The following is a 57671-nucleotide window of genomic DNA, read 5'->3' on the forward strand; positions in this document are numbered from 1 at the left end:
GCGACGCGGTGGTGGCCGGAGCAGCGGCGCGAGGACGAGGCCAGGCCCCGCCCGGGCGCGGGGGGCGTGGCCACGCCCACCGTCCAGCCCGCGGCGGCCAGCGCCCGCGCGGCGGCCAGCGCCCCGCGGCTGACGCCCTGTTCCACGATGAGCGCTCGCACCCGTCCCGACCCCCGTCCCGGGCGCCCCGGCGGCGCCCCGGGTCAGCCTGTCGGGCCGGGCCCGCGCGCGCGATCCGGCGGGCGGCGCGGCCCTCAGAAGCGCCGGTTGCCCGCGCGGCGGCGCACGCGCCGCTCGACGCGGTCGAACTCGCGGCGCAGCGGGGTGGAGCAGAACTCCCCCAGCGTCACGCCGGCGGCCAGGGCCAGGGCGGTGCCCAGGGCCTGCACCAGCAGCACCAGCCCGGCGGAGGTGCTGCCGCCGACGAGGGCGGAGATGGCCCGGAAGACCGCCAGGCCCGGCAGCAGCGGCACGATGCCGCACACGGAGACCACCAGGCCCGGCACCCGCCAGCGCCAGGCGGTGCCCTCGGCGAGCAGGCCCACGAGCAGCGCGGCCACGCCGGCGGCGGCCACCGGGCCCGCCCCGGCGGCCGAGGCGGCGGCCGCCGCGGCCGAGGCGGTGGCCCCGGCGAGCGCGGCCAGCACGACCGCGCGCGCCTCGGCGTAGCCGGAGACGGCCCACGCCAGGGCGGCGCTCGCGCCGGCGAGGACCTGCACCGCCACCGCGGGCGGCTCGGTGGCCGCGAAGGTGAGGGTCAGCACCACCCCGGCGCGCTGGCCGAGGTCGAGGACCCCGGCGATGCCCAGGACGAGGCCGACGGTGAGCACCACCGTCTCGAAGGCGCGGGCGCCGGCGGTGACGTAGAAGCCGGCGATGGCGTCCTCGGCGGAGCCGACGAGGGAGAGCCCGGCCAGCAGCACGACGATGCCGGAGCCGACGACGAGGGAGGGCGGCAGGCTCCCCGCCCCGCCGGGCAGGTGCTCGCGCCACTGCAGCAGCACCAGCGCCACGGCGGTGGCCAGCCCCGCCCCGGCGACCTGCTGGAAGAAGACGGGCAGCCCGCGGCGGTCCAGGGCGAGGAGCACGAGCTGCAGCGCGGCGGTGGTGCCGGCCGCGGCGGCGGCCACGGCCCAGCCGCCGCCGAGCAGGACCGCCACCGAGACGGCCAGGCCCACCGCGCCCAGGGAGGCGACCGAGCCGCGGTAGGGCCGCCGGGCGGACAGCAGCCGCCGCAGGCGCGCGTCGAGCTCCGCGACGCCCACCTCCCCGGCGCCGGCGGCGTGGGCCAGCTCGTACAGCCGCGACAGGCGCGCGTAGTCGGTGCCGCGCACCTGCACCACGCGCACGTCGGTCAGCGGCACGCCGTCGTCCCCGGTGGTGGAGACGACGACGGCGGTGAAGGTGATGTCCACCTGGGTGCGGTGCAGACCGGCGCCGGCGGCGGCGCGCAGCGTCAGGGCGGTGACGTCGGCGGCGGAGGCGCCGGCCGACAGCAGCGCCTCGGCCGTGCGGGTCAGGGCCCGCAGGGCGGCGGGGACCTGCTCGCGCGGCAGCCCGAGCGGTGCGCTGTCGGCCTCGGCGGGCGCGCGGCCGGCCAGGCGCCCGGCGGTGCGGGCCGCGAGGGCGGCGGCGCGGGCGCGGACCCGGCCGGCCGGGCCGCGACCGGTCCAGGGGGCGGGCACGCGGGGACGCTACCGGCCCGGGCGCGGGCCGGTCGCGCGCCGCCTCACACGTGGGTGTCGGCGACCTCGCCGAGGTCGCGCGAGCCGGCGCGCTCGCGCCGGTGGGCGTCCAGGCGCGAGACGACGATCCCGGCGCTCGCGCCGTGCACGAGCACCGACAGCGCCACGGTGAAGCCGACGGCGGCCCACAGCGGCCCGGCGGGGAACTCCGCCTCGCCCAGCGCCCAGGACAGGTAGAACAGCGAGCCGATGCCGCGCACGCCGTACGCGCCGACGACCCAGCGCTCGCGCGGGCCGGCGGGCGAGCCGAGCAGGCTCAGCCGGCCGACGAGGGGGCGCACCACGACGACCAGCAGCACGCCCACGGCGGCCAGCTGCCACGTCAGGTCGCGCAGCAGCCCGTCGGACAGCGCCGCGCCCAGCAGCAGCAGCAGCCAGGCGGTGAGCATGCGCTCGACCTGCTCGACGAAGCTGTGGGCGACGCGGTGGGCGCCGTGGGAGCGCTCGGCGGAGCGGATGGCGCAGGCGGCGACGAACACGGCGACGAAGCCGTAGCCGTGCAGCAGCTCGGCCAGGCCGTAGGCGAGGAAGGTCACGGCCAGGGCGGTGAAGCCCTCCACGTCGTCGGCCAGGCGCAGCGCGCGGATCGGCGAGCGGAAGAACACCTCGCCGAGCACCTTGCCGACGACCGCGCCGACCGCGACGCCCACGACGGTGCGCAGCAGCACGTCCTCGGCCAGCCAGGTGCCCAGCGCCCCGGCGGTGGCGCCGGCGGTGGCCAGGACGACGGCCAGGTGCACGACGGGGAAGGCGGCGCCGTCGTTCAGGCCCGCCTCGCTGGTCAGGGCGAAGCGCACCTCGTCCTCGGTGCCCTCCTCGTCGGCGGGCTCGCCGACCTGCACGTCGCCGGCCAGGACCGGGTCGGTGGGGGCCAGGGCGGCACCGAGCAGGACGGCGGCGGCCACCGGCAGCCCGGCCAGCGCGGTGCCGGCCCAGGCGACCAGCGCGATGGTCAGCGGCATGGCCACGGCGAGCAGGCGCCACGTGCTCGCCCACCGGCGCCACCCCACCCGCCGGTCGATGGCCAGCCCGGCGCCCATGAGGGAGATGATCACGACGATCTCGGTGACGTGCGTGGTGACGCTCTCGTGGGCCGTGGGGTCGACGTCGGGCAGGCCGGGCACCAGGCCCAGCAGGACCCCGGCCGCCAGGAACGCCATGGGCAGGTTGACCGGCAGGCGGCCGACCACGCGGGGCAGCAGGGCGGCGCCCAGGGCGCTGGCCCCGGCGATGGCGAACAGGACGGCGTAGAGCACGGTTCTCCGGGGGTCGTGGTGGCCGGGCGGCGGGTGCGGCGCGCGGGGGGTGGGGGGGGGGGGGGGGGGGGGGGGGGGGGGGGGGGGGCGGCCCCCGGCCGCGGGGCGGGCCCCCGCCCGCGCCCCCGGCGCTCCCGCTAAAAACACAGACACCCCCCCCCCCGCCCCCCCCCCCCCCCCCCCCCCCCCGCCCGGGCCCGGCGGCGGGCGGGGCGCCGCGCGCGCCCCCCCCCCCCCCCCCCCCCCCCCCCCCCCCCCCCGCGTGCACCCGGCCGCGCGCGCGGAGCGTCATCATGGGGGGGTGAGCCTCCTCGACACCCCGGTCGACAGCCCGGTCGGCGGGCCGGCCGGCGCCCCCGCCCCGGAGCACGTCCCGGTCGTCGCGCCCCTGCGCATCGGCCCGCACGCCTCCCCGACCCCCGTGGTGCTCGCCCCCATGGCGGGCATCACCAACGCCGCGTACCGGCAGCTGTGCCGCGAACACGGCGAGGGCTTCTACGTCTCCGAGATGGTCACCTCCCGGGCGCTGGTCGAGCGCACGCCGGAGTCCATGCGCCTGGTCACCTTCACCCCCGAGGAGCACCCGCGCAGCCTGCAGCTGTACGGGGTGGACCCGGCCACCGTGGCCGCCGCCGTGCGCATGGTCGTGCAGGAGGACCTCGCCGACCACGTCGACCTCAACTTCGGCTGCCCGGTGCCCAAGGTCACCCGCAAGGGCGGGGGAGCGGCGCTGCCGTGGAAGGCCGACCTCTTCCGCGACATCGTGCGCGGCGCGGTGCGCGAGGCCTCGCGCGGCGGGCTGCCGCTGACGGTGAAGATGCGCAAGGGCATCGACGACGACCACCTGACCTACCTCGAGGCCGGGCGCACCGCCGAGCGCGAGGGCGCCGCGGCCGTGGCCCTGCACGGGCGCACCGCCTCCCAGCACTACTCCGGCCACGCCGACTGGGAGGCGATCGCGCGCCTGAAGGAGGCCGTCACCACGATCCCCGTGCTGGGCAACGGCGACGTCTGGAGCGCCGAGGACGCCGTGGAGATGGTCCGCCGCACCGGCTGCGACGGCGTCGTCGTCGGCCGCGGCTGCCTGGGCCGGCCGTGGCTGTTCACCGACCTGCAGGCGGCCTTCGCCGGGCGCCCCGAGCGGGTGCGCCCGGGCCTGGCGGTCGTGGCCGCCGCGCTGCGCCGGCACGCCGAGCTGCTCGTGGAGCACTACGGCGACGAGCTGCGCGGCTGCCGGGACGTGCGCAAGCACGTCGCCTGGTACCTCAAGGGCTACGTCGTCGGCGGGGACCTGCGCGCGCGGCTGGGCCTGGTGGACACGCTGGCCGCGCTGGACGAGCTGCTGGCCTCCCTGGACCTGGACCAGCCCTACCCGGGCGCGGCGGCCGAGGGCTCGCGCGGGCGGGCCGGCTCCCCGCAGCGCGTGGCGCTGCCCGAGGGCTGGCTGGACGACCGCGTCCTGACGGGCGCGGCCGCCGAGGTCGTGCGCCAGGCTGAGCTGTCGGTCTCGGGGGGCTGAGGGTGCCCGAGCGCGACGGCACGTACCCCGGCTACACCTCCGCCGACGTGCAGCGCTGGGCCGCCGAGCCGGCCAAGACCCACCGGCGCAGCGCCTTCGCCCGCGACCGCGCGCGCGTGCTGCACTCCTCGGCGCTGCGCCGGCTGGCGGCCAAGACGCAGGTGGTCGGCCCGGGCACCGACGACTTCGTGCGCAACCGCCTGACCCACTCCCTGGAGGTCGCGCAGGTCGGCCGGGAGCTGGGCGCCGCGCTGGGCTGCGACCCGGACGTCGTCGAGACCGCCTGCCTTGCCCACGACCTCGGGCACCCGCCCTTCGGCCACAACGGCGAGCGGGCGCTGGCCGAGGCGTGCGAGGGCATCGGCGGCTTCGAGGGCAACGCGCAGACCCTGCGGCTGCTGACCCGGCTGGAGCCGAAGACCACCGCCCCGGACGGCTCGCCGGCCGGGCTGAACCTCACGCGCGCCAGCCTGGACGCGGCCGCGAAGTACCCCTGGCTGCACGGCAAGGCGCCGCGGGCGACGGGCAAGTTCGGCGCCTACGCCGACGACGCGGAGGTGTTCGCCTGGCTGCGCGACGGCGCCCCGGAGCACCGCCCCTGCGTGGAGGCGCAGGTGATGGACTTCGCCGACGACGTCGCCTACAGCGTGCACGACGTGGAGGACGCCGTGGTGGCCGGCCACGTGCGCCTGGACTGGCTGCGCTCGGGCGAGACCCGCGCCCGCGTCGCGGCGCAGGTGCGCGACTGGTACCTGGCCGACGCCACCGACGCGGACGTCGACGCGGCCGTGCAGCGGCTGTCCGCCCTGCCGTTCTGGGCGGTGGAGCAGCCCGGGGAGGTGCCCGGCGGCCGCCGTCACCTCGCGGCGCTGAAGGACATGACCAGCCAGCTCATCGGCCGCTTCGCCAACGCCGCCCAGGACGCCACCCGCGCCCGCCACGGCGAGGGCCCGCTGACGCGCTACGCCGCCGACGTGGAGGTCCCCGCGCACACGGTGCTGGAGGTGGCGGTGCTCAAGGGGGTGGCCGCCACGTTCGTCATGAGCGCCCAGGAGCGCCAGCCCTTCTACGCCCGCCAGCGCGAGCTGCTGCGCGAGCTGCTCGTGCAGCTGGTCGAGCGCGCCCCCGACGCGCTGGAGCCGCCCTTCCGCGAGGACCACCTCGCCGCCGCCGACGACGCCGCGCGCCTGCGCGTCGTGGTGGACCAGGTGGCCTCCCTCACCGACGTCTCCGCGGTCGCCTGGCACGCCCGCCTGGCCTGAGGCGGCGCGGTGGCCGCTGCGCCCTCACCGGGCGCGCAGCGTCCCGGCGGCCAGCGCCCCGACCAGGCCGGTGCCGCTGACGAGGTTGCACTGCACCAGCCGGCTGCCGGCCGCCCAGTCCTGCGGCGTGGGGTAGTAGAAGCTGTAGCGCAGCCCGGCGTCGGCCAGGCCCGCGGCGGCCACCGCGGAGGCGACGGCCCCGCCGCAGCGCGCGTCCGCCTCGGCCTGCAGCGCCTCGTCGCCGGGGTGGGCGTCGCCGGCGGCGCCGGTCACCGGGTGCACGGCGACCACCTCCGCGTCGTGCGGCAGGGCGCAGTCCGCGCGGAGCACCGCGCCCGTGTCCAGGCTGTCGGCGCTCTCGTCGAAGCAGTCGCCGGGGGCCAGGTCGTCGATGCGCACCTCGCGCGGCCCGGGCACCGGGCTCTGCGGCGGCCGCGGCGGCTGCGGGGGCGGGCCGGTGCCGGGCGCGGCGGCCGCGGGCGCACCGGCCGGCCGGTCCGCGGAGCCCTGCGCGACGAGGACCGCCGTGACCAGGGAGCCGCCCAGCAGCGTGGTGACCGCGGCGCCCAGCGCGCCCCCGCGGCGGGCGTGCGGGACCGGCGTCCCGGTGCGGTCTGCGGGGCCCACGGGGCGCACGCTAACCACGTGGCCGCGGGGCCACCAGGGTTTCCGTCCCGGACGGCGGCGTCCTGCCGGGCGGTGGCGTCCTGCCGGGCGGCGGGGCCGCCCGGCGGTGCGGCCGGGCGGCGGTGCGCGCGCCGCGCGGGGCGGTCAGCGCGCCCTGCGGCGCGCGGAGATCACGCCGGTGTCGAACCCGGCCAGGTGCAGGCCCCCGTGGAAGCGGGCGTGCTCGATCTTCAGGCAGCGGTTCATCACCACGGTGGTGCCGGCCTCGTGCCCGCGGCGGGCGACGTCGTCGTCGGACAGGCCCAGCTGCAGCCACAGCACCGGCGCGCCCACGGCCAGGGTCTCCTCCAGCACCGCGCCCAGCTCGCTGGGGCGGCGGAAGACGTCGACCAGGTCCGGCACGCCGGGCAGCTCGGCCAGCGACGGGTACGCCGGGCGGCCGAGCACCTCGCGCTCGTGGGGGTTGACGAACCACACCTCGTAGTCGGAGCTGGCCAGCAGGTAGGTGCCCACGAAGTACGAGGCGCGCGAGGGCTTGTTCGAGGCGCCGAGCACCGCCACGGTGCGGGTGCGCCGCAGGATCGACAGCCGCTGCCCCGGCGTGGGCGGGCTCCAGCCGCCGGCGTCGCGCACCGGCGGGGCGTCGTGCGCGCCGGTGGACGGCGCGGCGGGGGCGGAGGGCTCGGCGGCCAGGGTGCCGGTGTCGCCGACCGCGCCGGCCGGTGCGGTGCCGGTGCCGTTGCCGTTGCCGTGCTGCGCGCCGCTCACCGCGCCACCCCCTTCGTCGCCGCGGTCAGCGCCTGGTCCAGGTCCCACAGCACGTCCTCGACGTCCTCGAGCCCCACGCTGATGCGCACCAGGTCCTCCGGCACCCCGGCGGCCTCCAACTGGGCGGGGGAGAGCTGCTGGTGGGTGGTGGAGGCCGGGTGCAGCACGAGGGTGCGCGCGTCGCCGATGTTGGCCAGGTGCGAGCACAGCTGGCAGTTCTCGATGAACCGCTCGCCGGCCGCGCGCCCGCCCACCACGCCGAAGGAGAACACCGCGCCGGGGCCCTCGGGCAGGTACCGCTGGGCGCGCTCGAAGTGCGGGTGCGAGGGCAGCCCGGAGTAGCGCACCCAGCTGACGCGCTCGTCGGCCTCGAGCCACCGCGCCACGCGCCGGGCGTTGGCGACGTGCTCGCGCATGCGCTGCGGCAGCGTCTCCACGCCCATGAGCAGCAGGAACGCCGAGTGCGGGGAGAGGGTCGCGCCGATGTCGCGCAGCTGCTCGCTGCGCAGCTTGGTCAGGAACCCGTACTCGGCGAAGTTGCCCCACCAGCTCAGGCCGCCGTAGCTGGCCACCGGCTCGGTCATGGCGGGGAAGCGGCCGTTGTCCCAGGGGAAGGTGCCCGCGTCGACGACCACGCCGCCCAGGGTGGTGCCGTGCCCGCCGAGGAACTTCGTGGCGGAGTGGATCACCACGTCCGCGCCGTGCTCGATCGGCCGGCACAGGTACGGCGTGGCGGTGGTGGCGTCCACGACGAGCGGCACGCCCGCGGCGTGCGCGACGTCGGCCAGCGCCCTGACGTCGGCGACCACGGTGGAGGGGTTGGCGACCAGCTCGGTGAAGACCAGCTTGGTGCGCTCGGTGATCGCCGCGCGCACCGCGTCCGGCTCGGGCTCGACGAAGACGGTGTCCACCCCGAAGCGGCGCAGCGTGACGTCCAGCTGGGTCACGGTGCCGCCGTAGAGGTTGTTCGAGGCGACGACCTGATCGCCCGCCCCGGCCAGCGCGGCGAAGGTCAAGAACTCCGCGGACTGCCCCGAGCTGCACGCCACCGCGCCCAGGCCGCCCTCCAGGGAGGCCATGCGCTCCTCCAGCGCGGCGACGGTGGGGTTGGAGATGCGGCTGTAGATGTTGCCGTACTTCTGCAGCGCGAAGAGGTTCGCGGCGTCGGCCGCGTCCTCGAAGACGAAGCTGGTCGTCTGGAAGATCGGCACGGCCCGCGCGCCCGTCGTCGGCTCCGGCACCGCGCCGGCGTGCACGGCGCGGGTGCGGAAGCCCCAGGTGCGGTCGCTGCCGCCGGCGGCCGCCGCGGCGCCGGCGTCCCGCTGCCCGTCGTGCTGCTGCTCGCTGCTCACGGGGCGATCCTGCCACCCGCGCCCGCGGCCCGGCGCTGTCGTCCCCCGCGCCTAGACTCCGCCGCGTGCCAGGCCTCATCCACCCCGACGACCTGCGCGCGGTCAAGGAGCGCGTCCGCATCGACGAGGTGGTCGCCGAGCAGGTCACCCTGCGCCCCGGCGGGGTGGGCTCCTTCAAGGGCCTGTGCCCCTTCCACGACGAGCGCACCCCCAGCTTCACCGTCCGCCCGGCCGTGGGCCGCTGGCACTGCTTCGGCTGCGGCGAGGGCGGCGACGTCATCGAGTTCGTCATGCGCATCGACGGCACCACGTTCACCGAGGCCGTCGAGCGCCTGGCCGAGCGCGCCGGCGTGCAGCTGCGCCAGGTCGACGACGGCGGGCGCGGCGCGCGGCGCCCGGCCGGCGGGGCCGGGCAGCGCCAGCGGCTGCTGGAGGCGCACCGGCTGGCGGAGGCCTTCTACGCCGGGCAGCTGGCCCAGCCGGGCCCGGCCGAGACCGCGCGCCGCTTCCTGGCCGAGCGCGGCTTCACCCGCGAGGCCGCCGCCCGCTTCGGCGTCGGCTTCGCCCCCGCCGGCGGCGACGCCCTGCTGCGGCACCTGCGCGCGGAGGGCTTCACCGAGGAGGAGCTGACCACCTCCGGCCTGGCCGGGCGCGGCCAGCGCGGCCTGTACGACCGCTTCCGCGGCCGCCTGGTGTGGCCCATCCGCGACGTCAGCGGCCACACCGTCGCCTTCGGCGCGCGGCGCCTCTTCGACGACGACCGCATCGACGCCAAGTACCTGAACTCCCCGGAGACCCCGCTCTACCGGAAGTCGCAGGCCCTGTACGGCCTGGACCTGGCCAAGCGCGAGATCGCCCGCACCAAGCGGGTCGTCGTCGTGGAGGGCTACACCGACGTCATGGCCTGCCACCTCGCGGGCGTGACGACCGCGGTGGCCACCTGCGGCACCGCCTTCGGCGAGGAGCACGCCCGCGTCGTGCAGCGCATGCTCGGCGACGCCGCCGGCTCCGCCGAGGTCGTCTTCACCTTCGACGGCGACGGGGCCGGGCAGAAGGCGGCGCTGCGCGCCTTCGAGCTCGACCAGCGCTTCACCGCCCAGACCTACGTGGCGGTGGAGCCGTCCGGGCAGGACCCGTGCGACCTGCGCCTGTCCGCCGGCGACGCGGCCGTGGTCGCGCTGGTGGAGGGGCGGGTGCCGCTGTTCGAGTTCGCCATCCGCTCCACGATCGCCCGCTACGACCTCGACAGCGACCCGGGCCGGCTGGCCGCGCTGGACGCCGCCGCCCCCATCGTGGCCGGCATCCGCGACAGCGGCCTGCGCCAGCGCTACGCGGTCAACCTCGACCGCTGGACCGGCTTCCTCGACGAGCGCTTCGTGCTGGACCGGGTGCGCCGCCACGCCGGCGGGCGCGGCGGGCGCGGCGGTCACAGCGGGCACGGCGGGCAGGGCGGGCGCGCGCCGGCCCCCGAGGCGGCGGCGCGCCCGGCGCCGGCCGCGGCGCGCGCCGACGACGCCGTCGTGCAGCTGGAGCGCTGGGTCCTCGCGTGCGTGCTGCAGGCGCCGTGGGTGGTCGCCGAGGACTTCGCCGCCCTGGCGCCGGACGCCTTCGCCGCCCCCGGCCACCGCGCCGTGCACGACGCGGTGACCGCCGCGGGCGGGCCGCTGGAGGCGCCGCAGGGGCCCGGGTGGGTCGAGGCGGTGCTCGGCTACGCCGACGGCCCGGTCGCCGCGCTGGTGCAGGAGCTGGCCGTGGCCGACCTGCCGGTCAGCGACGAGGAGCAGCTGGAGCGCTGGGGCCGCTCCCTGGTGGCCACCCTCGCCGGTCAGGCCGCCACCCGCGCCGTCGCCGACGCCAAGCGGCGGCTGTGGAGCCTGGACGCCGGCGCGCAGCCGGAGGAGTACCGGGCCGCCTCGGAGGAGCTGTTCCGCCTGGAGGCGGCCCGCCGCGCCTGGCAGGAGCGCGCCCAGGACGGCTGACGCCCCGGCGCCGCCCGGTCGGCACCCGGCCGGCGCTCGCGGCGGCCCCCCGCGGCGCACCCACCGCGGCGCACCCACCCGGACCGGGCTGGTAAGGTTGACGTGCTGTCGCCGGGAGTCACCGGTGGTGGTCCCGCATAGCTCAATTGGCAGAGCAGCCGGCTGTTAACCGGCAGGTTGTTGGTTCGAGTCCAACTGCGGGAGCTTGTCACCCTGGGTGACTGAGACGAGGGGCCGACCAGGCCCACCCATCGGCGCAGGGTGACCTTCGAGCACCCAGTAGTAGTCAACGCCGGTGCGCTCCGCGATCTTCTTGGCCACGGTGAGGATGTCCCGCGGCCGCGTCTTGCCGAGCTCCCAGTCCCGCCAAGACGCCTGAGGCACCCCGCACTCGGCGGCCGCCTCCTTCGCGTTCCACTGCATCACGTTGCGGATCATCGCCAGCCGCATGCCGAACTCGCGGTCACGCGGCATCCAGCCGTGAGAGGTCTGCGTCGTCATGCCGCACATGGTGGCACAACTCACGCATTGCGGTCCATAACACACAAAAGTAGGCAGACCCTCACTCAGCGCATCAATCCACACATTGCGCGCAACCGACCACAACGTGTACGGTTCCACACATGGCACGGAACCCCGCACCCACCGCGGCCCCCCCGCAGCTCGACCGCCCCCTGAGTACCGGCGAGGTCGCCGACCTGCTCGGCGTCAACCGCGAGACCATCCGCCGCGCCGCCGCTGCCGGCCGCATCCCCTGCATCACCCTGCCCGGCGGACACCGGCGCTTCACCCGCGCCACCGTCGACAAGCTGCTCACCGAGCAGACCCAGGACGTCGCGTGAGCACCGGCCTGATCCTCGTGGGCGCCTGGCTCGGCGCCTCCGTGCTCTCCGGCATCGCTTTCGTGGCCGCCGCGTACTGGCTCAAGGGCTCCGCCCTCACCGCCGCCGCCCGCAAGGACGTCGTCGACGGCGCCGAGCAGCTCTGCCGCGACGCCGCGGCCCACCGCTGACCCCCGACACAGACCGAGGGGCCTCGCACCAGCCACCACAGCCGCGCGAGACCCCCCAGACAAGGAGAACCCTACCGTGAACACCACCCCCACCCCCAGCGCCGCGCCCGCGTTCACCTACCTCGGCGACGACATGCTCGCCGGCTCCGGCACCCTCGAGGGGATGCCCTCACCCATCGGGGACGTCTACCACTGGCTGCACCTGCGCGACGCCGACAGCAACGACGTCGTGCGCCTGAACCTGACCCCCCGCGCCGTCCTCGCCCTGCGCAAGCACCTCGAAGACCTGGCCGCCGACGCCAAGCTGACCCTCGCCGCCGAGCAGCTCGGCGCCGCGCCGGCCACCGACCGCGTCTCCGCCTGGCCCGCCGCGTGAACGGCACCTGGGCCGACGTCGAGGACGGGCACACCTGGCCCGACCCCGCCGACGTGCACGGCACCGCGCTCGAGGAGGCGTCCTGGTGAAGCGCACCACCGACGACGAGTTCCACCCCGTCGAGCCGCTGACCCCCCAGCAGGTCCTCCTCGAGGCCGCGGCCGAGCAGCGCGCCGCCGCCGAGAGCATCGAGGGCGAGTGCATGGAGCTCTCCCTGCAGACCGTGTCCTGGCCCGACCTGAGCGAGCACCTCGAGGACATCGCACCCGGCCACCCCGCCGGCACCGCCGCGCACCGCTTCGCCACCGAACTGCTGGCCACCTTGCGCTACGGACAGGGGGAGTGATGGACGCCTGGACCGCTTGGGGCCTGGGCCTGCTGCCCGGCCTGGTCCTCGGGGAGGTGCTGGGCGCGTATCTCGTGTGCGCCGCCCAGGGCTCCCGCCGCCGCACCGCCGACACCGACGAGGAGCAGCCGTGAGCACCCTGCAGTGCCTGACCTGCGCCACCACCCGCGAGCTGCCCGGCAGCCTCGACGACGCCCTGCGCGCCGCCAAGGCCCACCACTGCCCCGGGCGCCCCTACCCCCTGCGCGTCCCGCCCCAGGCCCCCGTGCCCGCCCAGGCGCCCCGCCCGCGGCCCCTGCCGGCGCCCGTGCGCCTGCCGATCCGCTTGGCCACCGGCGAGGACGCCGGCCTGCTCGACGGCCTCACCGCGTGAGCCGCACCCGGGCCTCCGCCCGCGCCGCCGGCGCCCGCTTCGAGCGCTCCATCGCCGACTACCTCGCCGAGCACGTCGACGACCGCGTCGACCGGCGCGTGAAGACCGGCGCCAAGGACCGCGGCGACATCGGGGGAGTGCGCGCCGTCCTCGGCGGGCGCGTCGTCCTCGAGTGCAAGGACACCGCCCGCACCGAGCTGGCCGCCTGGACCGGCGAGGCCGAGGTCGAGCGCGGCAACGACGACGCCGTGGCCGGCGTGGTCGTGCACAAGCGCCGCGGCACCGCCCACCCGGGCGCCCAGTACGTCACCTGCACCGTCGACGACCTGGTGGCCCTGCTCACCGGCCGCCGCCCCTCGTCGTCTCCGTAATCCGCGCATTGCACGACAAATCGCGCTATGAACGGTAGCGTGACCCAGCCACCACAGCCACCACGAGGAGGACCCATGGACCCCGAGCAGCCCACCGGCCGCGTCATCGACCTGCAGGCCGCCCGCGCGGCCCGCCGTGGCCAGACCCGCCCCACCGGCGGAGAGGCGGCCTGACCATGACCGGACCCGAGCACTACCGCAAGGCCGAGGACCTCCTCGACAAGGCGAAGCAGTCGAGTGACCCCACCCTCATCGGCGCGCTCCTGCAGACGGCCCAGGTGCACGCCACCCTCGCTCTCGCCGCCGCGACCATCCAGTCCGGCTCCCCGCTCTACTCGTCGGCGCAGGCCTGGCACGAGGCGACGTCGTGAGCACCACGCCCCTCTTCGGCCCCGGGGTCTACCCCGACATGCCCGAGAGCGTCTACCACGCCGACCCCGTCGAGGGCGGCTCCCTGTCCTCCACCGGCGCACGCAAGCTCCTGCAGTGCCCCGCCCGGTTCCGGCACGAGCAGCTGCACGGCCAGCCCCACCGCGCCGTCTTCGACCGCGGGCACGCCGCCCACCGCCTCGTCCTCGGCGTCGGCGCCGAGCTGGTGCCCCTGCCCTTCGACGACTGGCGCACCAGCGCGGCCCGCGAGGCCCGCGACAACGCCCACGCCGACGGCCTCGTGCCCCTCCTGGCCGCCGAGCACGAGCAGGTGCAGGCCATGGCCGAGGCCATCCGCCGGCACCCCATCGCCGGGCCCCTCTTCACCCCCGGCTCCGGCCTGCCCGAACTGTCCCTGCTCTGGCAGGACCGCGTCGGCGTCGCCAAGCGCGCCCGCCTCGACTGGCTGCGCCCGCCGCCCCCGGCCGGGGGGCGGGCGATCATCGCCGACTACAAGACCACCCCCGACGCCTCCAAGGACGCCATCCGGCGCACCATCGCCCGCTACGGCTACCACCAGCAGGGCGCCTGGTACTGCGACGCCGTCCAGGCCCTGAACCTCGACCGCGACCCCGCGTTCCTCCTCGTCTTCCAGGAGGTCACCGCGCCCTACGTCGTCACCGTCGCCCAGCTCGCGCCCACCACCCAGCTCATCGGCGCCGAGCTGAACGCCAAGGCCACCGCCCTGTACCTCGAGTGCACCCGCACCGGCCACTGGCCCGGCTACTCCGAGGACATCGAACTCGTCTCCCTTCCCGACTGGGAGATTCGCAAGCACGAGGAGGAGAACCTGTGAGCAGCAACGCGCTCGAGCGCGTCAGCCAGGGCAACCTGGCCCCCCGCACCGCCAGCCAGGCCGCCGCCATCGAGCAGGCCCGCGCGGTCGCCGAGGTCCAGGCCGCCGTCACCGTCGCCCTGCAGTTCCCCCGCGACATGGAACGCGCCATGGGCGACATGCGCGCCGCCTGCAGCCGCAAGTCGCTGGCCGAGAAGGCCTTCTACTCCGTGCCCAACCGCGGCACCGGCGCCTCCGTGCACCTCGCCCGGGAACTCGCCCGCATCTGGGGCAACATCGACTACGGGGTGCGCGAGCTGCGCCGCGACGACGCCGCCGGCGAATCCGAGATCCAGGCGTTCGCGTGGGACCTGCAGACGAACTCCCGCAGCTCCCGCTCGTTCATCGTCCCCCACGCCAAGATGGCCGGCGGCAAGCGCAAGGCCCTCGTCGACCTCGGCGACATCTACCTCAACAACCAGAACACCGGCGCCCGCGCCGTGCGCGAGGCCATCTTCTCCGTCCTGCCCGCCGACTTCCTCGACGAAGCCCAGGCCCGCTGCCGCAAGACGTTGCACGACGGAGAGGGCGAAACCCTCGAGCAGCGCGTGCGCAAGGCCCTCGACGCCTTCCGTAGCATCGGCGTCAGCGAGCAGCAGCTCGAGGACAAGGTCGGTCGCAAGCGCGGCACCTGGACCCCCGCCGACGTCGCCGACCTCTCCCTGCGCTTCCAGGCCATCCGCCGCGGCGACCTGGTCCTCGAAGACGAGTTCCCGCCCCAGCGCGTCACCAGCGCCGACCTGCGCGCCCAGCCGCCCACCACCGCCCCCCAGCACCCGCAGGCGCCCGCAGGAGTCGACACCACCACCGGTGAGGTGCCCGACGACTACGACCCCACCCTCGACCCCTCCTGGGGCCAGCAGGACCCCCAGTAGCACCCCTCCACCGCCGGGCCCGCGGCACCAGCTGCGGGCCCGGCACTGCACCGAGAAGGAAGGCGGCCCCGATGGGCTGGGCACGACTGGACGACCGCTGGCACGACCACCCCAAGGTCATCGCCGCAGGCCTGGAGGCCGCGGGCCTGTGGACCATGGCGCTGACGTGGGCGCACTCCGACCACCAGCGCGCCCGCGCGAACGGCGCACCCCTGGGCGTCGTCCCCGACGGCGTCCTGGCCCGCTTCGCCGGCGCCAGGGCCAAGAAGCTGGCGGCCACGCTGCACGCGGTGGGCCTCTTCGACGAGCGCACCGACGCCGGCTGGCCGATCCACGATTACGTGCGTTACCTGCCGAAGTACGACCCGGAGAAGGCCCGGGAGAACGGCGCCAAGGGCGGCAAGGCGAAGGCGGAACGCCAAGCGGAAGCGCAGCAGTCCGCTACCGAACCGCCTAGCGAACCGCTAGCGGACCGCCAGGAAACCGGTAAGCGAAACGTAGCTACGCGCGCGTCTGTGCGCAGGAACCCCGATCCCGAACCCGATCCCGAACCCGGTAGTGGAGACTTGGGGGGGTCTCTCACCAAGCCCACGCGCGAGCTGGCGCCGCCCCCCCGATGCCCCGAGCACCTCACCAGGCCCGCCACCGGGGCCTGCGGCCCCTGCGGCGACGCCCGCCGAGCCCGCGAAGCCCACGACCGCGACGAGGCCCAACGCCGACGCGACGCCGGACCCGTCATCGGCGTGGACTGCCCCGAGCACCCCGGCCAGCCCGCAGGCCGCTGCGGGCCCTGCACCGCCCAGGCCGCACCGCCCCCGCCGAACTGGCGGGCCGCCTCGTGAGCGCCGCCGACGAGCGCTCCGCCGCGGCCCGAGCCGGCGCCGACGCCTGCCGAGCCGCCCTGCGCGCCTCCCGCGGCACCCGCTACCAGCCCCCCCCCAGCCCGAGCCGCCCGCACGCACCTGGGACCCCGACCCCGAACCCCCCGAGCAGCCGTGGAGCCCCACCGCCGTCCTCGACGAGCTGCCCCCGCCCGAGGAACTCCCGCTCGAGGACTGGCGCTGACCCAGCGCCACGACCCGCGCCATGCGCGACAAGCCGCGCCACACGCGGTAGCGTCCAGCCACCACCACAGCCACGAGGAGCCGACCGTGACCCAGCAGGACACCCCCCAGGCCGACTGGCCCACCACCGCCGGGAGCGGCGAGATGGTGCTCATCGCCGCCGACACGCACCGGCAGCTGCAGGGCGACCTCGCCGAGGCCCAGGGCGCCCGCGACGAGGCCCTGCGCCAGCTGACCGAGCAGAGGTTGGCCGTGCGCACCCTCGACCGGCTCGTCGGCACCCAGCAGCGCGAGCTCGACCAGGCCCGCGAGCAGCGCGACCGCGCCGAGGCCATCGCCGGCCAGACCGCCGAGCAGCTGCGGCAGACCGAGGCCGAGCTCGCCGACCTGCAGCAGCGGTGGGAAGACGCCGACTGGAACCGCCCCGTCATCCAGCTGCCCGACCAGCTCGTCAGCGCCATCAAGCACCCCGAGGACCTCACCCCCGGCCTGCAGCTCACCGACGAGCAGGTCGCCACCTGGTTCGGCCGGCCCACCTGGCCCTTCGAGCAGGCGCCCACCCAGCGAGTCCCCGTAGACGCCCAGCAGCGCTCCGCGGACATCGCCGGCGAGCCCTGCGCCTGCACCGACACCAGCGCCTGCGTCGAGCACCACGACCTCGACGAGGCCAGCGCACCCGAGGGCGGCACGCCCCTGTTCACCGCGCAGACCGGTCCGGCCGAGGCCAAGGTCCAGGCGCTCATCCAGCGCAGCATCCGCGACGCCAGCGGCGCCGAGGCCGCCCCCCTGGCCGCGGCCACCACGTACGCGGTCAAGATCACCCGCCTGCCGGGCGAGCCCCTCGAGCCCGAGCACCACGACCACGTGCACGTCGAGCAGGGGTCGGCCAAGACCGACGACTGCGGCGGCTGCCAGGACGAGGACTGCACGCTCCCCGAGTGCGGCTACCACGACCCCGAGGACCTCACCGGGCGGGCGCTGTACGCCGACGAGGACGAGACCGGCGAGCAGGACAGCGCCGGGGACGTACAGGCCGCAGAGCCGCGCGTGGGGACCCCCGAGGACCTCGACGACGAGCTGCTGGCCGACCTGGGAACCGCGCTCGACCACGCCTCCGCTTCCCCGCTGTCGTGGCCCTCACTGTCGAGCAGGTCGTGGCAGCAGGAGTGCGCGATGACGCTGCTGGTCTCGGAGCCGATGCAGCGGCTGCGTGAGGCGTGGGTCGCCGAGGCGGTGGGCGACGTGCCGGTCGAGGCGTTGCGGGACCGCATCCACGAGCTGGAGTGTGACCGGGACAAGGCCTACCGCGCGATCGACAAGCTGAGCGCTGAGCTGCGCACGGTCGAGCGGGAGCGGGACCAGCTGCGCGAGGAGCTGTCCAGCAGCCGGGAGAGCGCGCAGCACTACATCAACCAGCTGAACCAGGCCCACGGCGAGGCCGACCTGCTGCGCACGAAGGTCGACAAGCTCAAGGGCACGTTGGGCGCTCTGCGGGACACGCACTCCCGGCGCGTGGCCCAGCTGGAGCGCACGCAGCACGACCTGCGGGACACGATCGTGGAGCGGGACCGCCTCGCGGACTCCGAGCGCGCCGCCGGCGAGGAGCTGGCGCTGGAGCAGAAGCGCGGCGAGCAGCTGCTCATCGACGCCGAGAGCGCCCAGCTGGACGTGGTGCGGCTGGAGAAGCTGGTCGAGAAGGAGCGGACCCGGCGCCGCGAGGCCGAGGCCGACCGGGACCGCCTGTCCCGCATGGGCCTGCAGGTCGCCGAGACGCTCACGGAGGAGCTCAAGCGCGTGGCCACCGAGCGGGACGCGGCCCTCGCCCAGGTCCACGACCTGCAGGCCGCGCAGACCGTCGAGCAGCTCAACGACCGGCTGCGCGGGGACGTGCGCCCGTGAGCGCCGAGCGCGGCACCCAAGCCCGCGAGGTCATCGCCGGCATCTGGGCCGAGTGGGCGTCCTCCGAGGGGGAGGTCGACGAGGCCGACCGCGAGATGGCGCAGCACGTCCTCGACGCCCTCGAGCCGTTCGTCGTCCCCACCGACCAGCTCGTCGCCGAGGCCGGCAGGCACGAGCGGCTCGTGGCGAACCTGCTCCGCCTGGCCCGCCGCTGGCAGGGCCACGCGAAGGCCGTCCCCGGCAGCCTCCGCTCCTACACGCAGGATGACTGCGCCCGCGACCTCCTCGAGGCACTGGGGGAGGGTGCGTGAGCTGCACCTGCGGGCACTCCGACCGCGCGCACACCGCCGGCACCGGCCCCTGCTACGCCGTCACCCGCGACCTCGACGACCAGCCCCGCCTGTGCACCTGCCCCCGCGTGAGCACCCCCTGCGCGTGCCCGACGTGCACCCGCCCGGCCCTGGCGTCCCGCGCGTGAGCGAGCAGAAGGAGGAGCGGGCCCGCACCGACGCCCTGGAGGGCAAGGTGCGGGCCGCTCTGCACACCCTCGCCGAGCTGCACGGCAAGACGTTCGACCCGGACGTGCCCCGCCAGGTCGCCCCCGCCGTCGGCAAGCCCGGCAGCAAGCCCCCGGTGCCCATCGGGCCCGTGTCCGCTAGGAAGGCCGCAGCCGACCTGCTGCTCGACCTGCACTGGCTCATCGCCGACGAGCACGCCACCTGCCACTGCCGGCTGGTGGCCGCCGTTACCGACGTGCCGGCCATCGCCGGGTGGGTGCTGAACCACAGCGTCTGGCTCGCCCGGCACCCCCTGGCCGGCGAGAGCGTCGAGAACGGCGGCATCGTCGCCCGCCTCGAAGCCGCCGCCGCGGCCTACGTGGCCATCACCACCCCACCTGCCGGCCGGTGGATCCCCGTGGGCCCGTGCCCGCAGGAGTGCCCCGGCACCGTCGCCGCGTGGCTGCCCGCCGACGACGGCTCCCTGCAGGCCCAGCTAGGCGCCGTAGCGTGCGTGTGCGACGTCGAGCCCGAGCACGCCTGGACCCGCAGCCAGTGGGCCATGCTGGCGCGCCTGCAGGGCGATGACGCCCCCAACCACCTACCCGCCGTGGAGCTGGCGCGGTGGCTGCGCACCTACCTGCAGGCGCGCGTCACCCACCGGCACCTCTGGAACTGGGTCAAGCGCTACCCCGAGGTGGCGGCCATGACCCGCGACGAGTCCGGGGTGCTGCTCTTCGACCGGGTGCGCGTGACGCTGTGGTTCCTCGAGCGTCGAGAGCGCGTCGCATGAGCGTCAAGGTCGGCCGCCCGCGCGCCTGCGGGGAGTTGCACGGCTGCACCATCCACGGCCGCGACGAGGGCCGCGAGTACGTGCGCACCGACGGGTACACCTGCTGGAAGTGCGCCATCTGCCAGCGCGAGCACCAGGCCCGATACCGCGCCCGGCTGCGGCGCGAGGGGCGGGCCGCGTGAGCTGCCCCTCCGGCAAGGTGCGCTACCGCGACCGCATCGCCGCCGAGCTGGCCCTGCTCAACGCCCACCGCTCCAGCGCCGCCCGCCGCAACGAGGTGCGCGTCTACCAGTGCGAGAAGTGCAGGGGCTGGCACCTCACTTCTCGTCACTGACCAGCACTGACCAGCACTGACCACTGACCACCAGTCGTGTCATGCGCGGACAGACGACCATGACGCGGTGTAAGGTCACAGCGCGGGGCAGGAGTGTCTCTGCGCGTCGTCCGCTCCGTCGGCGCCCCTGACGCACTGCCCCACCGCCCGCCAGTCGCAGCACCGGCCCCTCTCGCCGCGTGCTCCTGGCGGGCGTTGACGTCCACCCCCTTGAGGTCCCCAGGCGGGGCAGAGGAGGCACCATGCCCACCCCGTGGACCCCCCAGGACGACGAGCAGGTCCAGCGCCTGTACGCCAGCGGCGCGAGCCTGCGCGGCATCGCCACCGCCATGGGCCGCTCCCTGTCCACGGTGCAGCGGGCAGCGAACCGCCTCAGCCTGACGTTCGACCGCGCGCAGACCCGCGCCGCGACCGCCGCCAAGACGGCCGACAACCGAGCCCGCCGCGCCGAGCTCGAGCAGCTGCTCCTCGAGAACGCGCTGCACCTCGCGCAGCGGGTCCGGCAGCCCATGGCCTACGTCGACCACGGCGGCGCGGACTTCCACCGCGTCGACTGGGAGCTCGACGAGCCGACCCCCGCGGACCAGGCCAAGCTCATGCAGGCCGCCGGCGCCGGCGTCGAGCGCGCCATGAAGATCGCCGAGTTCGACGGCAACGGCGGCGAGGCGGAGGGCAAGTCGCTCATCACCGGCCTGGTCGACGCCCTGCGCGAGCGGGTGCAGCCGTGAGCGTCGCTCTGATCGTCTTCCTCGCCGGCGAGCTGGTCGCCCTCGTGTGGCTCGTCGTGGAGGACCAGCGGGCCGCGCGTGCGCGACGACGCGAGCGCGACGCCCACCACCGCCTCGACGAGGCGGGGCGCCGGTGGCTCGAGGAGACCGCCAAGCGCCGGGGCTGGTCGTGAGCGCTGGCGGGCCCCCCGTGATGGACCTGCCCCTCTCGCCCAAGCAGGCCCAGTCCATCGTGCAGGCCCGAGAGCACCGCCTGTGCATCTGGTCCGGCGCCGTGCGCTCCGGCAAGACCATCTCCTCCCTCGTCGCGTTCCTCGACGCCATCGCCCGAGCACCCCGCACCGGCCTCGTCCTCATCACCGGGCGCACCCTGCAGACCATCGAGCGCAACATCCTCGAGCCCCTCATGGACCCCGACGTCTTCGGGGAGCTCGCCCGCCTCGTCAAGCACACCCGCGGTGCGTCCATCGCCACCATCCTGGGCCGCGAGGTGCACCTCATCGGCGCCGCCGACGCCCGCGCCGAGGGCAAGCTGCGCGGCCTGACGGCCTGCCTGGCTCTCGTCGACGAGGCCACGCTGCTGCCCGAGGAGTTCTTCATGCAGCTGCTCGCGCGCCTGTCCGTGACCGGCTCCCAGCTGTTCGCCACCACCAACCCCGGCAGCCCGCAGCACTGGCTGAAGCAGAAGTTCCTCAACCAGGCCGCCGCCAAGAACGTGCGCGCCTGGCACTTCACCCTCGACGACAACCCCGGCCTGGACCCCGGCATCGTGCAGGCCATCAAGACCGAGCACACCGGCCTGTTCTACCGCCGCAACGTCCTAGGGGAGTGGGTCGCCGCCGAGGGCGCCGTCTACGAGTCGTGGGACCCCGAGCGGCACGTCGTCGCCTGGGAGCTGCTGCCCCCCATGGCCCGGCTGCTGTCCGTGGGCATCGACTACGGCACCACGAACCCCACCAGCGCGGTCCTGCTCGGCCTGGGGGAGGACCAGCGCCTCTACCTGGTCGACGAGTGGCGCTACGACCCGGCGGTCGCGCAGCGGCGCCTCACGGACGCGCAGATCAGCCAGCGGCTGCGCGCGTGGCTGACCGAGCCGCACCTGCCGGCCACCCTGGGCCGCGCCGAGCCGCGCATCGAGTGGGTCCTCGTCGACCCGGCCGCCGCCAGCTTCAAGGTGCAGCTGCACTCCGACGGGGTGCGCAGCGTGCAGGACGCGGAGAACCAGGTGGCCTACGGCATCGGCGTCGTCGCGTCCCTGCTCGCCGCGGGGCAGCTGCTCGTCTCCGACCGGTGCACCGGCTTCGTCGACGAGGTCGCCGGCTACAGCTGGGACCCCAAGGCCACCGAGAAGGGCGAGGACAAGCCCCTGAAGGTCGCCGACCACTCCCTCGACGCGGCCCGCTACGCCGTCACCACCACCGAGACCCTCTGGCGCGGCAGCATCCTGCCGCCGCAGGAGCTGAACCTCGCCGCCTGAGCCACCCGGAAGGGGTGAGTCGTGCCCCTGCCCGAGAACAACACGCCGTGGCCGCCGCCGCAGCTGGCGGCGGTGACGCCCAAGCTCGAGGAGTGGGCCGCGTGGTGGGTCGGTGACCCCGAGGGCCTGCGCGCCGCGTACCAGCGCCCCACCGGCAAGCCCGCGGACCGGCCCAGCCAGTACCGCGGCGGCATCGTCGGCGCCGCCGCGCGCCTGTTCTGGGGCCGCCCGCAGAACGACCTCACCTCCGCGCGCACCCAGCTGCACGTCCCCATCGCCGCGGACCTGTGCACCGCGTCCGCCGACCTGCTGTTCTCCGAGCCGCCCACCTTCACCGTCGAGGGCACCTCCAAGGCCACGCAGGACCGCCTCGACGCCCTCACCGGCGACGGCCTGCACGCCACCATCGCCGAGGCCGCCGAGACCGCCGCAGCCATGGGCGGGGCGTACCTGCGCGTCACCTGGGACCAGGCCGTCGACCCCGACGGGCCGTTCCTGACCGTCGTGCACTCCGACCGCGCCGCGCCCGAGTTCGCGTGGGGCCGGCTGCGCGCGGTGACGTTCTGGACGCTGGTGCGCGTGGACGGGCAGCGCCACGTCCGCCACCTCGAGCGCCACGAGCTGCGCGACGGCACCGGCGTCGTCGTGCACGGCCTCTTCGAGGGCACCGCCGACAACCTCGGCCGCGCCGTGCCCCTGACCGAGCACCCCGCCACCGCGGCCCTCGCCGACCTCGTCGACGCGGACTCCGCCATCTCCACCGAATCCCCGGGCCTGGGCGTCGTCTACGTCCCCAACCAGCGCCCGCAGCGACGCTGGCGCAACGACCCCGTCGGCGCGTCCCTGGGCCGCTCCGACCTCGACGGCGTCGAGCACCTCATGGACGCCCTCGACGAGACCTACTCCTCGTGGATGCGCGACGTGCGCCTGGGCAAGGCCCGCATCCTCGCCGCCGCCTCCATCCTCGAGGACGGCGGCCCGGGGCGCGGCCTGTCCTTCGACGCGGACCAGGAGGTCTTCACCCCGGTCAACATGCTGCAGCGGCAGGGCTCGGAGCGCCTGCCCATCGAGACCGTGCAGTTCGACATCCGCTACGCCGAGCACGCCGCGACCGCGCAGCAGCTCCTCGAGGCCATCCTGCGCACCGCCGGCTACTCCGCGCAGACGTTCGGGGAGGGCGACGGGCAGGTCACCGCCACCGCCACCGAGGTCAACTCCCGCGACCAGCGTTCCCTCCTGACCCGCTCGCGCAAGGCCCGCCTGTGGCGCCCGCAGCTACAGGACGCCGCAGTCAAGCTCCTCGCGGTGGACCGCGCGATCTTCGGCACCCCCAACGAGGAAGCGCCCGTGGAGGTGACGTGGTCGCCCGCGGTGCGCGAGGCGCCCCTGGTGCTCGCCCAGACCGCGCAGGCCCTGCGCACCGCCCGCGCCGCGTCCACCGAGACCCTCGTGCGCCTGCAGAACCCCACCTGGGACGACGAGGCCGTGCGCCGCGAGGTCGCCGCCATCGACGCGGAGGACGCGGTGCCCGAACCGGCCGCGCCGTCCCTGTTCGGGTGAGAGGCTGACGCCCGTGCCCGTCGACCCCGGGGTCGGGGAGTCCCTCGCCGCTCGAGTCGCCGCGATCGTCGCCGACGCCGAGCTGGCCCTGCTGCGCCTGCTCGCGCAGCGCCTGCGCGAGGGCGACGACGAGACGTGGACCCTGACCCGCCTGGCGCAGGTGCAGCAGCTGCGCCTGGACCTGCAGCGCGGGGTCCGCACCTTCGACCAGCAGGTCGTCGCGGGCATCCAGCAGGTCGTCCTCGAGGCGTACAACCTCGGCGCGGGCCTGGCGGTGCAGGACCTCGACGACGCCGACGTGCCGGCCGTCGTGCTCGCCGACCCCGTCGGCGCGGCAGCGGCCGCCGCGGCACCGGCCGCAGCGAACGCCCGCGAGGCGGTGCGGCGCCTGCCGCAGGTCCTGACCGCCGCCTACGTCGAGGCGGTGCAGGCCGGCGCCGCCGAGGTCACCGGCGGGAAGGTGACGCGCCTGCAGGCCTCCCAGCACGTCCTGGACCGCCTCACCGCCAACGGCGTCGGCTCGTTCGTGGACCGCTCCGGGCGCCGGTGGGCCCTGACCAGCTACGTCGAGATGGCCACGCGCACCGCGACCGGGCAGGCCGCGGTGCAAGGGCACGTCGACTCCCTGTCCGCCGCGGGCCTGGACCTGGTCGTGGTCTCCGACGCGCCCCGGGAGTGCCCGCTGTGCCGCCCGTGGGAGGGCAAGGTGCTCTCCACGTCGGGGCGCATGGTCGGCGACGTCGTGACCCGCTCCGTGACCTCCCGCGCGAGCGTGCGCGTGCGGGTGGCCGGCTCCCTCGAGCAGGCCCGCGCGGACGGCTTCCAGCACCCGAACTGCCGGCACTCCGTCTCCGCGTACCTGCCGGGTGCGACGCCGCTGCAGCGGCCCAGGAGCGACCCGGACGGGTACGAGGCGGCGCAGCGGCAGCGGGCCATGGAGCGGCGCCTGCGGGAGTGGAAGCGCCGCGAGGCCCTCGCGCTGACCCCTGAGGCGGCCGCCCGCGCCCGCGTGAAGACCCGCCAGTGGTCCGCGGCCCTCGCCGAGCACGTCGACGAGAACGACCTCAAGCGGCTGCGCAGGCGCGAGCGACCGACTGGCGCAACCTGACCTCGCGTACTACCTGACGTTCTACTCCTGGGTCACCTCCTCGCAGGTGACCGAGGAACTCATCACCCCCTTGTCCCGGCCTGGCGCCGGGCGCTTCACCCACCCCTGACGCCCCCAGGAGGGACGCCTCATGCCCCAGCAGACCCCGCGCACGCTCCACGGCATCGACCCCACCGCGCCCGGCGGCATCGAGCGCCTCCTCGCCTTCCACCGCGCCCAGTTCGGTGACCTGCGCATGGAGGCCGGCGGTGAGGCCGGCGGCGACCCGGCGCCTGCCGGGGCAGACCCGGCCCCGGCCCCGGCGCCCAGCCCCGCGCCGGCGCCCGCCCCGCAGCCCGCCCCACAGCCCGCGCCGGCGCCCGCGTGGGACGGCAAGGTCGAGTCCCTGCCCGCCGACGCGCAGAAGATGATCCGCGACCTGCGCTCCGAGAACGCCTCCCGCCGCACCGGCCAGCAGGAGCTCGTGCGCCAGTTCGCCAAGGCCGCCGGCATCGAGCTGCCCGGCGACCAGGCCGACGCGCCCGACCCGGCCCAGCTGACCGAGCAGCTCACCGCCTCCCAGCAGGCCGCCCGGCAGGCCGCCATCGAGCTGGCCGTCTACCGCACCGCCGGCACCGCGGGCGCCGACCCCGACGCCCTCCTCGACTCCCGCCGCTTCGTCGAGTCCCTGGCGGACATCGACCCCAGCGACGGCGGCGCCATCACCGCAGCCATCCAGGCCGCGGTCGGCGCGAACCCCAAGCTCAAGGCCGGCCGGGCGCCGGGCGCGAGCAGCGTCGACCACGGGGCCGCCGGCTCCGGGGAGTCGACCAAGCGCACCCCGAGGTCCCTCGACGAATCCGTCCGCGCCACCTACGGCACGGCCTGAACCAGGAGACGTAACCCATGCCCGTGACCCTCGCCCAGGCCCAGCAGAACGCGCAGACCGACCTCGACGTGTCGGTCATCGACGAGTTCCGCGTCAACCAGATCATGGACCTGCTCACCTACGACGACGCCGTCAACCCCGCCGGCGGCGGCGCCACCCTGACCTACGGGTACCGGCGCCTCGTGACGCCCTCGGCGGCCGCGTTCCGCGCGATCAACACCGAGTACGCGCCCAGCGAGGTCACCACCCAGCAGTACAACGTCGACCTGAAGGTCCTCGGCGGCACCTTCCAGATCGACCGCGTCCTGGCCCGCGTGGGCCCGGCCGCCTCCGGGGCCGTCGCCCTGAACCTCTCCCAGAAGATCAAGGCCGTGCAGGCCCTGTTCGGGGACACCGTCATCAACGGCGACTCCGCGACCGTGGCCAACAGCTTCGACGGCCTGTCCAAGGCCCTGGCCGGCTCCTCCACGGAGAACACCATCGCGATCGACCTGACCGGCACCCAGGACCAGACGTGGGCGTTCCGCGTCCTGTCCGTCGTCGACGACCTCCTCGGCCAGCTCGACGGCCCGGCCACCGCGCTCATCGCCAACAAGCGCCTCATCAACATCATCCGCGCCGCGGCCCGCCTGACCAGCATGTACGTGCGCGAGCCCGGCCCGCGCGACACCTACGTGGAGTCCTACGGCTCCGCGCGCCTCATCGACGCCGGCTCCAAGGCCGGCCTGGCCGCCGAGGTCATCCCCGTCAACGCCGCCGACCCCGACGGCGCGGGCCCCCTCGTGGCCGGCTCCACCGCCCTGTACGCGGTGCGCTTCGGCCTCGACGGCTTCCACGGCGTGACCACCGTGGGCTCCCCGCTCGTCTTCCAGGCCCTGCCCGACTTCACCACCCCCGGCGCCGTGAAGACCGGCGAGGTCGAGATGGGCCCGGTGGCCACCGCCCTGAAGGCCACCAAGGCGGCAGCCGTCGCGCGCAACATCAAGGTCCAGTGATGACGCGCATCACCGCCCCCGTCGAGGGGTACACCGGCACCACCCAGCTGGGGCCGCTGGCCCTGGTCTTCGCCGACGGCGTCGCCGAACACGACGGGGACCTGCCCGCCGGCGCCCGCGCATACCTCGAGGCCGCCGGGTACGGCCTCGACGGCAGCTCGCCCTCGGCGCCGGCGCCCGTCTCCGCCGAGCCCGCCGACCCCCGCGACGTCGAGCGCACCCAGGTGGGCACCCGCACCCGCGACGGCGCCGTCGACCCGCAGCCCGTGGACTTCCTGCCCCCCGTCAACGCCGGGCAGGACAACCCCCACGGCTCCAGCGTCGTCGCCCCCGGCATCCACGCGATCGAGTCCCTGCCCATCGCGCCCGGTCCCGTCTTCGAGGACCTCGACGCGCAGCAGGCCAAGGAGTCCGGCCTGGCCGAGGACGTGCTGGTGCGCCAGCGCAACGTCGGCGCCGCGACCCTGGACGCGGCCGGGGAGACGTCCGGGCTGCCCAAGGGCAACGCCTCCCGGGAGGCGTGGGCCACCTACGCCCTCGAGCACGGCGCCACCGCCGAGGACATCGACGGCCTCACGCGCGACGCGCTGCGCGAGCTGTACGGCGTCTGACGCCCCCGAGCCGGGCGGGTCGAGTCAACGCCGCACCAGCGGTGACTCTCGTGCACCGCTGGTGATCGAAGGCCGGTAGGGGAGTCCCACGCGGGGTCCTGCCTCCCCCGCGACCGCGTCCTGCTCGACCCGCCCACCCACCCCCTCGCACCGGAGGTGACCCGTGCAACTGCACGCCAGCACCAACGACCTCCTCGGCTGGCTCGACGACGGCGAGCTGCCCCGCAACGCGGAACGCCTGCTGCGCTCCGCGTCCCTGCTCGTCACCGACGCCACCCGCGCCGCGGTCTACCCCACGCGCCCCGACGGGACACCGCTCGTGCAGGCCACGAGCGACGCCCTGCGGGACGCCACCTGCGCGCAGGTGGCCGCGTGGCTCGCCCTCGGCATCGACCCCGCCAAGGGCGCCGCCGGCGTGGCCCCGCAGGCCTCCTCCAAGAGCATCGGCGGCGCCTCCGTGCAGTACGCCGTCTACGCCTCCACCGCGGAGGCCGCGGCCCGCTCCGCCACCACCCTGTGCGACGAGGCTGCGCGCCTGCTCGCGCACGCCGGCCTGCTCACGGCCCAGGTGGCCGTCTGGTGAGCGAGCTGGCGGAGTTCTTCGTGCACACCGTCCACGTCCAGACGTACCAGGGCGAGGGCGCGTGGGGCGCGACGTGGGACGAGGCACCCACCCCGGTGCTCGGGTTCCTCGACGAGCGCCGCTCCCTGGTGCGCGGCGCGGGCGGCGACGAGGTCGTCTCCTCGGCGACGTTCCACTGCAGCGTGCAGGACGGGGAGCGCTTCACCCCCGAGTCGAAGGTGACCGTGCACCGCGGCACCCCGCTGCAGCGGGCCACGCACGTGCTGTCCCTGGCCGTGCACACCTCGGGCCCGCTTCACCTGCCCGACCATGCCCAGATCACGCTCGCCTGAGCGTCCCGCGAGGAGGCCGTCGTGGCGTTCCGCATCACCGAGAACCGCCAGGCCATCGCCGAGGTGCTCGGCGCCACGGACCCCGGCGCCCGCCTGGCCGCCGAGTTCTTCCTCGAGCGGGCCCGCGCCGGCGTCCCCATCGAGGAGGGCACCCTCGAGCGTTCCGGCGAGGTCGTCGAGGTCAGCCCCGGCCGCTACGCCGTGCGCTTCAACAACCCCTACGCCACCAGCCAGCACGAGGAGCTGACCTGGCGGCACGATGAGGGCCGGCGGGCCAAGTACCTCGAGCTGGCCGTCGAGGAGAACAAGGCCACCGGCCTGGCCATCATCGCCGAGCAGTCCCGGGCGGGTGAGTCGTGAGCACCCTGGCGGTCCTCACCGACCTGGCTGTGCTGCTCGCCGAGCACGGCGTCGCCACCTACCGGGCCTCCGGTGTCTACTCCGCCGACGAGGTCGGCGTCAGGTTCTACGAGGCGGGGCAGGCCCCCGACCGCGTGGTCGTCCTGACCCCGTACCCCGTCACCGACGACGTCGTCACCGCCGTGTCGGTCCTCGGCGTGCAGGTGCGCTGCAGGGGCCCCCTCGGCGGAGACCCGCGCGACGCGCAGGCCCGCGACGAGGCCGTCTTCGACCTGCTGCACGGCGCGCAGCACCTGCACCTCGGCGGCCTGCACGTCGCCACCATCGCCCGCCGTTCCGCCATCCCGATGGGACCGGACGCCTCGGGCCGGTGGGAGGCCTCCTCCTCCTACCACCTGACCCTCGACCGACCGACCCTGTGGAGAACCTCGTGAGCACCCTCCTGGCCCGCCGCTTCCGCGTCGACATCGACACCAGCACCACCAGCACCCCCGACTGGGAGCAGTTCAAGGGCATCACCGCCCTGACGTTCAACCCGTCCGAGCCGACCGTGCAGGACGCCTCCACCTACGACAACGACGGGTGGGGCACCTCCGAAAAGACGATGCAGCGGTGGTCCCTGGCCATCACCGCGAACATCGTCAAGGACGACGACGACGACCTGCGCGACCCCGCCCAGGAGGCCGTGCGTGCCGCGGCCATCGCGTTCGGCGGCGCCGCGCGCGTGCGCGTGCGCATCTACGACCGCAACGGCGAGCCCGAGGCCTACCAGGGCGTCGCCCTGGCGCAGTACGCCCCGGCCGGCGGTGGCACCGACGCGCTGGACTCCGCCACGTTCACCCTCTCCGGCGACGGCCGCCTGGTGCCCATCACCAACCCGGCCGACAGCGCGCCCGTCACCACCCCCTGACGGCGCCCTGAGCGCCCGGCCCCCGACGTGAACGCGCATCCGTCGGGGGCCGGGCCCCCACCCACCACGACAGCAGGCACCCCCACCGAGGAGACCAGGACCCGTGAGCGACGACCTGCGGCAGATGCTCGCCGAGCAGCAGCCGATCACCCGCACCATCGGCGGCACCGCCTACGCCTTCCCCCGCTCCATCCCGGCCCGCATCGGGCTGCTGCTGGTGGACCTCATGAACGGCACCGACGACTCCGCCGAGTTCTTCGAGGGCAGCGAGCGGCCCAACCTGCGCCACGAGCTGCTCGGGCACCAGACGCTGCGGCAGATGGTCCTCGACGGCTGCACCTCCGAGGAGGTCGACCGCACGTTCTCCTTCCTCATCACCTGGCACACCAACGGCCCCGCCGCCGCCGAGAAGCTGTGGACCTCCTGGGGTGATGCCCAGGGGGAAGCGAGCCCGGCGGCCTCCACCGCCAAGCGCCCCTCGAGCAGTACGGGCGCGGCGAGCAGGACCCGCTCACGGGCCTCTACGAGTGGTACGAGTACCCGCAAAGCCACCAGCCGGAAGGCCCCGCGCGCGAGCTCGTGACGTGGCCGGTGCTGCTGGCGCACTGGCAGGCCATCGAGAACGACCTGCAGGACCGCGGCATCGACCTCGCCGACGGCTGCCTGGACACCCGCTCCTGGCGGTGGCTGACGGTGCGCATCGCGGGCCTGCTCGACGCCGACACCCGCCTCGCGCGGGCCCTTGACCCCTGACGTCCGGGAAGGACTGACCCGTGGCCACTGCCGCCGTCGCAGGCTCCATCGAGTACCTCATCGGCGCCGACGACAGCCAGCTGGTGCGCACCCTGCAGTCCCTGCCGCAGACCGTGGCCCGCGCCGGCTCCGGTGCCTCGCAGGCCGCGCAGCGCGTGGGCGCGCAGGCCGGAGGGGCGCTGTCCACCGCGCTGGCCGCGCAGCTGGGCCAGCAGCTGCATTCCCTGCTGCGCCAGCGCATCACCATGGCGTCGCGGTCCCTGCCCGACATCGAGGTCGGCACCGACACCTCCTCCGTGGATCGCGGCCTGGCCGACGTGCGCCGGCGCCTGGCGCAGCTGCAGTCCCAGGAGATCGGCGTGGACCTGGACGCTGAGCAGGCGCAGCGGCAGATCGGTGAGCTGCTGGCGGACCTGCGTCAGGTCGCCGCGCAGTCCCCGGACATCGCGGTGCGCACCTCCGCCGAGCAGGCCATCGCGCAGCTGTCCGAGGTGCGCGCCGCGGTGCGTGAGCTGCCCGACGGGCGCCTGCGCGTGGACGTCGACACCGACGAGGTGCGCGCCGCGCTGCGCCGCCTGGGGCAGGACGTCGCCGACGAGGCCCACGACGCCGGCGAGGAAGCCGGGCAGGGCATCACCGAGGGCCTGTCCGACGGGGTCGCCGAGGTCGGCTCCAAGACGGGCCCCATCGTGCAGGCCGTCCTCGGCGCGGTGTCCCTCGTCGCGGGCCTGGCCCCGGGCGCGCTGCTGTGGAAGGCCATCCAGGGCGGCATGGAGCAGGAGGCCTCCCGGGGCCTGTTCACCGCCCAGACGGGCCTGGACCCGGCCAGCGTGGGCCGCTTCGCCCGCGCCGCGGGGGAGTCCTACGCCCAGAACTTCGGCGCCTCCGTCGAGGACAACCTGGAGGCGGCCCGTCAAGCTCTCGGCTCCGGCCTGCTCGGCGGGGACGCCACGCAGGCGCAGATCACCGGGCTGGTCAACGAGCTGCAGACCGTCGCGCAGGTCCTCGGCGAGGAGGTTCCGGCGGTAGCCCGCTCCGCCGGGCAGGCCATCCGCGTGGGCCTGGTCGCCGACGCGACCGGTGCCTTCGACCTCATCACCCGGGCGCAGCAGAACGGCCTGAACGTCGCCGAGGACCTCCTCGACACCATCGACGAGTACGGCACCCAGTTCCGCAAGCTCGGCCTGGACGGCACCGCCTCCTTCGGTCTCATCCAACAGGCAGTGCGCGCCGGTGCGCGTGACGTGGACATCGCCGCGGACGCCCTCAAGGAGTTCAGCATCAGGGCCATCGACGGCTCCGAGCTGACCGTCGGCAGCTTCGACGCGCTGGGCCTGTCCGCGCAGCAGATGCAGCAGCGCATCGCCGCCGGCGGAGACTCCGCCGCGGCCGCGCTCGACGAGACCCTCGACCGCCTGCGCGAGGTCGAGGACCCCTCCGAGCGGGCCGCCATCGCCGTGGGCCTCTTCGGCACCCAGGCCGAGGACCTCGGGCAGGCCCTGTACGCCATGGACCTCTCCAGCGCCCGCGAGGAGTTCGGGGCGACCGCCGGGGCCATCGAGCAGGCCATGGCGGACATCGGCACCAACACCGCCGGGCAGATCGAGACCGCCCGCCGGGCCATCGACACCGCCGCGCAGGGCGTGCAGGGCGCTCTCGCCGCAGCGTTCGGCCCCGAGCTGGGCCGCGCCGCGGACTGGGTCAGCGCCAACCGGGCGGCCGTCACCGAGTTCGCCTTCGACGCCTCCCGCGGGTTCCTCGAGTTCGTGCGGGTCGTGGCGACCGGTACCGCCGACGGCCTCGACGTCCTGGCCGCCTGGACGCCGGCCATGCGCGAGCTGGGCCTGCAGGTCATCGGCTTCGCCGCGGCCGCCAACCGGGCCTGGGGCGACCTGCCGTTCACCGACAACGCCCAGGCCGACGAGACCGCCCGCAACCTCGCCCAGCTCGGCGTCACCTTCTCCACGTCCATGGACGCCGTGGGGGCCGCCTCCGAGCTCGCCGCCGACGGCATCCGCGCGAACGTCCTGCCGGCCGTGGACGCAGCGCAGGAGCGCTTCGACGCCATGGCCATCCCCGCCATGGCGCAGGCGAGGTTCTCCGACGCCACCATGGCGCTGGGCCGCGGCCTCGACGACGTCGCCACCCACGCCCAGGCCACCCAGGGCGCCGTGGACCGCTTGACCGGCACCGTGGACCTGTCCACCGAGGCCGGCCGGGAGCTCGACGGGCGCCTGCGCGGGGTCGCCGCGGCGATGCTCGACCAGGCCCAGCAGGGGCAGCTGCTGGGGCAGTCGCAGGAGGAGCTCTCTGGGCGCTTCCGCGAGGGCCGTGACGCGCTCGTGCAGCAGCTCATGCAGCTGGGCCTCACCCGGGAGGCCGCGGACCGGCTGACGACGTCCTACGGGCTGGTCCCCGGCGCGGTGGACACGATCGTGTCCGACCGCGGCACCGCCGACGCGGTGCGCGGGCAGGTCGAGGACTTGAACGCCGAGATCCGGAACATCAAGGACCGCACCGTCACGATCAAGGCGATGCTCACGGGCGTCACCCCGGACATCGTCGGGGGCCGCCCGGCCGCCACGGGCGCCGGCGGCAACGGCGGGCAGGTCGCCTCCCGCGCGCAGGGCGGGCCCGTGTGGGGCGCTGGCACCGCGACCTCCGACAGCATCGACGCGCGCCTGTCCAACGGCGAGCACGTGTGGACCGCCGCGGAGGTCACAGCGGCCGGGGGACAGGACCGCGTGCACCAGCTGCGCCGCGCGGCCCTGGCGGGGGAGCTGCCGGCGTTCGCGCTCGGTGGCGCGGTGGGCGACACCACCACCATCAAGATGCCCTCCGCGCGCTCCGTGAACGACGCCCACAACTCCGTGCTGCGCTCGTTCGCCGGCGTCGCCCAGCAGGCGCAGGACGCGATCGACGCGGCCCTGCGCGCGGCCGCGGAGTCCGCGGACTCGCCCGGCGCGTACACCGGCCCCCTGGGCGCTGGTAGCGGCGGGCAGGGCTGGCAGTGGCAGATCGCCACCCTGCGGCAGATCTTCCCTGGCCTGCACCTGAACTCCGGGTTCCGCCGCGGCGCCGTCACCTCGAGCGGCAACCTGAGCTACCACGCGCGCGGGCGAGCTGTCGACGTGCCCCCCCGCATGGACGTGTTCAACTGGCTGCTCGAGAACTTCGGCGCCACCTCCAAGGAGATCATCTTCTCCCCGGCGGGGAACCGGCAGATCAAGAACGGGCGCCCGCACTACTACACCGGCAAGGTCCGCGCCGACCACTTCGACCACGTCCACTGGGCGTTCCGCAACGGCGGCCCCGTGCTCGGCCCCGGCACGGGAACCTCCGACAGCATCCGCGCGAGCCTGTCGCAGGGCGAGCACGTCTGGACCGCGCGCGAGGTGCAGGCCGCCGGTGGGCACGGCGCCGTCGAGGGCTTGCGCGCCGCGGTCCGCGGGTACGCCGCCGGTGGTACGGTCACAGCGGGTGGGCGCAGTGTCGGCGGGTACGACCTGCCGCGCTACCTCACCGGCGCCATCGCCCCCGCCCGCACCCGCGTGGACGACAGCGACGCCCGCGCCGCCAGCTTCGACGCCGTGCAGTGGGCCTCCCGCCTGGCCATGGCCGAGGCCGCCCTCGCCCTGGCCAAGACCAGCGACGAGCAGGCCACCGACCGGCTGCGCAACGCCGAGACCTCCGCCAGCTCCGCGCGCCGCGAGGCGGAGTCCGCCACCGAGCGGCAGACCGGCATCGAGGAGCGCCTCACCAAGGCCAAGGAGGCGCAGGCCGAGGCCATCGCCGACGCCCAGAAGGCCCTCGACAAGGCCAAGGGCAAGGCCGACAACGCCGAGGGCATCACCTCCGCCGAGGAGCGCCTCGCCGAGGTCCGCGAGGACCAGGGCAAGCGCGTCGCCGAGGTCGAGGCCGAGCTCGAGCAGGCCCGCAGCGAGGTGCGCCGCACCACGCAGGGCGTCATCGTCACTCAGCGCATCCTCACCAGCGAGCAGGAGCTGGCCGCCCGCGCGGCCGGCGCCCTCGCCGACGCCGAGTCCCGCACCGCGTCGATCCGCGTCACCAGCGAGCAGGCCACCGAGCGCGAGCGCGCAGCCCTCGAGGCCCTGAACGCCGCCAAGGCCGAGGCCCTCGCCTACGCGCAGCGCATCGCGCAGACCGCCACCTCGGGGGCGGGCATCACCGGCCTGTTCACTGGCGCCGACCAGCCGCGTGATGCGCAGTACGCGCGGCAGGCCTATGACGCGGCGGTCGCGCAGGCCCGGCAGGCCCGCGAGGCCGACGACCTGCAGGGCGCCCTCGACGCGGTCGCCTCCGCGGGCGCCAAGGTCGCGCAGACCCAGCAGGCCATGGGCGCCTCCTACGCCACCGTCTCCGGCACCTTGAGCGCGACCCGCGCGCAGGTGGAGGAGCTCGCCCGCTCCTACGGGTTCTCCGCCTCCGAGGCCCGCAAGCTCGCCGAGTCCTCCGTGCCGCTGGCCAACACCGGGCAGACGCTCGTGGAGTCCCTGACCCGCCAGCTGACCGCGGTGCAGGGCTTCTCCCGCTCCATCGAGCAGCTGCGCAAGCTGGGCCTGTCGCAGTCCCTCATCGACCAGGTCCTCGACGCCGGCCCCGGGCAGGGCTCGCAGCTGGCCGAGTCGATCCTCGCCGGCGGCTCCACCCTCGTGGGCCAGCTCAACGCCGTGCAGGGCCAGCTCGAGAAGGCCGCGCGAGGGCTGGGTGTGAGCGCCGCTGGCGCGGCCTACGGGGCGCCCACGCGCGGCGGCCTGCCCCGCACGGGCGCCGCTGACCCCGGCATCACCGTGCCCCGCGGCGGGCGCAGCGTGCGACCCGGCGCCCTGACCGTGACCCCGACCAAGGTGGAGGTGAACATGCGCAACGAGTTCACCGTCACCGATGCGTCCATGGCCGCCGTCGTCGCCCGCCAGCAGCGCCTCGAGCTGCGGGGCGCTCTCAGCTCCGTGGGCGTGTAGTGCCCGCCCGCCTCGAGGACCCCGTGCTCGGCGTGCTGCTTCTGGACGCCGAGCACGGGTTCTCCGCCGTCACGATCGACCCCGGGTTCCCCGTCGTGCGCGTGAACGCCGAGGACCGCCCGAACGCCAACGGCCAGCACGACGACACGGCCCTGTTCGGGGCCCGAGCCGTCACCGTGCAGGCCCTCGTGATGGGCACCGCGACCACCTCGCGCCGCGAGCTCGTGGAGCGGGTGCGCGCCTACTGCCACCCGGCGCGCCGACCCACCCTCGTCTGGCACGAGGGCGACGGCGTCGAGCGCCGCGCGGACCTGCGCGGGGAGGGCGCCACCGCGCCCCTGACGGGCTCCCTGGGCCGGGAGCTGACCGCCACCTGGTCCTGCCCCTCCGGGGTGCTCTACGCCGCCGAGGAGAGCGTCGTGGAGGTCCCCGCCGGCGGCATCCCCGAGCCCGGCATCCGCCTGCCCGTGCGCTTCCCCGTGCGCTTCCCGCGCACCACCCTGGCCGGCACCGTGGCCGTGGCCAACGGCGACGTCTACAACACCGACGCCGACCACGTCACCCAGCTGTGGGGCCCGTGCACCAGCCCCCGCCTCGTCAACGTCACCACCGGCCTCGAGGTGTGCCTGCCCGGCCTGCAGCTGGCCGCCGCCCAGTACGTCGAGGTCAACACCGCCGCCCCCTCCCTGCTGCTGAACGGGCGCGGCGAGGAGTCCGTGTGGGGCTGGCAGGAGCCCGGCGTCTCCGAGCTGTTCCAGCTCGCCGGCGGCGTCAACGCGCTGCGCTACGCCCCCGCCAAGTGGTCCGGCCGCGCCCGCGCCGTCGTCACGTTCCGCCCCGCGACCCTGTGAGGAGCGCCCCCGCATGAGCATCGAGACCTCGTTCCTGGACGACTTCGACACCCCGGCCCGCCAGTTCCGCGGCATCATCACCGACCTGTTCGGCGAGGGCATCCGCGACGTCGCGGCCGGCGAGTACCGCGTCGTGCCCCGCGCCGACGGACCGAACATGAGCGTGACCATCGAGGTCGGCGCCAACGACGAGGCCGTCGCCTATATCGACGGCGACGACGTCGACGACCAGGGCGCCTACCGCTGCGCGATGCGCGCCGCGTGGGAGGACCTGCCGGTGCCGCCGGCGCCCGCCACCGGCACCCGCAGCGACCTCGTGGTGCTCGAGGTCCTCGACGCCACCGCGCGCGAGGGCGGCGAGAACCGCACCCGCCCGCGCGTGCTGCAGGGCGTCGCGCAGCTGACCAGCCAGTACCCCTCGACGATCGAGCTGGCCAGGATCAGCGTGAGCGCCGGGCAGGCCAGCGTGCAGGCCCAGCACATCACCGACCTGCGCCGGCAGGCCGTCGGCGGCGGCGCGTCCGTGCGCACCTCCGCGCAGGTCCTCACCCGCGCGCAGCGCCTGGCCCTGACGGGCAGCGCCCTCGGCGAGGGCCGCCTGGTGCAGGAGGCCGAGTCGGGGCGGCTCTACCAGGCCGTCGCCGGGCAGTGGCGCGGCGTCGGCGCGGGCGCCTCCGGGTCCGTGGCCAACCCGCCCATCCCGCTGACCGTCAGCAGCTGGTACACCCTCGCCACCCTGGTGGGCACCCAGTTCTCCGAGGTGCAGTTCACCGTGCGCTCCGGGTTCTCCGCGCTGGCCGTCGCCGACCCCGCGCACGCACAGGTCGCCACCGAGAACGAGCAGGGCGCCACGTCGATCGGGGCGCCCTCCTCCGCCGTGGAGGAGGCGGCGTCCTTCACCTTCACCGACTCCGCCACCGGCAACGGGCGCACCGCCTACGTGCGCAACATCCGCCTCGACCCGGACGGGTACCTGCGCTTCGAGCTGCGCCGCGGCTCCAGCGCCGACGGCACCTCCACCGCGACGCTGCCCCCCCTGCGCATCAACTACCGGGCCCGCTGACGTGACCCGCTGGCGCCTGGACGTCGGGCCCGCCGGCCAGCGGCCCACGCACCCGCTGTCCACCGCCGCGACCCGCTCGTTCACCTTCAACCTGAGCGAGCCGTCCACGGCCACGTTCACCATCGACGCGCGCTCCGCCGACGGCCAGCGCATCGAGGAGCTCGCCACCGACGTGCACCTGCTGCGCGACGGGGTGCCCCTCTACACCGGGCGGGTGCTCTCCACCGCGGACAGCATCGACGACACCGCCCACACGCTGACCGTGTCGTGCACCGACCTGCGCGGGGTCCTCGCCCGCCGGCACACCCGCACCCGCCGCGACTGGACCAAGGGCGTGCCCGCCGGTAGAGCCGTGCGCGACCTGCTGCGCGAGGCGCAGGCCGCCCCGTACACCTCCCTCGGCTTCGACGTGCCCGACTTCACCGACGGCGCCACCGTCGAGCGCGACGTCCTCGCCGGGCAGAGCATCCTCGGCGAGCTGCAGGCCCTGGCCGGCGGCGTCGAGGGCGGCTCCTCCGTCTTCGACTGGGACGTGAGCCCCGGCTGGCGGGATCGCACCGCGCAGCTGTGGGCGCCCACCAGGGGCCGCGACCTGACCGGCCCGGGTGGACTGACCCTGCAGTACCGCCAGGCCCGCCCAGGGGCGCGCACGCCCGCGTTCGGGACCATCTCGCGCGGCTTCGACCCCGCCACCTACGCCAACGTCCTCACGCTCACCGGCGGCAGCAGGCGGGTGCCGCGCACCACCGTGGACCCCTCCACCGGCGAGACCGTCATCGAGGTCATCGACGTGCCCACCGAGCCCGTCACCCTCACCGACTCCGACGCCATCACCGCGCTGGGCGCCTGGTCCGCCGCCGAGGCGTACCCCGACCTGACCACCCAGGCCGAGGTGCGCACCAAGGCCCGCCAGCGCTTCGACGAGCTGCGCCGCACCGCCGCGTCCTGGACGTTCCCGCTGCGCCTGGGCCTGTGGCAGGGCCCGCGCACCCTCTGGCTCGGCGACACCGTGCGCGTCGTCGTCACCTCCGGGCGCCTGCGCGAGGACCTCGCCCTGCGCGTCACCCAGCTCACCCTCGCCCTGGACTCCACCGGCCGCGAGCAGGTCGCCGTCACCGCCGGACCACCCCCGCGCGACTACCTCACCGAGCTCGTCGCCGCCAAGCGCCGCCTGGCCGCCCTCGAACAGCACTAGCCCCTGGAGGCCGCACGATGCCCGTCACCGTCCGCACGCTCGTCGGCCGCGTCCTGGACGCCTCGCAGAAGCCGACCCTGTCGGGGGAGTACCGCTTCACGCCCAGCGCGGAGCTGCGCACGAGCGAGGGCGTCATCGTGCCCGAGCGTGCGATCAGGGTCCGCTTCCGCTCGGGCACCGATGGGATGGCCGGCACCTTCGCGGTGCAGCTGGTCGCCAACGACTCCGAGGGCCTGCGGCCGCAGGGCACGACGTACCGCGAGGAGCTCTACCTGGACTCCCAGCCCTCGCGGCCGGTGACGTCCCGGCACATCGTCGTCAGCCGCCAGGGCAGCGGCAGCATCGACCTGGCCGCGCTGCCGGAGGTGGCGCCGCCCGGCCAGCCGGTGGTGTACGCCTCGCTGGGCTACGTCGCCGAGTACGTGCGCACGGCCCTGCTGCAGGCCGCGCTCGGCACGGTGGACCTGGACGGGTACGTCACCGACGGCGAGCTGCAGCAGGCCCTGGAGGGTCTGGGCGGCGGTTCGGCGCCGGACCTGTCCGGCTACGTCACCACCGCCGAGAACGATGCCCAGATCATGGTCGAGGACCCGGCCAACCCGGGCCTGTACGTGCCCGCCAAGTTCCGCGCCGGGTCCACCAACCCCGAGGTCGCGCAGCCCGGCATCGGCCCGCACCTGTGGATCGACCCGGCCGACTTCGGCGGCGGCGGTGGCAGTGGCGGCGGTGGCGGGCCCATCACCGCCGACCAGATCACCGACGCCGGCACCACGGGCAAGGCGCTCGTGCGCGCCGGCACGCAGGCGGCCGCGCGCACGGCCATCGGCGCGGTCGGCGGCTGGGCCGACCTGGGCACCGTGCCCAGCTCGGCCCTGCCGCCCCTGGCCGTCAACGACACCTTCACCGTCGCCTCCCAGGCGGCGATGCTGGCGCTGACCGCCCAGCGCGGCGACATTGCCGTGCGCACCGACGTCGGCCGCACGTTCATCCTGACCGCCGACACCCCGGCGACCCTCTCCGCGTGGGTGGAGCTTGCCGCCGTCGGGCAGGTCACCTCCGTCAACGGGCAGACCGGCGCCGTCACCGTCACCGGTGGCAGCACCACGCTCACCCTCGCGGAGATGACGTCGTGGGCGGACGACCCGATCGAGGCGGGAGTGGACCTCGTGCCCGCGGGCCGGCACGTTCCGGCCGCGATGAGCGTGTGGGTTTGCGCGGACGTCTCGGCCACTCCGCCGGTGGCGTCGGTGCCGGTGCAGCTGCAGGCGTGGCGCGCGGGCGCGCTCGTGACGTTGGGGTCGGTGACGATCCCGGTGGGCACGTACCGGGTGCCGTTCCCCTCCCAGATCGCGCTGCAGGCGAACGACCTGCTGTTCGCCGTGACGACCGCCTCCGGTGGGCTGGGGCTGTGCCTGCGCTTCCGCCTCGACGCGGCGTGGACGGTGCCGGCCACCGCACCGGGCAAGCCGGGGGACCCGCAGGTGTCGGTGACGGGCGAGGTGGCGACCCTGACGTGGACGCTGGGCAGCCCCGCCGCCCTCTCGCACGTCGTGTACTGCAACCCCGGCAACGGCGAGGACGTCTACGCGGTGGGCTCCGGCTACCGCGGCACGGGCGCGATGGTGCGCGGCCACCGCGACGGCGCCTCCTACGCGGTGGAGGCGACCATCCCGGGCAGGGGCTCGGGCATCTCCGCCTTCAAGACCGTCGCGGGCACCGTCGCCACGCCGCCCGCCGCCGGCTACACCCTGGCGACCCCCACCTACCCCGGCACCGACACCGACATCGGCACCAGCGGCGACTTCATCGTCGGCGCGAAGAACAACGGCGCCACCGCGCAGATCACCGCCGGCAACCTACTGACGCTGCGCAACGGCACCGTCTCGGGCAACGCCAGCAACATCGGTGTGCGCATCGCCAAGCTGGCCATGAGCACCAGCAAGCGCTCCGGCTTCACCTTCTTCGAGACGGTCTACCTGCCGGACACCTCCGCTGCCTTGTGGCTCATCGCTTCGCCCGACCTGGACCCGGTGCAGACGAACAACCGCATGATCCGCGTGGAAATCTTCAACACCGCGATCCGGGTCGGTGCCAAGGCCCCGAACGTCATTTTCGGCGCCGGGGCGAACGGCGGATACCGCACCCTTTACCGGCAGGGCACCACCGATGAGTCCTCCTACACCATCCCCGGCATCGGCACCCCCGGCATCGACGTCTTCCTCGACGTCCAGCCCGGAACCACCGCCGGAACCATGGTGGTGCGCACGTACACCGCCGAGGCGGAGTCCGGCCTGCACGCAGGCGACGCCGGCACCACTCTCGTCGGCATCTACGACTTGAGCGCTGCGCAGGTGGACGCCCTCTTCGGCGCGGCTGGCGCGGAGACGACCGGCTGGAGCATGCACGTCGCCAACGGCTCGAGCAACACCAACGGCACCGTGCGCCCGGTGCGGTTCGGTCCCACCGCCGGCCTCAAGCAGGTGGCGTGATGCGCACGATCGACGCCTGGCCGCCCCTGGGTGGAGCGTTCCCCAACTCCTCCGGCATCGGCGACGGCACGTCCTGGTTCAACGGCGGCAGCGGGGACGTGGGCCCCGCAGTCGCCGCGTTCGAGGCGTTCGTCAAGCGGTCCCGAACGTGGCACCTGGAGTACGGCCGCGACCAGGCGGGCTACCAGCCGCAGTACAGCAAGGGCCAGACGAACCGCACCGTGTTCTCCCTGCAGGAGCACATGAAGCGCGCCTACGGGCGCGACCCCGGCGAGGGCTACACCACCCAGGAGAAGGAGGACTTCTGGGACGCCGCCGCGCGCAACGTGGCGATCAACGGGCACAACCTGCAGGACTACGCCCTCGACATGGTGGCCCGCCTCGTGGCGGCCGGGGTGAAGTACGCCCCGATCCGGCTGGCGCGCGAGTCGGGCAGCAACGCCAACGAGGCGCCCATCACGTCCGACACCCAGGCCGACAACGCCTTCCAGTTCTACCGCCGCTGCGCCCCCCTCATGATCGAGCAGGGCGCGGCCGGTGGGCTGCGCCTGCCGATGTGGTGGAACCCCGGCGGCGGGCCGAACACCAGCTACCAGAACCAGATGCGCGCCTTCCCCGGGTGGGTGGACGCGCAGGGCCGCCCGCTCATCACCGGCATGGCCGTGGACGTCTACTCCGTCGTCTCCATCGGCTCGGTGCTGCCCGTCTTCAAGATGCACAAGAACGTCACGCTGCAGGTCGCCTCCGCGGCCGGCACCACCACGATCGACCGCACCGACTACCAGGCGCCGCTCGACGTGGGCGACGTCGTCACCGTGGGCGTCGGCACCGCGAACGCCGAGACCCGCACCGTCTCGGCGGTCAACGGCGACGACATCACCTTCTCCACCGCCCTGAGCAACCCGCACGCCGTCGGGGAGCGCATCACCAAGCAGTACGCGGTGGGCGAGATGTGCCACTGGTACGGGCAGTTCTTCCGCTCCCGCGTGGCGAACAACACCGCCCTGCCCTCCAGCTTCGCGCAGGTCACCACCACCGAGTGGCAGTGGTGCAGCTGGACAGACCTCACGCAGGCGCAGCAGGCCGACGCCATCACCCGCTGGCGGAAGATCTTCGAGCGCTCGTTCTACGGCAAGAACGAGTCCGGCGTCGTCGACACGTACTGGTACGTCCAGAAGTGGTACGACCTCGCCCGCTGCATCGGCCTGGGCAACGTGCAGCTGAACGCCGCCCTCGACCCCGCGACCGCCCGGTGGCTGGACTTCTCCCTGTGCGAGATCGGCGTCATGGGCCGGCCGAACACGCGCGGACCTTCCTCGGGGGACGCGTGGCCGTGGGTGGCCATGGCCTTCGCCTGGTCCGCCGCCATGAAGCTGCGCGACGGGTGGGGCGTGCACCACTGGGGGTGGTGGAACCACGACGACGGCGTGTCCGCCGCCACCGACGTCCCCCGCTCCGTGTACTCCTTCGGCCCGCCCTACGGGCTCACCACGCCGCTCTCGGCGGGCAACGGGGACGTGCCCCCCAAGCCGTACCACCCGCAGACGGGACGCACGATCGCGTCCCTGGCCGACCCTGGAGCGCAGATGCGACAGCACCGCAGGCGTGGCGGCAAGACGCAGACCACGGGTGGGCAGCCGGTGCGCACCCCCGCACCCGCGGTACCGGCGCCACCATCGACGCCCGCGCCGGCCATAGGACCGTCGGGGCAGGCAGCGCCCACGGCGTCCCTGCCCGGGTGGACACTGCTCATGTCCGAGGACTTCACGAGGGACGCGGCCCTCGGCTCGTTCAAGACGGTCTACGGCGACGCGTGGGCGATGGACTGGGGCCGCGACACCAGCAAGAACGGTGGCCGCCCCCTCGCCACGCAGGGGCTGTACGCCTCCCCGCACACGGTGTCCGTCTCGGGCAGCGTCCTGAAGAAGTCACTGAAGACGAAGCGCACCGAGGCCGACGCGCCGGATGCGGGGATTTCGATCGGCACCCCGCTCGTGGCGTCGCTGACCCCCACGTGGGGCGCGCTGGGGCTGTGGGCGCAGACCTACGGCAGGTACGCGGTGCGCTTCCGCGCCTCGCAGACCACGCCCGCGGGGCAGCCGGACTACAAGCTCGCGTGGCTGCTGTGGCCAGCGGAGCCCAACGGCTGGACGTCCGGGGAGATCGACTTCCCGGAAGGCGGCCTCGGCGGCACCATCGAGGGCTACTCACACCAGGTCGACGGTGACCCCGCGATCAACCAGTGGTTCGTCAATACCGGCACCAGCATGGCGGCGTGGCACACGTGCGTCATCGAGTGGACCCCCACCGTGCTGCGCTTCATCCTCGACGGCACGGTCCAGTCCACGACGGACGCGCGAGCCATCCCCAAGGTCCCCATGTACTGGAACCTGCAGACCGAGACGAACCTCGGCGCCACCCCTCCCCCTGTCGATGCCACCGGCACCGTCGAGATCGACTGGGTCGCCGCCTGGTCCTACACCCCCTGACCCCTGGAGACCCCCATGGTGCAGCAAGTGCGCATCCCCGCCGGCATCAACGTGTCCGGCCTGGTCACAGACGAGGAGCTCGAGCAGGTGGCGGAGGAGAAAATCGCACGCACGGACCTCGACCTGGCGATGACGTCGATCTTGAACGACCCGTCCTCGCACTTCTCGCGGGCGCTGGCCACCCGCCAGGTCGGCGCGGCGCCCGTGACCGTCGCCCCGACGATCACCCCGGGCGCGGCGACGTCCAGCACGCAGGGCCTGACGATCCCGCTGCCCGCGAACGCGGCGGTGGTGGAGGTCGAGAAGGACAGCGGCAGCGGCTGGGTCCAGATCACCGACGCCCACCCCGGCGGCGCCCTCGTCGTGCGCGACCTGCTGGCCGCCACCCCCTACAGCTACCGCGCCCGCGGCGTGAACGACGCCAGCAACGGCCCCTGGTCCGCCGCCGTCACCGCGACCACCGCCAGCGCCGCCACGCCGGCGCCGACCGCCACCACCGTGGCCGCCACCGACACCACGCTCATGAAGTACACCGGCACCTGGCAGTCCACGACCGCCACACCGGTCGAGCGGTACGTCACCGCCACCCCCGCCGAGGTGTCCTTCAAGTTCACCGGCACCGGCTTCTTCGTGCGCGGCACCCGCGACGCGCACCACGGCACCGCCGACGTCTACGTCGACGGCGTGAAGGTCGGCAGCTTCTCCGAGACCGCCACGACGCGCGAGGCTGGCGCCACCGTCTACACCTCCGCCGCCCTGGCCTCCGGGGAGCACACGGTGCGCCTGGTCGTCACGACGGCGACGGTGGCGCTGCAGTCCGTGGGCGTCTACGGCGCGCCGATCGCGTGGCCCGTCGCGTCCTCCCTGTGGACCCCCAGCGACGCGAACTGGGCCTCCACCTCGGTGGCCACCGCCCTGTCCACCACGCAGGTCGACACCAGCGACAACCGCCCCAGCCTCGGCGCGATGGTCGCGGACACCACCAGCCCCGACGGCACCGGCCGCGCGCTGGAGCTGACCATCCCGGTCACCACGGACGACACCGACCGCGGCTACCGGGCGATGACGGACCTGACCACGCGCGGCGTCGCAGGCTTCCCCGCGAAGACGATCCGCCTGTCCTACGCCTTCAAGATCGTCACGCTGGGTTCGTGGAACAGCAACCGCGACTCCAAGTTCGGCTACGGCCTGGCCGGCGCCGCGCAGGGCACGACGATGGGCGGCATCGCCTCCGGCAACGACCTCGACCCCGGCACCTTCTACTGGCGCGTGAACCTCTCCGGCGCCGGCGACGCCCAAGGCGGACTGCCCCTGACCCTGAACTCCTACGTCTACGCCCTGAACTTCGCCGGACAGGCGTGGGCGGACAACTACGGGTTGCGCAACCACTGGCGCCGCCCGGACGGCACCTACTGCCAGCCCATCGCCGGGCGCTGGCACGAGGTCGACCTCGAGTTCGAGTTCGGCACTGCCGGGCAGACCAACGGCCGGGCCCGCTCCTTCTTCGACGGCGTGAAGGTCGAGGACGTCGCCGCCCGCTGGGTAGACGCCGCCTACCCCACGCGCGGGGTGTCGATCCTCTACACCGCCGCCTTTGCCAACGACCCCTTCACCTCCCAGGCGAAGGTCCGCTGGTCCAAGCCCGTCCTGTCCTCGCTGTGAGCGCCCGACCGGCAGCCGCCGCACGAGCACGCCCGCTCAAGCCGATGGAGGGGCCGTGAGCAGCATGAGCGTCTTCAGCCGAGAGCCGGAGCGCATGACCGGCCGCGCGCAGTGGTACCTCATCATCACCGCCGGCGCCTACCTCTTCATCGCCCGGTTCGCGATCTTCCACCCCGATCAGTGGGTCTCGCCGAGCTACGACGCCATCCGGCTCGTCGCCCCCCTGCCCGCCTGGGGGATGGCCATGGTGGCGGCCGCAACCATGTGCCTACTGGGCGCGCTCACCAAGAGCGAGGGCTGGGCGCGCCTCGGCGTGGCCATGGCCGCACTCAGCTCGGGCGCGTGGGCGTGGGGGTTCTTCGCCTCCTGGGTGATCGGCACGCTGGCCGGCCCAACCGGGCCCGTGGCGTGGGGTCTGATCACCTCCTTCCACCTGCTGCAGTCCCGCAACCCCTTGCGCCTGCCTCTGGAGCCGGTGCTGCGCCGGGTCATGGCTCGGCAACAGGAGGATCTCTCGGAGGCACCATGAGCACCCCGCTGTCGCTGGCGGAGCTGTCCACCGTCGTGGTCAGCGTCGGCACCCTCCTGGTGGGCATCGTGACCATCGTCTTGAACCGCCGCGCGCAGTCCGAGACGCGCCGCGACCAGCAGGCCGCGGACGCCCTGAACCGCATGGAGCGCGAGCTGGAGCGCAAGGACAAGGAGATCGAGCGCGAGCGGGCCGAGAACGAGCGGCTGCGCGAGACGCTGCGCGAGAACGACGCCCTGCGCGAGTACCTGCAGGCGCAAGCCCGAGACAAACCCCGCCCCTGAGCGCGAGCCCACCGAGCTGGTCGGCTACCTCAAGGACTGAAGCACATGGACAGGAGCGCGCTGTGAGCGTGACCACGCAACCGTCGCCGGACTACAACCGCAAGCTGCTGCGCTGGGCCGGCAACTACGGCGACGGCTCGCCCGCCGAGGGCACCATCGAAGTGACCCCCGTCGGCAAGGGCATGGCCCTGGACGACGACGAGGTCATGCCGCTCGGAATCTTCTCGAGCCAGTTCTCCTTCGAGATCGGCCGCACGCCCATCCTGATCAACGGGGAGGTGCGCGAGGCCGGATACGTCGCCTTCCACCTGCCGGCGAACAACGATCCCGACATCATCGGCGGGCCCACCAGCTACATCATCACGGAGAAGCTGCGCAAGGGCGGCGGCCGCGAGCCCTACGAGATCGTCGTCGACATCGACGCCCCCGACGAGGGCGTGTGGCTGACGAAGATCGCGCCGGCCGAGCCCGTGCCCGGCCAGCCCCTCTCGGTCGTCTACTACAGCGACTTCACCGCCCTGGCCGATCGCGTCGAGACGCTGGAGGCGGGTGGCGTTAGCGGTGGCGGCGGTGGCGGCGGTGGCGGCGAGTCGGCGCCGGTCGTCATGGTCGAGAACACCGCCACCGGCGCCTACGAGCGTGGCGACCTCTGGTCCGGCACTGTCGACCCCGAGACCCTGCCCGTCGGGCAGCGCCCCACCGGGCACTACGCGTGGCTCGACGCCAACGCCCTCGCCGGCGGCACCGCGCAGGCGCCGGCACCCGCCACCGCGACCGCGTTCGAGTGGGCGTTCGGTCCCCTGCCGCACGTCACCATCGACACCGTCGGCGCAGCTCCCATCACCGATACCCGCGTCTACGTCAACGGCTCCATCAGCATCAACGGCGCCGTGCCGTACTCGGGGACCATCCAGATCCGTGGCCGCGGCAACACCTCCTGGGCTGAGGTGAAGAAGCCGTACCGCATCAAGCTGACCACCGCCGCGCCCCTGCTGGGCATGCCGGCCGAGCGGGACTGGGTGCTGCTCGCCAACTACCTCGACCCCATCGCGATCCGCACGGCCGTCGCGTTCAACATCGCTGCCCGCTGCCCGGGGCTGGCGTGGACGCCGCGCATGCGGTGGGTGGAGGTCACCCTCAACGGCGCCTACGGCGGGCTGTACCAGCTCGGTGAGCACGTCGAAATCAGCCCCTCGAAGATCAACGTGACGAAGGCCACCGGCACCACTGGTCTCGCCCTCACCGGCGCCTACACCCTGGAGATCGACCACTGGCTCGACGGCTCCGGCGAGCTGGGCTTCCACACCACAATGACGGACCTGCCCATCAAGACGGACGACCCGGACGGCTCGACCCCGGCGCAGATGGCGTACATCAAGGGCTTCATCGACTCCTTCGAGTCCGCCCTCTACGGCGCGAACTGGCTCGACCCGGCCACCGGGTACGCCCGCTTCATCGACCGCGACAGCTTCGTGGACTGGTACCTCGTCAACGAGCTGCTCGCCAACGTCGACTCCAACTTCTTCTCGAGCTGCAAGTTCTACAAGACCCGCGACACCGCCGAGAAGCCCGGCGTGCTCGTCATGGGCCCCGTGTGGGACTTCGACCGCTCCCTCGGCTACGGCAACGTCCCCCCCACCGGCTGGCGCACCCGCCTCGCGGTGGAGGACAACCACCCCGGCGCCATCTGGATCGACCGCATGATGGCCGACCCCGCCTTCTGGAGCGTCATGCGCACGCACTGGTACGCCCTGGCCTCGTCCCTGACCACGGGGGACTCCATCTTCGCGGTCATCGACCGCCTCATCGACGGGCTCACCCACCCCTCCAGCCGGGACCGCCGCGCGTGGGGCCTGAGCGCGGACACCCTGGCCCTCTCGGCGTCCGCGAAGGCGTGGCTGCGTGCCCGCATCGCGTGGATCAGTGAGCAGTTCACCCCCGAGACGCCGCCCGTGCCGGACACCACCGCACCCGACGCGCCCAGCGGGCTCGTGGAGTCCGCGGTCACCCCCACCAGCGCCACCCTCACCTGGTACGCGGTGCCCGACGCCGCCTCGTACCGCGTATACGTCAACGGGCTCCTGCGCGCCTCGCCCACCTCCACCGCCACCGCCCTGACCGGGCTCGACCCGGCCACCGAGTACACCGTGACCGTGCGCGCCGTGGACTCCTCCAGCAACGCCTCCGGCGACTCCAACGAGGTCACCTTCACCACCGCTGACGCGCCGATCGGCGGCGGCTCCACCGAGACGTTCGACACCGCCGACGCGCCCGGCTGGCCCGCCGGCTGGACCACCTACCGTGACGCGTCCATCGTCAGCAACCGTGGTCGCCTGTCCGGTTCCGACTACGCAGCCGCCGCCGCCTGGACCAACGGCCCCGACCTCGGCGACTTCGACCTCACCGCCGTCGCGCAGTCCTCCGGCAGCAACCACCTCATCTATTTCGGATCCTCCCCGGACCCCGCGACGTACTACGTGCCCGACAACGGTTACACGCTCGTCCTCGACGTGTTCTCCTCCGGCAGCCGCGTCTACAGCATGCGCATCAACCGCGCATCGTCCGCCAACCGGCAGTCCATCGCCTTCGCCGAACACCCCACCCAGGTCGAGACCAGCACCGGCTGGAACGTCCGCTTCAAGCGCGCCGGCGCCACCCTCGCCGCCAAGGTGTGGGTCGTCGGCACCGCCGAACCCGACGCGTGGGACATCACCGTCACCGACACCAACCCCCTCACCTTCGCCGGGCACGTGTGGCTCGCCGAAGAGGGCGCAGGCGGCGTCGTCGACGTCGACTCCATCACCGTCACCTGACCCACCAAGCACGGAGGCTGACACATGGTGCGCCAGCGCATCCCCGCAGGAACCAGCACCGCCCCCACCGGCACCGGTGGGGGCGGGGTGACCCTCAAGGCGGTGGAGGACGCCGCCCGCTCCGTGTGGGCCATCGCCCCCTCCGCCGAGTCCGGGCTCACCGCCGTCGCCGCCAACAACAGCACCGACGACACCGCCCGCCTGCAGGCCATCCTCAACTACGTCAAGGCCACCTACGGCGGCGGCGACGTGCACCTGCCGAACAAGACGATGCGCCTGACGTCCACGCTCACCATCCCCTCCCGGGTGCGGGTCCTCGGCACGCAGGCATCCATCCTCAACTTCAGCAGCGCGCCCGACGGCACCGTGTGCGTGTCCGTCAACGACACCGACTTCACCCCCTTCATCGGCGTCGAGATCAACGGCAAGGGCACCGGATCCGGGCAGACCGGCTTGAAGGTCAAGGGCTTCGGGCTGCGGTTCGTGGATGTGCGCGTCGACGGCTTCAAGTGGGGCGTCGACATGTTCGAGTCCGACACGTACATCAACAGCTTCGACCACTGCGTGTTCGTCTCCTGCCAGCTCATCTTGCAGATCGACCTCGGCGACGCCTGGTCCTCGCATGGTCGGCAGGCAGGCAACTCCGGTGAGCGCACCACGTTCCTCGACTGCACGTTCGCCAACAGCGACGACGTGTACTTCTCCTCCGGCTCGGGGGCGGGCCTGCATTTCGTGGGCTGCTCCTTCGACTTCGTCGGGCGCCTCGGATCCCAGTGGGACTCCCACGCCTTCTTCGACTCGTGCCACTTCGAGTTCAACGGCGGCACCTACGACCACGCCTTCCGGCTGCGCGGCTACTCCCGCCTCACCATCGGCGACTCCAACTTCATCTGCGGCGGCAACCTGCACCACCTCGTGTGGACCGACGAAGCACCCGGCACCGTCGGTGGCGGGCGAGCCCACGTCTCCGGCTCCCACACCTACCACCCGCAGACCCCCGCCGCTCAGGCCGCCGGCGCCCTGCGCGCCGACTTCTCCGAGTGGCGCTTCGCCGTGCCCACCGGAGCCACCAGCGTCACCGTCTCCTCCTTCCTCATCTCCTCGTGGTCCACCACCCGCGTGCAGCCCGTCGCGGTCGGCACCACCCCCGAGGCGGACGTGCGCGCCCGCGTCAGTGCCATCGACCCGTTCGCCGGCACCGCCACCATCACCCTCTCCGCACCCGCCCCCGCAGGGACCGTGCTCGAGGTCAGCTTCTAGGAGGACGCATGGCCACCGCCACCGACCGCGGCTGGGCCCACCCGCCCGTGCGGCGCACCGTGCGGGTGCCGTGCGCCGGCATCCCGCTGAACCTGCACCCCGACGTCGCGCCCCTCTTCGCCGAGCTCATCCGGCGCGTGGAGGCGCTCAAGGGCCCCGGCTGGATGGTCTCGGCCGGCGGCTACAACTTCCGGCCCGTGCGCGGCTACGAGGAGCGCTACCGCCAGACCAAGTCCGCCGAGCTGCTCTCCGAGCACTCCTGGGCCCTGGCGGCCGACTTCCGCGCTGGCAGCAACCCGCAGCGCGCCAACGGCCCGAGCGACATGCCCGCGGACATCGTCGCCACCTGCCGGGCCATCTCGCCGCACCTCGTGTGGGGCGGCACCTGGTCCGGCTCGCGCCGCGACCCCATGCACTTCGAGTACGTCGGCACCCCCGCCCAGGCCCGCGCTGACGTCGCGCGCCTGACGCACCCCCCCGAGCACCAGGAGGACGACGACATGACCGAGGACGAGCGCAAGCTCCTGCGCGAGACGCACGCGATGGCCCGGCACTTGCTCAAGCAGGAGGGCTTCGACTTCGACCCCAAGACGCTCGAGGTCAAGCAGACCGGCTTCGACTGGCTGCTCGGCCGCCGGCGCGACGGCGTGCCCCGCTCCCTGACCGAGGCCGTCGGCGACATCGGCAAGAAGCTGGGGGTCTGGTCGTGAGCGTGCTGACCACCGCCCGGTTCTGGGAGGCCGCCGCCGAGCGCGCCGTGAAGACCAGCGCCCAGGCCGCGCTCCTGGTGCTCGGCGCCGACCAGGTCAACGCCCTGGACGCTTCCTGGTCCGACGTGGGCGGCTTCGCCCTCGGCGGCCTGGTCCTGTCCCTGCTGACCTCCCTGGCCTCCCTGGGCCTGGGGGGCGCCGGGCCTTCGGCGATCGAGGCCGAACAGCTCGTCGAGCCCGGCCGGCACTCCACCGGCGAGCTCGACGCCTGACCAGCACCACCTGCACCACCTGCAGCACCTGCGCCCCCGTCCCCCGTCAGGGGGGCGGGGGCGCTTCGTGCGTGCCCGGCAGCGTCAGGACGACGCCAGGGCCCCCGCGAACGCCAGCAGGGGCACCACGACGAACACCAGCCACACCAGCGCCCACACGCCCGTGACGGCCCACGAGACGACCAGGGCGGCCGTCGACAGGCCCTGCGAGGGGGTGTTCTTGCGGGTGACGTGCCCGACGACGATGCCGGCCAGCGACGTCGCGCCAGCGGTGAAGACGCCCAGGATGCCCAGCACCAGCGCGATCGTGGCGGGGGTGTCCGTGGCCACCCGCTGCACCGGGGCGGGCGGGTACGGCTCGTGCGTCATGCTCGGCTCCTGGGGGCTGTGGCGGCTGGTGGTGCATCGTCACACCAGCCGCCGGTGTTACCGCCGCGCGTGGGCGCCGCCGGCCCGCTCAGGCGGTGGCGCCCCACACGGCCTTGCGCAGCGCGTTGTCGGGGACCGCGGTGTACCTGGCGGTGGTCTCCGGCTTGGAGTGCCCCAGCAGCTCCTGCACGGCGCGCAGGTCGCGGTCCACAGCGTAGGCCCGTGAGGCGAAGCGGTGCCGCAGGGTGTGCGCGGTCCAGCCGGCGCCGAGGTGCTTGGCCAGCAGGTGCCCGACGCGGTCGGCGGACAGGTGCCCGTTGATCTTGCCAGGGAAGATGAAGCCCTCGCCCTGGTCGAGCTGCACCGCGGCCAGCCGCTCGGCCAGCTCCGGGTGCAGCGGCACCAGGCGCACGCGCCCGCCCTTGCCGTGCACGCGCAGGGAGAAGCCGTCGGCCTCGACCACGATGTCCTTGGTGTGCACCCGCGCGACCTCGCCGCGGCGCAGGCCGGCGTAGGCGGCCAGCATGAGCATGGTGACCTCGCGGGGGGCGGCGGTGGCCAGCGCGGCGTCCAGGGCCGTCTGGGGGGTCGGGCGTGGGTGGGCGCGGGGGATCGTCACCGCGCGCAGGTGGATGGAGGGATCGCGCAGGACGTGCTCGAAACGCACCGCCCAGCCGTAGAAGCCGCGCACCGCGGCGCGGGCGGACTTGCGGGTCTCCGGGGACCAGCCGGGCATGGCCATGAAGGCGATCAGGTCGTCCGGGGTCAGCTTGAAGGGGTCGGTTTCCGGGTGGCGCAGAGCCAGGTTGCGCAGGTAGTGGCGGCGCAGCCGGATGGTTCCAGCTGCGACGTTGCCGGCGGCGAGCCACTGCGTGTAGAGCCCGATCGCGCCGTTCCAGGTGGTCATGTGACCGTGTGTAGTCAAGCTCTCACGCGGCTGCAGCGAGTGACCTACGCTGCGGTACGCTGACCTGCGAAGGTAGGTACACGGCAGGTTGTTGGTTCGAGTCCAACTGCGGGAGCTCCTCGAGGGGGCGTGCGCACGCACGCCCCCTCCGTCGTCCCCGGCCCCTGCGGGGCCGCGCCCCCGTGGAGGTGCCGGCCGTGCCCGTCCGCCGCACCAGCGCCCCGGCGGCGATCCTCGTGCCGCTGCTCGTGCTCGTGCTGGCCGTGCTGCTGTGGCGGGCGCTGAGCGGTCCTGCCCCCGGCGGGCCCGCCGGCACCTCCGACCCGGGCGGGCGCGCCGCGCCCACCGGCGGCGCCGCGCAGGCGCTGCGGGCCCTGCCCGTGCGCGAGGCCGACACCGGCGCCGGCTACCAGCGCACCCGCTTCGGGGAGAGCTGGGCGGACGTGGACGGCAACGGCTGCCGCACCCGCGACGACGTCCTGCGCCGCGACCTCGAGGACGTGCGCCTGGACGGCGACGGCTGCACCGTGCTGTCCGGCACGCTGGACGACCCCTACTCCGGCCGCGAGATCCCCTTCCGGCGCGGGCCCGCCACGAGCTCGGACGTGCAGGTCGACCACGTCGTGGCGCTGGCCGCGGCCTGGCGCACCGGCGCGCGCGCCTGGAGCGCCGAGGAGCGCGTCGAGTTCGCCAACGACCCCCTGGAGCTGCTGGCCGTGGACGGCCCGCTGAACTCCGCCAAGGGCGACGACGACGCCTCGCAGTGGCTGCCGCCGCTGGGCGCGTGCGAGTACGTCGCCCGGCAGGTGGCCGTCAAGAGCGCCTGGGGGCTGTGGGTCACGCCCGCCGAGCGCACGGCGATGGCCGACGTGCTGGCCGGCTGCCCCGGTCAGGAGCTGCCCGCGCGCTGAGGGCTCCGGGCCGGGGCCCGGAGCACCGCTCCCGCGGTGGCGTCCCGGCCCGGCGGGCGCGCCGGGGTGGCAGGCTGCGGGCGTGGGCACGGGCGTGGGCGCGGGCGAGGAGGCGGGTGCGGTGCTGGCGCGCGTCGAGCAGTGGCTCGCCGCCGGCGGCGCCGTGGCCCTGGCCACCGTGGTGCGCCCGGCGCGGGTGGAGCCCTCGCCGCACCCGCAGCGCCCGGAGCACCTGGAGCCGCGCCCGGCGGGCACCGTCCTGGCGCTCGGCCCGCGCGGGGAGGTCGCCGGCGCCCTGCCGTGCCGCTGCGCGCAGCCGGCGGCGCTGGAGCTGGCCCGCCGCGTGCTGGCCGGTGCTGCGCCGGTGCTGCGGCGGTGCTCCGGGGCGTGCGCCCGCCGGCCGCCGTGCGCGGTGGGCCCGGAGGTCTTCGTCGAGCGGGTGGACCGCTCCAACGCCAACCTCGTGCGCTCGGCCGCGGCCTCGGTGCGGGCGGGGGAGGCGGTGGCGGTGGCCACCGTGGTCGCCGCGCCGGACCCCGCGGCCCTGGGTCGGCACCTGCTGCTGTGGCCGGCGCGGCGGGCCGGCTCGCTGGGCCCGGCCGAGCTCGACGACGCGGTCGCCCGGGCGGCGCGGGAGCTGCTGCGCGCCGGTACCAGCGGCGCGGTGCGCGTGAGCGGTGCGGTGGAGGTGTTCGTCGCCGCCCACCCGCACCGGGCGCTGCCGCGGGCGGTGCCCGCCGCGACCACCGCGACGACCACGACGGCGGGCACCGCGGCGACCACGACGGCGGGCACCGCGGCGACCACCGCCGCGGCACCGGTTTGAACGCGGGCGGGTGCTGCGCCTACAGTGCGCGGCAGACCATCCAGAGCGGTTGAGAGACCTGGCTCGACGACGCCGCAGCAACCCCCCGGGAACGGGCGAGGGTGCTCCCGCCAGGCCGATGGAGGAGAACGTGAACCCCAAGCCCCACGTGGCGGTCCTGCGGCGCGTCGTCGACCTGTGCCGCACCTGCTCCGCCGGCTGTCGCTGACCGACGGCCACCGCCGGGCGCCCGCGCCCGGCCCCGCGCCGCTCCCCGCACCGGGCGAGGCCCGGTGCCGCCGCGCGCCCGCGCACCCACCGCCGCCCCTCCCAGCCAGGAGCCCCCCTTGCGCACCCGCACGCCGCTGCTCGCCGTCCCCGCCCTGCTGACCCTCCTCGCCACCGCCGCGTGCGGAGGTGGCGACGGCGGTGGTGGCGGCTCGGCCGCCGGGGGCGGGCAGCCGCGCCCCGGCGGGGACCTGCGCTTCGCGATCCAGGTCGACTCCGGCTGCATCGACCCCCAGCAGGTCGGCAACAACGACGCGCTGAACATCGGCCGCCAGCTCGTGGACTCCCTGACGGTGCAGGACCCCGCCTCCGGCGAGGTGCGGCCCTGGCTGGCGCAGTCCTGGGAAGTCTCCCCGGACGCGACGACCTTCACCTTCCGCCTGCGCAGCGGCGCCACCTTCAGCGACGGCGCCCCGGTGGACTCGGCGGCCGTGAAGGCCAACCTCGACGGCGTCGTCGCCCTGGGCGCCAAGGCGCAGCTGGGCTCGACGTACCTGGCCGGGTACACCGGCACCCGGACCCCCGACCCGCTCACGGCCGTGGTGACGTTCTCGCAGCCGAGCGCGCAGTTCCTGCAGGCCACCTCGACGATGAGCCTGGGCCTGCTCTCGCCGGCCACCGTGGCCGCCGACCCGGCCACCCGCTGCGACGGCAGCACGCTGGCCGGGTCCGGCCCCTTCACGGTCGGCTCCTACCGCCGCGACGCCGAGGTGGTGCTGGAGAAGCGCGCCGGCTACGACTGGGCGCCCGACGGCGCCGGGCACACCGGCGAGGCCTACCTGGACAGCATCACCTTCCAGGTGGTGCCGGAGTCCAGCGTGCGCACCGGCTCGCTGGCCTCGGACCAGATCGACGCGACGACCTCCATCGCCGCGCAGGACCTGCCGCAGTTCGACCGCGACGGGTTCTGGACCGAGCGCCGCGCGAACCCGGGCATCCCGTACAACTTCTTCCCCAACTCCTCGCGCCCGCTGTTCTCCGACGCGCGCGTGCGGCAGGCGCTGTCGAAGGCCGTCGACCGCGAGGAGGTCGCGAGCATCCTCAACCCCGGCGACGTGGCCGTCTCCTCGGCGCTGTCCGCCTCGACGCCGCTGGCCCCGGACGACTCCGCGCTGCTGGCCCGCGACGTCGACGGCGCCGCCGCGCTGCTGGAGGAGGCCGGCTGGAGGGAGGGCCCCGACGGCGTGCGCGTCAAGGACGGCCAGCGCCTGACGTTCACGGTGACGTTCTGGCAGCCGGTCTCGGCGGCGCTGGAGCTGATCCAGCAGCAGGTGCGCGAGGTCGGCATCGACCTGCAGCTGAAGCAGGCCACCGTGGCCGAGCAGCAGGCGCAGCAGGCCTCCGGCGACTACGACGTGCTGCTGTACAACCTCACCCGCTCCGACCCGGACGTGCTGCGCACCGTCTTCGCGCAGAGCGCGCGCAACGTCGCCCAGCGCCCGCGCGGGCCGCTGGACGACCTGCTCGACGGGCAGGCGGGCACCCTGGACGCCGACCGGCGCGGTGAGCTGGTCGCGCAGGCCTCGCAGCAGCTGCTCACCGAGGCGTACTCGATCCCGCTGTTCGAGCTGTCCACCGTCATCGCCGCCAGCGCCGACGTGCACGACCTGGAGTTCGAGGGCTCCTCGCGGCTGTGGTTCCACGACGCCTGGCTGTCCTCGTGAGCGGCGCCCTGCCCGGCTACGTCGCGCGCCGGCTGGGCCAGGCGGTGCTGGTGCTGTGGGCGGCGTTCACGGTGACGTTCGCGGTGCTGTACCTGCTGCCCAGCGACCCGGTCTCGATCATGCTGGCCGGCGGCCAGGGCGGGGAGCAGAGCGACGTCGACCCCGCCCGGGTCGCGGCGCTGCGCGCCGAGCTGGGCCTGGACGACCCGTTGCCCGTGCAGTACGCCGAGGCGCTGTGGCGCACCCTGCACCTGGACCTGGGGTCCTCCGTGCAGAACGGCGCACCGGTCACCACCCTCATCGGCGAGGCGCTGCCGCAGACGGCGCTGCTGGCCGCGGCGGCCTTCGCGCTGGCCGTGCTCCTGGGCACCTCGGTGGCCCTGCTGAGCGCGTGGAGCCGCTCGGCGCGGCTGCGCGCGCTGCTGCTGGCGCTGCCGCCGTTGGGGGTCTCGCTGCCGACGTTCTGGGTGGGCCTGCTGCTGGTGCAGCTGCTCTCCTTCCGCTTCCCGGTCTTCCCCGCCCTCGGCAACGCCGGCGCGGCCAGCCTGGTGCTGCCGGCGGTGACGCTGGCGGTGCCGGTCTCCGCGCTGCTGGCGCAGGTCCTCGCGCGCAGCCTGCGCGGTGCGCTGGCCGAGCCGTACGTGGAGACCGCCCGCGCCAAGGGCGCCTCGCGCGGGCGGGTGCTGCTGCGCCACGCCCTGCGCAACGCGGTGATCCCGACCCTGACCGTCGCCGGGGTCGTGGTGGGCAACCTGCTGGCCGGGGCGGTGGTGGTCGAGACGGTCTTCTCCCGGGTGGGGGTCGGGCGCCTGACGGTCTCGGCCGTCGAGGCGCAGGACATCCCGGTGGTGCAGGGCCTGGTGCTGCTGGCCTCGACGGTGTTCGTGCTCACCAACCTCCTCGTGGACCTGCTGTACCCGGTGCTGGACCCGCGGCTCCGCACGGCCGGCGCGCGCCCGCGCCGCGCCGCCGTGCGCGACCTGGCCGGGAGCGCGGCGTGAGCGCCGTGGACGTGCGCCCCGCGGCGCGCGAGCGCACCGCGCCGGCGCGCCGCCGGGGCGTGCTGCGCCGGCCCGGCCTGGCGCTGGCCGTGCTCGTGCTGGTCGTGGTGGTCGCCTGGGCGCTGGCGCCGGGGCTGTTCACCGGGCAGAGCCCGGTCGAGGGCGTGGCCGCCGACCGGCTGCAGGGCCCTTCCGCCGCGCACCTCTTCGGCACCGACCACCTCGGCCGCGACGTGTACGCGCGCGTCGTGCACGGCGCGCGCCTGACGCTGCAGGCGACCGTGCTGGCGGTGCTCATCGGCCTCGTCGTGGGGACCGCGGTCGGGCTGGTGGCCGGCTGGGCGCGCGGCCTCGTCGACGACGTGGCGATGCGCGCGGTGGACGTGCTGCTGTCCATCCCCGCGCTGCTGCTGTCGATGGCCCTCATCACCGCGCTGGGCTTCGGCACCGTGAAGGTCGCCATCGCGGTCGGCATCGGCACGGTGGCGAACTTCGCCCGCGTCATGCGCGCGGAGGTGCTGCGCGTGAGCTCCTCGCCGTACGTGGAGGCCGCGCGCGCCTCGGGCGTGCGCACCACCGGGGTGCTGCTGCGCCACGTGCTGCCCAACGCCGCCGGCCCGGTGCTGGCGCTGTCCGCGCTGGAGTTCGGGGTGGCGGTGCTGGCCGTCTCCGCCCTGAGCTTCCTGGGCTTCGGCGCCCCGCCGCCGGCCCCGGAGTGGGGTTCGCTCGTCTCCGGCGGGCGCGACTACCTGGCCACCTCGTGGTGGCTGACGACCCTGCCCGGGCTGGTCGTGGCGGCCGTGGTGCTGTCCGCGAACCGCGTCGCCCGGGCCCTGGAGGGGGGGACCGCCTCGTGAGCTCCACCGCGGCGCAGCCGCTGCTGAGCGTGCGCGACCTGCGCGTGTCCTACGCCGCCGGCGGCGCCCGGCGCGAGGTGGTGCACGGCGCCTCCTTCGACGTGCTGCCCGGCGAGGTCGTCGCCGTGGTCGGCGAGTCCGGTTCCGGCAAGAGCACCACCGCGCACGCCGTGGTGGGGCTGCTGCCGGCCGGCGGTTCCGTCGACGGCGGCTCGGTGCTGCTGGAGGGCCGGGAGCTGGTGGGGCTGCCCGAGCGCGCGTGGCGCTCGGTGC

Annotated in this window: 60 protein-coding genes, 1 tRNA gene and 1 riboswitch (1 of these 62 running past the window's edge); of the genes, 54 read left to right on the forward strand and 7 right to left on the reverse strand. The window is 74.7% G+C overall.

Annotated features, from left to right (window positions below):
- Positions 1–254 precede the first annotated feature (254 nt).
- Both ACRYMN_RS05910 and ACRYMN_RS05915 read right to left on the reverse strand, forming a co-directional pair.
- Positions 255–1685, reverse strand: a complete 1431-nt coding sequence (locus ACRYMN_RS05910) for a threonine/serine exporter family protein (protein ID WP_432492965.1) — start codon at positions 1683–1685, stop codon at positions 255–257.
- 44 nt (positions 1686–1729) lie between these two features.
- Complete coding sequence (locus tag ACRYMN_RS05915) at positions 1730–3001, reverse strand: cation:proton antiporter domain-containing protein (RefSeq protein WP_432492967.1); 1272 nt, start codon at positions 2999–3001, stop codon at positions 1730–1732.
- A gap of 388 nt (positions 3002–3389) precedes the next feature.
- On the opposite strand from ACRYMN_RS05915, the gene dusB reads away from it, so the two are divergent.
- The gene (gene dusB / locus ACRYMN_RS05920) at positions 3390–4520 is read left to right on the forward strand and encodes a tRNA dihydrouridine synthase DusB (RefSeq protein WP_432493144.1); all 1131 of its coding nucleotides are present in this window, start codon (positions 3390–3392) and stop codon (positions 4518–4520) included.
- 2 nt (positions 4521–4522) lie between these two features.
- Complete coding sequence (locus tag ACRYMN_RS05925; RefSeq protein WP_432492969.1) at positions 4523–5782, forward strand: deoxyguanosinetriphosphate triphosphohydrolase; 1260 nt, start codon at positions 4523–4525, stop codon at positions 5780–5782.
- A gap of 24 nt (positions 5783–5806) precedes the next feature.
- Here ACRYMN_RS05925 and ACRYMN_RS05930 read toward each other — a convergent pair whose 3' ends face one another.
- From ACRYMN_RS05930 to ACRYMN_RS05940, 3 genes are all read right to left on the reverse strand, one after another.
- Entirely contained in the window at positions 5807–6409 is a 603-nt protein-coding gene (locus tag ACRYMN_RS05930; protein ID WP_432492971.1) for a septum formation family protein, read from the reverse strand.
- A gap of 144 nt (positions 6410–6553) precedes the next feature.
- Positions 6554–7042 (reverse strand): CoA-binding protein, encoded by a 489-nt coding sequence (locus ACRYMN_RS05935; RefSeq protein WP_432493146.1) that lies wholly within the window; start codon positions 7040–7042, stop codon positions 6554–6556.
- 131 nt (positions 7043–7173) lie between these two features.
- Positions 7174–8529: an O-acetylhomoserine aminocarboxypropyltransferase/cysteine synthase family protein gene (locus tag ACRYMN_RS05940; protein WP_432492973.1), complete on the reverse strand. Its 1356-nt coding sequence runs from the start codon at positions 8527–8529 to the stop codon at positions 7174–7176.
- Positions 8530–8594: 65 nt separating this feature from the next.
- Between ACRYMN_RS05940 and dnaG the strand changes: the two genes are divergently transcribed.
- The 46 genes from dnaG (at position 8595) to ACRYMN_RS06170 (ending at position 50596) form a co-directional block, all read left to right on the forward strand.
- Entirely contained in the window at positions 8595–10508 is a 1914-nt protein-coding gene (dnaG, locus tag ACRYMN_RS05945; RefSeq protein WP_432492975.1) for a DNA primase, read from the forward strand.
- 131 nt (positions 10509–10639) lie between these two features.
- Positions 10640–10712: transfer RNA gene (locus ACRYMN_RS05950), tRNA-Asn, on the forward strand.
- Positions 10713–11131: 419 nt separating this feature from the next.
- Positions 11132–11350 (forward strand): MerR family transcriptional regulator, encoded by a 219-nt coding sequence (locus tag ACRYMN_RS05955; protein ID WP_432492977.1) that lies wholly within the window; start codon positions 11132–11134, stop codon positions 11348–11350.
- Positions 11347–11520 (forward strand): hypothetical protein, encoded by a 174-nt coding sequence (locus tag ACRYMN_RS05960; protein ID WP_432492979.1) that lies wholly within the window; start codon positions 11347–11349, stop codon positions 11518–11520. The genes ACRYMN_RS05955 and ACRYMN_RS05960 overlap by 4 nt, the downstream gene beginning before the upstream one ends.
- Positions 11521–11596: 76 nt before the next feature.
- Positions 11597–11896, forward strand: coding sequence for a hypothetical protein (locus ACRYMN_RS05965; RefSeq protein ID WP_432492981.1), 300 nt, complete (start codon positions 11597–11599; stop codon positions 11894–11896).
- Positions 11897–11981: 85 nt separating this feature from the next.
- On the forward strand, positions 11982–12242 hold the full coding sequence (locus tag ACRYMN_RS05970; RefSeq protein WP_432492983.1) for a hypothetical protein: 261 nt from the start codon (positions 11982–11984) through the stop codon (positions 12240–12242).
- On the forward strand, positions 12242–12376 hold the full coding sequence (locus ACRYMN_RS05975; protein WP_432492985.1) for a hypothetical protein: 135 nt from the start codon (positions 12242–12244) through the stop codon (positions 12374–12376). The genes ACRYMN_RS05970 and ACRYMN_RS05975 overlap by 1 nt, the downstream gene beginning before the upstream one ends.
- On the forward strand, positions 12373–12615 hold the full coding sequence (locus tag ACRYMN_RS05980) for a hypothetical protein (protein WP_432492987.1): 243 nt from the start codon (positions 12373–12375) through the stop codon (positions 12613–12615). Before ACRYMN_RS05975 ends, ACRYMN_RS05980 begins: the two co-directional genes overlap by 4 nt.
- Positions 12612–12986, forward strand: a complete 375-nt coding sequence (locus ACRYMN_RS05985; RefSeq protein ID WP_432492989.1) for a hypothetical protein — start codon at positions 12612–12614, stop codon at positions 12984–12986. The genes ACRYMN_RS05980 and ACRYMN_RS05985 overlap by 4 nt, the downstream gene beginning before the upstream one ends.
- A 176-nt stretch (positions 12987–13162) precedes the next feature.
- Positions 13163–13357, forward strand: coding sequence for a hypothetical protein (locus tag ACRYMN_RS05990; protein ID WP_432492991.1), 195 nt, complete (start codon positions 13163–13165; stop codon positions 13355–13357).
- A complete protein-coding gene (locus ACRYMN_RS05995) occupies positions 13354–14211 on the forward strand; it encodes a PD-(D/E)XK nuclease-like domain-containing protein (RefSeq protein WP_432492993.1) in 858 nt (285 codons plus the stop codon). The genes ACRYMN_RS05990 and ACRYMN_RS05995 overlap by 4 nt, the downstream gene beginning before the upstream one ends.
- Positions 14208–15125 (forward strand): hypothetical protein, encoded by a 918-nt coding sequence (locus ACRYMN_RS06000; protein ID WP_432492995.1) that lies wholly within the window; start codon positions 14208–14210, stop codon positions 15123–15125. The genes ACRYMN_RS05995 and ACRYMN_RS06000 overlap by 4 nt, the downstream gene beginning before the upstream one ends.
- Positions 15126–15196: 71 nt before the next feature.
- Entirely contained in the window at positions 15197–15967 is a 771-nt protein-coding gene (locus ACRYMN_RS06005) for a hypothetical protein (protein ID WP_432492997.1), read from the forward strand.
- Positions 15968–16276: 309 nt separating this feature from the next.
- Positions 16277–18088 carry a hypothetical protein gene (locus tag ACRYMN_RS06010; protein ID WP_432492999.1) on the forward strand — a complete coding sequence of 604 codons (1812 nt, stop codon included), beginning with the start codon at positions 16277–16279 and terminating at the stop codon, positions 18086–18088.
- Positions 18085–18399, forward strand: a complete 315-nt coding sequence (locus ACRYMN_RS06015) for a hypothetical protein (protein WP_432493001.1) — start codon at positions 18085–18087, stop codon at positions 18397–18399. Before ACRYMN_RS06010 ends, ACRYMN_RS06015 begins: the two co-directional genes overlap by 4 nt.
- Before the next feature lie 163 nt (positions 18400–18562).
- Positions 18563–19378: a hypothetical protein gene (locus ACRYMN_RS06020; RefSeq protein ID WP_432493003.1), complete on the forward strand. Its 816-nt coding sequence runs from the start codon at positions 18563–18565 to the stop codon at positions 19376–19378.
- Positions 19375–19560: a hypothetical protein gene (locus ACRYMN_RS06025; RefSeq protein ID WP_432493005.1), complete on the forward strand. Its 186-nt coding sequence runs from the start codon at positions 19375–19377 to the stop codon at positions 19558–19560. The genes ACRYMN_RS06020 and ACRYMN_RS06025 overlap by 4 nt, the downstream gene beginning before the upstream one ends.
- Positions 19557–19712: a hypothetical protein gene (locus ACRYMN_RS06030; protein WP_432493007.1), complete on the forward strand. Its 156-nt coding sequence runs from the start codon at positions 19557–19559 to the stop codon at positions 19710–19712. The genes ACRYMN_RS06025 and ACRYMN_RS06030 overlap by 4 nt, the downstream gene beginning before the upstream one ends.
- Positions 19713–19954: 242 nt before the next feature.
- Positions 19955–20440 carry a helix-turn-helix domain-containing protein gene (locus tag ACRYMN_RS06035; RefSeq protein WP_432493009.1) on the forward strand — a complete coding sequence of 162 codons (486 nt, stop codon included), beginning with the start codon at positions 19955–19957 and terminating at the stop codon, positions 20438–20440.
- Positions 20437–20613 (forward strand): hypothetical protein, encoded by a 177-nt coding sequence (locus ACRYMN_RS06040; RefSeq protein WP_432493011.1) that lies wholly within the window; start codon positions 20437–20439, stop codon positions 20611–20613. Before ACRYMN_RS06035 ends, ACRYMN_RS06040 begins: the two co-directional genes overlap by 4 nt.
- A gap of 20 nt (positions 20614–20633) precedes the next feature.
- Complete coding sequence (locus ACRYMN_RS06045; RefSeq protein ID WP_432493148.1) at positions 20634–21917, forward strand: PBSX family phage terminase large subunit; 1284 nt, start codon at positions 20634–20636, stop codon at positions 21915–21917.
- A 21-nt stretch (positions 21918–21938) separates the two neighbouring features.
- The gene (locus tag ACRYMN_RS06050; RefSeq protein ID WP_432493013.1) at positions 21939–23477 is read left to right on the forward strand and encodes a phage portal protein; all 1539 of its coding nucleotides are present in this window, start codon (positions 21939–21941) and stop codon (positions 23475–23477) included.
- Between the two features lie 13 nt (positions 23478–23490).
- A complete protein-coding gene (locus ACRYMN_RS06055; RefSeq protein ID WP_432493015.1) occupies positions 23491–24585 on the forward strand; it encodes a phage minor capsid protein in 1095 nt (364 codons plus the stop codon).
- 130 nt (positions 24586–24715) lie between these two features.
- Positions 24716–25453 (forward strand): hypothetical protein, encoded by a 738-nt coding sequence (locus ACRYMN_RS06060; RefSeq protein ID WP_432493017.1) that lies wholly within the window; start codon positions 24716–24718, stop codon positions 25451–25453.
- A gap of 17 nt (positions 25454–25470) precedes the next feature.
- The gene (locus ACRYMN_RS06065; protein WP_432493019.1) at positions 25471–26448 is read left to right on the forward strand and encodes a major capsid protein; all 978 of its coding nucleotides are present in this window, start codon (positions 25471–25473) and stop codon (positions 26446–26448) included.
- Positions 26448–27059, forward strand: a complete 612-nt coding sequence (locus ACRYMN_RS06070) for a hypothetical protein (RefSeq protein WP_432493021.1) — start codon at positions 26448–26450, stop codon at positions 27057–27059. Before ACRYMN_RS06065 ends, ACRYMN_RS06070 begins: the two co-directional genes overlap by 1 nt.
- A 163-nt stretch (positions 27060–27222) precedes the next feature.
- Complete coding sequence (locus ACRYMN_RS06075) at positions 27223–27642, forward strand: head-tail connector protein (protein ID WP_432493023.1); 420 nt, start codon at positions 27223–27225, stop codon at positions 27640–27642.
- Positions 27639–27974, forward strand: coding sequence for a hypothetical protein (locus tag ACRYMN_RS06080; protein WP_432493025.1), 336 nt, complete (start codon positions 27639–27641; stop codon positions 27972–27974). The genes ACRYMN_RS06075 and ACRYMN_RS06080 overlap by 4 nt, the downstream gene beginning before the upstream one ends.
- A gap of 21 nt (positions 27975–27995) precedes the next feature.
- Positions 27996–28334 carry a hypothetical protein gene (locus ACRYMN_RS06085; RefSeq protein WP_432493027.1) on the forward strand — a complete coding sequence of 113 codons (339 nt, stop codon included), beginning with the start codon at positions 27996–27998 and terminating at the stop codon, positions 28332–28334.
- Positions 28331–28768: a minor capsid protein gene (locus tag ACRYMN_RS06090; protein ID WP_432493029.1), complete on the forward strand. Its 438-nt coding sequence runs from the start codon at positions 28331–28333 to the stop codon at positions 28766–28768. The genes ACRYMN_RS06085 and ACRYMN_RS06090 overlap by 4 nt, the downstream gene beginning before the upstream one ends.
- On the forward strand, positions 28765–29244 hold the full coding sequence (locus tag ACRYMN_RS06095) for a phage tail tube protein (RefSeq protein ID WP_432493031.1): 480 nt from the start codon (positions 28765–28767) through the stop codon (positions 29242–29244). Before ACRYMN_RS06090 ends, ACRYMN_RS06095 begins: the two co-directional genes overlap by 4 nt.
- A 103-nt stretch (positions 29245–29347) precedes the next feature.
- On the forward strand, positions 29348–29827 hold the full coding sequence (locus ACRYMN_RS06100) for a DUF7426 family protein (RefSeq protein WP_432493033.1): 480 nt from the start codon (positions 29348–29350) through the stop codon (positions 29825–29827).
- Positions 29824–29997, forward strand: a complete 174-nt coding sequence (locus tag ACRYMN_RS06105; RefSeq protein WP_432493035.1) for a hypothetical protein — start codon at positions 29824–29826, stop codon at positions 29995–29997. The genes ACRYMN_RS06100 and ACRYMN_RS06105 overlap by 4 nt, the downstream gene beginning before the upstream one ends.
- A 20-nt stretch (positions 29998–30017) precedes the next feature.
- Positions 30018–34979, forward strand: coding sequence for a phage tail tape measure protein (locus ACRYMN_RS06110; RefSeq protein ID WP_432493037.1), 4962 nt, complete (start codon positions 30018–30020; stop codon positions 34977–34979).
- Positions 34979–35830 (forward strand): hypothetical protein, encoded by an 852-nt coding sequence (locus ACRYMN_RS06115; protein ID WP_432493039.1) that lies wholly within the window; start codon positions 34979–34981, stop codon positions 35828–35830. Before ACRYMN_RS06110 ends, ACRYMN_RS06115 begins: the two co-directional genes overlap by 1 nt.
- 13 nt (positions 35831–35843) lie before the next feature.
- Positions 35844–36893 carry a hypothetical protein gene (locus ACRYMN_RS06120; RefSeq protein ID WP_432493041.1) on the forward strand — a complete coding sequence of 350 codons (1050 nt, stop codon included), beginning with the start codon at positions 35844–35846 and terminating at the stop codon, positions 36891–36893.
- Between the two features lies 1 nt (position 36894).
- Complete coding sequence (locus ACRYMN_RS06125) at positions 36895–38088, forward strand: hypothetical protein (RefSeq protein ID WP_432493043.1); 1194 nt, start codon at positions 36895–36897, stop codon at positions 38086–38088.
- A gap of 17 nt (positions 38089–38105) precedes the next feature.
- Positions 38106–40577: a hypothetical protein gene (locus tag ACRYMN_RS06130; protein WP_432493045.1), complete on the forward strand. Its 2472-nt coding sequence runs from the start codon at positions 38106–38108 to the stop codon at positions 40575–40577.
- A complete protein-coding gene (locus tag ACRYMN_RS06135; RefSeq protein ID WP_432493047.1) occupies positions 40577–43066 on the forward strand; it encodes a glycoside hydrolase family 16 protein in 2490 nt (829 codons plus the stop codon). The genes ACRYMN_RS06130 and ACRYMN_RS06135 overlap by 1 nt, the downstream gene beginning before the upstream one ends.
- 15 nt (positions 43067–43081) lie before the next feature.
- Positions 43082–44728, forward strand: coding sequence for a hypothetical protein (locus tag ACRYMN_RS06140; RefSeq protein WP_432493049.1), 1647 nt, complete (start codon positions 43082–43084; stop codon positions 44726–44728).
- Between the two features lie 55 nt (positions 44729–44783).
- The gene (locus ACRYMN_RS06145) at positions 44784–45257 is read left to right on the forward strand and encodes a hypothetical protein (protein WP_432493051.1); all 474 of its coding nucleotides are present in this window, start codon (positions 44784–44786) and stop codon (positions 45255–45257) included.
- Positions 45254–45541 (forward strand): hypothetical protein, encoded by a 288-nt coding sequence (locus ACRYMN_RS06150; RefSeq protein ID WP_432493052.1) that lies wholly within the window; start codon positions 45254–45256, stop codon positions 45539–45541. Before ACRYMN_RS06145 ends, ACRYMN_RS06150 begins: the two co-directional genes overlap by 4 nt.
- A gap of 62 nt (positions 45542–45603) precedes the next feature.
- A complete protein-coding gene (locus tag ACRYMN_RS06155; RefSeq protein WP_432493054.1) occupies positions 45604–48354 on the forward strand; it encodes a CotH kinase family protein in 2751 nt (916 codons plus the stop codon).
- Between the two features lie 24 nt (positions 48355–48378).
- Complete coding sequence (locus ACRYMN_RS06160) at positions 48379–49614, forward strand: hypothetical protein (protein ID WP_432493056.1); 1236 nt, start codon at positions 48379–48381, stop codon at positions 49612–49614.
- 8 nt (positions 49615–49622) lie between these two features.
- Positions 49623–50324: a M15 family metallopeptidase gene (locus ACRYMN_RS06165; RefSeq protein ID WP_432493058.1), complete on the forward strand. Its 702-nt coding sequence runs from the start codon at positions 49623–49625 to the stop codon at positions 50322–50324.
- Positions 50321–50596 carry a holin gene (locus ACRYMN_RS06170; RefSeq protein WP_432493060.1) on the forward strand — a complete coding sequence of 92 codons (276 nt, stop codon included), beginning with the start codon at positions 50321–50323 and terminating at the stop codon, positions 50594–50596. Before ACRYMN_RS06165 ends, ACRYMN_RS06170 begins: the two co-directional genes overlap by 4 nt.
- Positions 50597–50680: 84 nt before the next feature.
- On the opposite strand, the gene ACRYMN_RS06175 is transcribed toward ACRYMN_RS06170, so the two are convergent.
- The gene (locus ACRYMN_RS06175) at positions 50681–50965 is read right to left on the reverse strand and encodes a DUF4190 domain-containing protein (RefSeq protein ID WP_432493062.1); all 285 of its coding nucleotides are present in this window, start codon (positions 50963–50965) and stop codon (positions 50681–50683) included.
- An 88-nt stretch (positions 50966–51053) separates the two neighbouring features.
- The gene (locus tag ACRYMN_RS06180) at positions 51054–51872 is read right to left on the reverse strand and encodes a tyrosine-type recombinase/integrase (RefSeq protein ID WP_432493064.1); all 819 of its coding nucleotides are present in this window, start codon (positions 51870–51872) and stop codon (positions 51054–51056) included.
- A 197-nt stretch (positions 51873–52069) separates the two neighbouring features.
- On the opposite strand from ACRYMN_RS06180, the gene ACRYMN_RS06185 reads away from it, so the two are divergent.
- The 6 genes from ACRYMN_RS06185 to ACRYMN_RS06210 form a co-directional block, all read left to right on the forward strand.
- Complete coding sequence (locus ACRYMN_RS06185) at positions 52070–52783, forward strand: HNH endonuclease family protein (protein ID WP_432493066.1); 714 nt, start codon at positions 52070–52072, stop codon at positions 52781–52783.
- 82 nt (positions 52784–52865) lie between these two features.
- Positions 52866–53609: an XdhC family protein gene (locus ACRYMN_RS06190; protein WP_432493068.1), complete on the forward strand. Its 744-nt coding sequence runs from the start codon at positions 52866–52868 to the stop codon at positions 53607–53609.
- A 33-nt stretch (positions 53610–53642) separates the two neighbouring features.
- A riboswitch (SAM riboswitch) is annotated at positions 53643–53734 on the forward strand.
- A gap of 201 nt (positions 53735–53935) precedes the next feature.
- Positions 53936–55540 (forward strand): ABC transporter substrate-binding protein, encoded by a 1605-nt coding sequence (locus ACRYMN_RS06195; protein WP_432493070.1) that lies wholly within the window; start codon positions 53936–53938, stop codon positions 55538–55540.
- On the forward strand, positions 55537–56541 hold the full coding sequence (locus ACRYMN_RS06200) for an ABC transporter permease (RefSeq protein ID WP_432493072.1): 1005 nt from the start codon (positions 55537–55539) through the stop codon (positions 56539–56541). Before ACRYMN_RS06195 ends, ACRYMN_RS06200 begins: the two co-directional genes overlap by 4 nt.
- Before the next feature lie 5 nt (positions 56542–56546).
- Positions 56547–57398 carry an ABC transporter permease gene (locus ACRYMN_RS06205; protein WP_432493150.1) on the forward strand — a complete coding sequence of 284 codons (852 nt, stop codon included), beginning with the start codon at positions 56547–56549 and terminating at the stop codon, positions 57396–57398.
- Positions 57395–57671 carry the 5' portion of a dipeptide ABC transporter ATP-binding protein gene (locus ACRYMN_RS06210; RefSeq protein ID WP_432493074.1) on the forward strand. Its footprint extends 1421 nt past the window's final position, so 277 of the gene's 1698 nt are visible here — the first part of the coding sequence; its start codon is at positions 57395–57397; its stop codon lies beyond the right edge, outside the window. The genes ACRYMN_RS06205 and ACRYMN_RS06210 overlap by 4 nt, the downstream gene beginning before the upstream one ends.

This window comes from Kineococcus gypseus (assembly GCF_050871305.1).
In the GTDB taxonomy this organism is placed as follows: domain Bacteria; phylum Actinomycetota; class Actinomycetes; order Actinomycetales; family Kineococcaceae; genus Kineococcus; species Kineococcus gypseus.

Coding starts and splice junctions, on each gene's coding strand:
- ACRYMN_RS06120 (WP_432493041.1), top strand. CDS start 35,844: ATGAGCATCGAGACCTCGTTCCTGGACGACTTCGACACCCCGGCCCGC.
- ACRYMN_RS06065 (WP_432493019.1), top strand. CDS start 25,471: ATGCCCGTGACCCTCGCCCAGGCCCAGCAGAACGCGCAGACCGACCTC.
- ACRYMN_RS06175 (WP_432493062.1), bottom strand. CDS start 50,965: ATGACGCACGAGCCGTACCCGCCCGCCCCGGTGCAGCGGGTGGCCACG.
- ACRYMN_RS06045 (WP_432493148.1), top strand. CDS start 20,634: ATGGACCTGCCCCTCTCGCCCAAGCAGGCCCAGTCCATCGTGCAGGCC.
- ACRYMN_RS05955 (WP_432492977.1), top strand. CDS start 11,132: ATGGCACGGAACCCCGCACCCACCGCGGCCCCCCCGCAGCTCGACCGC.
- ACRYMN_RS05990 (WP_432492991.1), top strand. CDS start 13,163: ATGACCGGACCCGAGCACTACCGCAAGGCCGAGGACCTCCTCGACAAG.
- ACRYMN_RS06140 (WP_432493049.1), top strand. CDS start 43,082: ATGGTGCAGCAAGTGCGCATCCCCGCCGGCATCAACGTGTCCGGCCTG.
- ACRYMN_RS06035 (WP_432493009.1), top strand. CDS start 19,955: ATGCCCACCCCGTGGACCCCCCAGGACGACGAGCAGGTCCAGCGCCTG.
- ACRYMN_RS06005 (WP_432492997.1), top strand. CDS start 15,197: ATGGGCTGGGCACGACTGGACGACCGCTGGCACGACCACCCCAAGGTC.
- ACRYMN_RS06130 (WP_432493045.1), top strand. CDS start 38,106: ATGCCCGTCACCGTCCGCACGCTCGTCGGCCGCGTCCTGGACGCCTCG.
- ACRYMN_RS06165 (WP_432493058.1), top strand. CDS start 49,623: ATGGCCACCGCCACCGACCGCGGCTGGGCCCACCCGCCCGTGCGGCGC.
- ACRYMN_RS06025 (WP_432493005.1), top strand. CDS start 19,375: ATGAGCGTCAAGGTCGGCCGCCCGCGCGCCTGCGGGGAGTTGCACGGC.
- ACRYMN_RS06150 (WP_432493052.1), top strand. CDS start 45,254: ATGAGCACCCCGCTGTCGCTGGCGGAGCTGTCCACCGTCGTGGTCAGC.
- ACRYMN_RS06160 (WP_432493056.1), top strand. CDS start 48,379: ATGGTGCGCCAGCGCATCCCCGCAGGAACCAGCACCGCCCCCACCGGC.
- ACRYMN_RS06180 (WP_432493064.1), bottom strand. CDS start 51,872: ATGACCACCTGGAACGGCGCGATCGGGCTCTACACGCAGTGGCTCGCC.
- ACRYMN_RS06070 (WP_432493021.1), top strand. CDS start 26,448: ATGACGCGCATCACCGCCCCCGTCGAGGGGTACACCGGCACCACCCAG.
- ACRYMN_RS06135 (WP_432493047.1), top strand. CDS start 40,577: ATGCGCACGATCGACGCCTGGCCGCCCCTGGGTGGAGCGTTCCCCAAC.
- ACRYMN_RS06060 (WP_432493017.1), top strand. CDS start 24,716: ATGCCCCAGCAGACCCCGCGCACGCTCCACGGCATCGACCCCACCGCG.
- ACRYMN_RS05975 (WP_432492985.1), top strand. CDS start 12,242: ATGGACGCCTGGACCGCTTGGGGCCTGGGCCTGCTGCCCGGCCTGGTC.